37 protein-coding genes (2 of these 37 cut by a window edge) are annotated in these 57,671 nt (G+C 59.6%); 26 read left to right on the forward strand and 11 right to left on the reverse strand.

Translation table 11 applies throughout. The features are described 5' to 3' along the window. On the forward strand, positions 1 to 716 hold the 3' portion of the coding sequence (gene deoC, locus M3087_RS04010) for a deoxyribose-phosphate aldolase (RefSeq protein WP_249094019.1). 337 nt of this gene lie to the left of the window's left edge; the window shows 716 of its 1,053 coding nt (coding positions 338-1,053); its start codon lies off the left edge, out of view; it ends in the stop codon at positions 714 to 716. Positions 717 to 1,261: 545 nt separating this feature from the next. Here the strand turns inward: deoC and M3087_RS04015 are convergent. The 4 genes from M3087_RS04015 to M3087_RS04030 form a co-directional block, all read right to left on the reverse strand. After that, the gene (locus M3087_RS04015; RefSeq protein ID WP_249093909.1) at positions 1,262 to 3,562 is read right to left on the reverse strand and encodes a glycosyl hydrolase 115 family protein; all 2,301 of its coding nucleotides are present in this window, start codon (positions 3,560 to 3,562) and stop codon (positions 1,262 to 1,264) included. Continuing rightward, positions 3,478 to 3,894, reverse strand: a complete 417-nt coding sequence (locus tag M3087_RS04020; RefSeq protein WP_249093911.1) for a hypothetical protein — start codon at positions 3,892 to 3,894, stop codon at positions 3,478 to 3,480. The genes M3087_RS04015 and M3087_RS04020 overlap by 85 nt, the downstream gene beginning before the upstream one ends. A 349-nt stretch (positions 3,895 to 4,243) precedes the next feature. After that, a complete protein-coding gene (locus M3087_RS04025) occupies positions 4,244 to 4,546 on the reverse strand; it encodes a hypothetical protein (RefSeq protein ID WP_249093913.1) in 303 nt (100 codons plus the stop codon). Positions 4,547 to 4,799: 253 nt separating this feature from the next. After that, the gene (locus tag M3087_RS04030) at positions 4,800 to 5,774 is read right to left on the reverse strand and encodes a polyprenyl synthetase family protein (protein WP_106483866.1); all 975 of its coding nucleotides are present in this window, start codon (positions 5,772 to 5,774) and stop codon (positions 4,800 to 4,802) included. Between the two features lie 91 nt (positions 5,775 to 5,865). Here M3087_RS04030 and polA point away from each other — a divergent pair, with 91 nt between their 5' ends. The 14 genes from polA (at position 5,866) to M3087_RS04100 (ending at position 29,913) form a co-directional block, all read left to right on the forward strand. After that, entirely contained in the window at positions 5,866 to 8,640 is a 2,775-nt protein-coding gene (gene polA / locus M3087_RS04035) for a DNA polymerase I (RefSeq protein WP_249093915.1), read from the forward strand. 246 nt (positions 8,641 to 8,886) lie between these two features. After that, positions 8,887 to 9,318, forward strand: coding sequence for an Hsp20/alpha crystallin family protein (locus M3087_RS04040; protein WP_249093917.1), 432 nt, complete (start codon positions 8,887 to 8,889; stop codon positions 9,316 to 9,318). 78 nt (positions 9,319 to 9,396) lie between these two features. Beyond that, the gene (locus M3087_RS04045; RefSeq protein ID WP_249093918.1) at positions 9,397 to 10,152 is read left to right on the forward strand and encodes an arginase family protein; all 756 of its coding nucleotides are present in this window, start codon (positions 9,397 to 9,399) and stop codon (positions 10,150 to 10,152) included. Between the two features lie 69 nt (positions 10,153 to 10,221). Beyond that, positions 10,222 to 10,740: a sigma-70 family RNA polymerase sigma factor gene (locus M3087_RS04050; RefSeq protein ID WP_022384934.1), complete on the forward strand. Its 519-nt coding sequence runs from the start codon at positions 10,222 to 10,224 to the stop codon at positions 10,738 to 10,740. Between the two features lie 48 nt (positions 10,741 to 10,788). After that, positions 10,789 to 11,850, forward strand: coding sequence for a FecR family protein (locus M3087_RS04055; protein WP_249093920.1), 1,062 nt, complete (start codon positions 10,789 to 10,791; stop codon positions 11,848 to 11,850). Between the two features lie 336 nt (positions 11,851 to 12,186). Next, positions 12,187 to 15,534 carry a SusC/RagA family TonB-linked outer membrane protein gene (locus tag M3087_RS04060; protein ID WP_249093923.1) on the forward strand — a complete coding sequence of 1,116 codons (3,348 nt, stop codon included), beginning with the start codon at positions 12,187 to 12,189 and terminating at the stop codon, positions 15,532 to 15,534. A gap of 61 nt (positions 15,535 to 15,595) precedes the next feature. Further along, positions 15,596 to 17,053 carry a RagB/SusD family nutrient uptake outer membrane protein gene (locus M3087_RS04065; RefSeq protein ID WP_249093925.1) on the forward strand — a complete coding sequence of 486 codons (1,458 nt, stop codon included), beginning with the start codon at positions 15,596 to 15,598 and terminating at the stop codon, positions 17,051 to 17,053. A 24-nt stretch (positions 17,054 to 17,077) separates the two neighbouring features. Then, positions 17,078 to 17,863 carry a DUF4843 domain-containing protein gene (locus tag M3087_RS04070; RefSeq protein ID WP_249093927.1) on the forward strand — a complete coding sequence of 262 codons (786 nt, stop codon included), beginning with the start codon at positions 17,078 to 17,080 and terminating at the stop codon, positions 17,861 to 17,863. A gap of 19 nt (positions 17,864 to 17,882) precedes the next feature. Then, complete coding sequence (locus M3087_RS04075) at positions 17,883 to 19,403, forward strand: PKD-like family lipoprotein (RefSeq protein ID WP_249093929.1); 1,521 nt, start codon at positions 17,883 to 17,885, stop codon at positions 19,401 to 19,403. Between the two features lie 202 nt (positions 19,404 to 19,605). Next, positions 19,606 to 20,709 (forward strand): redox-regulated ATPase YchF, encoded by a 1,104-nt coding sequence (gene ychF / locus M3087_RS04080; RefSeq protein ID WP_022384940.1) that lies wholly within the window; start codon positions 19,606 to 19,608, stop codon positions 20,707 to 20,709. An 11-nt stretch (positions 20,710 to 20,720) separates the two neighbouring features. Further along, positions 20,721 to 21,557, forward strand: coding sequence for a prolipoprotein diacylglyceryl transferase (gene lgt, locus M3087_RS04085; RefSeq protein WP_249093931.1), 837 nt, complete (start codon positions 20,721 to 20,723; stop codon positions 21,555 to 21,557). A gap of 749 nt (positions 21,558 to 22,306) precedes the next feature. Further along, positions 22,307 to 25,585, forward strand: a complete 3,279-nt coding sequence (locus tag M3087_RS04090) for a SusC/RagA family TonB-linked outer membrane protein (protein ID WP_249093933.1) — start codon at positions 22,307 to 22,309, stop codon at positions 25,583 to 25,585. Between the two features lie 17 nt (positions 25,586 to 25,602). Beyond that, a complete protein-coding gene (locus tag M3087_RS04095) occupies positions 25,603 to 27,609 on the forward strand; it encodes a RagB/SusD family nutrient uptake outer membrane protein (RefSeq protein ID WP_249093935.1) in 2,007 nt (668 codons plus the stop codon). A 24-nt stretch (positions 27,610 to 27,633) separates the two neighbouring features. Then, positions 27,634 to 29,913: a hypothetical protein gene (locus M3087_RS04100; RefSeq protein WP_249093937.1), complete on the forward strand. Its 2,280-nt coding sequence runs from the start codon at positions 27,634 to 27,636 to the stop codon at positions 29,911 to 29,913. A 987-nt stretch (positions 29,914 to 30,900) separates the two neighbouring features. Here M3087_RS04100 and M3087_RS04105 read toward each other — a convergent pair. Then, positions 30,901 to 32,163 carry a DUF2851 family protein gene (locus M3087_RS04105; protein ID WP_249093939.1) on the reverse strand — a complete coding sequence of 421 codons (1,263 nt, stop codon included), beginning with the start codon at positions 32,161 to 32,163 and terminating at the stop codon, positions 30,901 to 30,903. 140 nt (positions 32,164 to 32,303) lie between these two features. Here M3087_RS04105 and dapB point away from each other — a divergent pair, with 140 nt between their 5' ends. The 6 genes from dapB to uxuA all read left to right on the forward strand — a co-directional run bounded on the left by dapB (position 32,304) and on the right by uxuA (position 38,241). Further along, entirely contained in the window at positions 32,304 to 33,059 is a 756-nt protein-coding gene (gene dapB / locus M3087_RS04110; protein WP_106483886.1) for a 4-hydroxy-tetrahydrodipicolinate reductase, read from the forward strand. A gap of 6 nt (positions 33,060 to 33,065) precedes the next feature. Then, positions 33,066 to 34,493: a signal peptidase I gene (gene lepB, locus M3087_RS04115; RefSeq protein ID WP_249093941.1), complete on the forward strand. Its 1,428-nt coding sequence runs from the start codon at positions 33,066 to 33,068 to the stop codon at positions 34,491 to 34,493. A gap of 69 nt (positions 34,494 to 34,562) precedes the next feature. Further along, complete coding sequence (lepB, locus tag M3087_RS04120) at positions 34,563 to 35,480, forward strand: signal peptidase I (RefSeq protein WP_249093944.1); 918 nt, start codon at positions 34,563 to 34,565, stop codon at positions 35,478 to 35,480. Positions 35,481 to 35,511: 31 nt separating this feature from the next. After that, positions 35,512 to 36,198, forward strand: a complete 687-nt coding sequence (locus M3087_RS04125; protein WP_249094021.1) for a WbqC family protein — start codon at positions 35,512 to 35,514, stop codon at positions 36,196 to 36,198. 13 nt (positions 36,199 to 36,211) lie between these two features. Then, positions 36,212 to 37,024, forward strand: coding sequence for an SDR family oxidoreductase (locus M3087_RS04130; protein ID WP_249093946.1), 813 nt, complete (start codon positions 36,212 to 36,214; stop codon positions 37,022 to 37,024). A gap of 41 nt (positions 37,025 to 37,065) precedes the next feature. Next, a complete protein-coding gene (uxuA, locus tag M3087_RS04135; protein ID WP_249093948.1) occupies positions 37,066 to 38,241 on the forward strand; it encodes a mannonate dehydratase in 1,176 nt (391 codons plus the stop codon). A 155-nt stretch (positions 38,242 to 38,396) separates the two neighbouring features. On the opposite strand, the gene pafA is transcribed toward uxuA, so the two are convergent. After that, positions 38,397 to 40,052, reverse strand: a complete 1,656-nt coding sequence (gene pafA, locus M3087_RS04140) for an alkaline phosphatase PafA (RefSeq protein WP_249094022.1) — start codon at positions 40,050 to 40,052, stop codon at positions 38,397 to 38,399. 272 nt (positions 40,053 to 40,324) lie between these two features. Between pafA and M3087_RS04145 the strand changes: the two genes are divergently transcribed. Further along, positions 40,325 to 41,092 (forward strand): glycerophosphodiester phosphodiesterase, encoded by a 768-nt coding sequence (locus tag M3087_RS04145; protein ID WP_249093951.1) that lies wholly within the window; start codon positions 40,325 to 40,327, stop codon positions 41,090 to 41,092. Between the two features lie 310 nt (positions 41,093 to 41,402). Here the strand turns inward: M3087_RS04145 and M3087_RS04150 are convergent, their stop codons facing one another. After that, positions 41,403 to 41,729 carry a DUF6922 domain-containing protein gene (locus tag M3087_RS04150; RefSeq protein ID WP_106625695.1) on the reverse strand — a complete coding sequence of 109 codons (327 nt, stop codon included), beginning with the start codon at positions 41,727 to 41,729 and terminating at the stop codon, positions 41,403 to 41,405. 266 nt (positions 41,730 to 41,995) lie between these two features. Here M3087_RS04150 and ruvB point away from each other — a divergent pair, with 266 nt between their 5' ends. The 4 genes from ruvB (at position 41,996) to M3087_RS04170 (ending at position 49,413) form a co-directional block, all read left to right on the forward strand. Further along, positions 41,996 to 43,021, forward strand: a complete 1,026-nt coding sequence (gene ruvB, locus M3087_RS04155) for a Holliday junction branch migration DNA helicase RuvB (RefSeq protein WP_022384961.1) — start codon at positions 41,996 to 41,998, stop codon at positions 43,019 to 43,021. Positions 43,022 to 43,106: 85 nt separating this feature from the next. Then, positions 43,107 to 44,609 (forward strand): lipopolysaccharide biosynthesis protein, encoded by a 1,503-nt coding sequence (locus M3087_RS04160; protein WP_249094024.1) that lies wholly within the window; start codon positions 43,107 to 43,109, stop codon positions 44,607 to 44,609. 140 nt (positions 44,610 to 44,749) lie between these two features. Beyond that, entirely contained in the window at positions 44,750 to 46,885 is a 2,136-nt protein-coding gene (locus M3087_RS04165) for a S46 family peptidase (RefSeq protein WP_410796840.1), read from the forward strand. A gap of 167 nt (positions 46,886 to 47,052) precedes the next feature. After that, entirely contained in the window at positions 47,053 to 49,413 is a 2,361-nt protein-coding gene (locus M3087_RS04170; RefSeq protein ID WP_249093953.1) for a TonB-dependent receptor, read from the forward strand. Positions 49,414 to 49,611: 198 nt separating this feature from the next. Here M3087_RS04170 and M3087_RS04175 read toward each other — a convergent pair whose 3' ends face one another. The 4 genes in view from M3087_RS04175 to M3087_RS04190 are tightly spaced (at most 44 nt apart) and all read right to left on the reverse strand, a layout consistent with a single transcriptional unit that may run on beyond the window. Beyond that, the gene (locus tag M3087_RS04175; RefSeq protein WP_249093955.1) at positions 49,612 to 50,844 is read right to left on the reverse strand and encodes a BACON domain-containing protein; all 1,233 of its coding nucleotides are present in this window, start codon (positions 50,842 to 50,844) and stop codon (positions 49,612 to 49,614) included. Positions 50,845 to 50,888: 44 nt separating this feature from the next. Beyond that, positions 50,889 to 52,442, reverse strand: coding sequence for a SusD/RagB family nutrient-binding outer membrane lipoprotein (locus tag M3087_RS04180; protein WP_249093957.1), 1,554 nt, complete (start codon positions 52,440 to 52,442; stop codon positions 50,889 to 50,891). A 19-nt stretch (positions 52,443 to 52,461) separates the two neighbouring features. Further along, positions 52,462 to 55,788 (reverse strand): SusC/RagA family TonB-linked outer membrane protein, encoded by a 3,327-nt coding sequence (locus M3087_RS04185; protein WP_249093959.1) that lies wholly within the window; start codon positions 55,786 to 55,788, stop codon positions 52,462 to 52,464. A gap of 33 nt (positions 55,789 to 55,821) precedes the next feature. After that, positions 55,822 to 57,671, reverse strand: the 3' portion of a protein-coding gene (locus M3087_RS04190) for a calcineurin-like phosphoesterase C-terminal domain-containing protein (RefSeq protein WP_249093961.1). The gene runs 106 nt beyond the window's last position; 1,850 of the gene's 1,956 nt are visible here — the last part of the coding sequence; its start codon lies off the right edge, out of view; the stop codon is at positions 55,822 to 55,824.

Genomic DNA, 57,671 nt, shown 5'->3' on the forward strand with positions numbered 1-57,671 from the left:
CGGACAACGACGAGAGCATCCTCCGCCTGGTGGAACGGGTCAATACGTTCGACGACGCGCATCCGGACCTGCCTCACGTCGCCGCCATCTGCACCTACCCCAACTTCAGTCACCTCGTTAGCCAGTCGCTCGAAGCGGAAGGGGTCGAAGTGGCTGCCGTGTCGGGCGGATTCCCGTCAGCCCAGACCTTCACCGAGGTGAAAGTGGCAGAGACAGCCATGGCACTGCACGAAGGAGCGACCGAGATTGACATCGTGATGCCGGTGGGGAAGTTCCTCGACGGTAACTACGAAGACCTCTGCGACGAAATCGAGGAGCTGAAGGACATCTGCGGGGACAAGCCGCTCAAGGTCATCCTGGAGACTTCGTTGCTCCGCTCTGCCTCGAACATCAAGCGGGCAGCTGTCCTGGCAATGTATTGCGGGGCGGACTTCATCAAGACCTCCACGGGCAAGGACTGCTCGGTGGCGACTCCCGAGGCTGCCTACGTGATGTGCCAGGCTATCCGGGAGTACCACACGCAGACAGGAAGGATGGTGGGCTTCAAGGCTGCCGGAGGCATACGCTCGGTACACGACGCCCTGGTCTACTACTCCATCGTACGCGAGCTGCTGGGCAAGGAATGGCTCACGCCGCGCTACTTCCGCATCGGGGCGAGCTCCCTTGCCAACGCACTCCTCTCCGACCTGTTGGGCGAAGAGACCAAGGCGTTCTGAAGCGACGGCTTCCTGCATCAACGGCGCAGGAGGATGCCTGGGGCAACAGAGGGTTGTCCGGGGCATGCTTCCGCGCCGCTCTGTTTATACCCCGACGGTCACGGGACCGTGCAAGGCGCTCCCCTCCCTCACAGGGGGAGACGGACACTGGGACAAATACCTTCCGCCACGTCCGCTATAAATTCGCAACAATCCTTAAAGAACGTTTCCCCCTATTGCAAAAACCATTTTAACACTTCCGAAATTTCAGAAGCTAAAGACGCCAAAAAGGCAAAAATACCGACCGAGGATACAGGAGATGGGAAAGAAGGGCATTTTCAGCGCATTCATAAAATACATATTGACACATACACAGACCTTCTCTTATCTTAGAGAAACAGAATACGCCCATACTCCATCCATTCGTAAGAGTACAGGCGTATTTTGTTAGCAATATAACACTTCGGAATTGAGCACGTGTCCGCACAAACTAGAAAAAAGATGCACACTTCGGGGATAGTTTGTGCATCCACCCGTCCGAACGGCGGATCGGAAGCCCCGGAAGCCTAGCGGACGTTGTGACGGACGGAAGGCGCACCGAAGTAACTCGGGTGACGGTTGTCGGGATTGACCACGATGCGCTCGAGCACCACCTCCGGGTCGGTCATGAAGACCTTGAGCGTATGAAGTCCGGCAGAGCGGACGGGCAACTTCACGGTGAGCCAGCGCAGGTTGTCGAACACTTCGTTGCGGCGGAGTTGCCCGGTGCCGGTCAGTCGGATGCTCGTATCCTGACGGGGGAGCGGCTTCAGGTTCGGCGACTTCTCCAAGTTGGCAGGCGTGTATTCGGCAAATTCGTCCTTGAAGCCCTGACGGGCATCAAGCGTCAGCGGAGCCTCGTCGTCGAGGGAGACGGCAAGGCGCAGGCCGCGCTCGGGGTTGACATCCTGCGTGGGGAGGATACCGATGCAGAGCGATACGCTGTCGGCGTCAGTCAGCAGCACCCGGTATTCGAGACGGGGAGCCTCGGATGGCTGCGCACTCGGGGCTGTAACGGGCTGGATGCCCATGCAGCCTTCGTCGCGTCCCAGGTCGGGGAGCAAGGTCCAGGCGGCTGCCTTCCCGGGAACGTTCCGGTTGAAGGCAATGGCAGGGATGGAGAACTCGCTGCCGCTGACGTTACCGAAGTAGGGTTCGTCGGTACGGGGCGCCTCGCCCTTGACGGCACGTACGGCAATCGGGACGCGCGTGTCACCGCTGACAATGGTCACCTGCCCTTCGTGGGTACCGGCTTCGAGGGCACCCCAGTCGATGCTGACCAGCAGGCGGGCTTCGTCCGTCAGAGTGCCGGCTGAACGGCTGACACGGAGCCACGGGGCAGAAGGGGTGACGGCATAGTCGAGGCTTCCCGTCCCGCGGTTGAACAGGTCGACAGAATACTCCGATGCCAGCAGGGAATCAAATACAGGGAGTGTCAGGTTGCCGTCCTGCTCCGTGGCTTCGCTGCCTTCCACGCTGACGCCCAGCGCCGGGGATTCGGTCGGGGTAACACGGACGAGCTCGGGCAGCACCGCCTTCTCGGGCATCGACCACTGCGTGTACCCGATGTGAATGTCCTGCATCATGTTCTTCCACTTGCCGCCGGCGAGGGTATCGTTGTAGTAGCGCGTCAGCTCACCGTCTTTCCGGAAGAGGGCTTCCGCCAGGTCGGCATAGCGGTTGGCGAGCGGACGTCCCTGGGAGGCATAGAGCCGGTTGCGCGTCACGGCTGTATAGAGGTTGGCAATGCCGGCAGACGCCACGGCGGGATAGTAGACGAGCTGGAAGTAGGCGTCCTGCATCGCGGCAGGGAGCAGGCGACGCAGGGAGTCGGCACGGTGGGCAACGTCCTGCCACAGCTGCTCGGTGCGGTCGCTCTCGTGGTAGTTCACCACGCTGAAGATACCGGGTACCTGGACTTCCGCCTTGCGCCAGAGGTTGTACTTGGGATAGGCCGACACGAGGGCAGCGACGGCGTCGGCGTGCGCTTCGCCGAAGTTCTCACCCGCCCACGCACGGAGGTAATCGTCCGTACGGTCGGCAGGGATGGCGTCAGGGTCCCACGCATAGCGCAGGATGAAGTCGATGGGCAGTTCCTTCGGCTTGAGGTCGCCTACGTTGACAATCCACAGGTCGTCGATGCCCGTCTCGTAGGCAAGGTGGAACTGTTCGCGGAGCTTCGGGATGGGCGAAGTGTTCACCCAACGGTCGTTCCACGGGCCTCCGTTCATGTCGATGTGGTAGTAGAGCCCCATGCCGCCGCGGCGATTGCGCTCCTTCAGCGGTCCCGTGCGCCGGATGTAACCCCAGTTGTTGTCGCAGAAGAGCAGGAGCACGTCATCGGGCACGGTGAAGCCCTTGTCATAGTAGCGCTGCACCTCGGTGAAGATGGCCCAGAGCTGGGGCACCTCGGAGGCGGGACGTCCGTAGACTTCACTGATGATGGCACGCTGTCCTTCGACGACCTTGGCGAGCGTCTGCATGTTCTCCTCGTCGTCGCCTTTGCCCATCGCTACGCCACCGTCGCCGCGCATGCCGATGGTGATGAGGTTGTCATACGTCCGGTTGCGCTCCAGCCCGTCGCGGAAGAAGCGGTCCAGGCGCGTCTTGTTCGTGGCATAGTTCCACTCCCCCACCTCGTCACGCCGACGGGTATACTCCTTGTGGGCGCGCATCATCGGCTTGTGGTGCGACGTGCCCATGATGATGCCGTAGATGGTGCCGCGCTTATCACTGCCGGCAATCACGAGACAGCCGTCCACGGTTGCGATGAGGTAGGACTCCCACTGTCCGCTGACGGACGAGGCGTCAAGCTTTCCTGCCTCCACCAGCCGGTCGATGAGGGGCTCTTGCCCAGTGTCCCCACGAGGACGGATGCGGGGGCGGGCTCGTCAGTCTGTACGAGCCGTGGCAGGATGCCGGTCACGCGTTGCACGTCCTGCGTCAGGTCACCGGCTGCGCGGACGACGCCTTCCCAGTCAGCGGAAGAGACGAGGACGGAGGCTGCCCGGCCGTCAGCTGCCAGGCAGAAGGCTCCCGGGGCGGATGTGTAGCGGACGTATTGCGGAAGGGTACTGAGACAGTCGGTCTTCACCGGACCGGCTGCATGCAGGGCAAGTGTTACAAGAAGCAGCAGAAGGGTCAGAATGGATTGTTTCATGGGTGATAGCATTTAGGGTTGTTCCTACGGACGGACGGCATCTGCCGTCTTCCTGCAAAGTTAGCGTACGCGGCAGCGCATCGGCAAATCCGGTTGTTTCATTCTTCATTGATCTGGTTACACAGCGGCGGAAAACCGGGGGCGGACTGTTGACTATTGCCCTGCGGTGCGAGCAACCCGTTCCGTCAGGCGGTGAACGGAGGGACGACCGGTGAGCAGAAAGCAAAGGGAGGGCGTGCATACCGGTGGAAGCATGCATCCGTAGAAACAGGAAGGCTACGCGAAGTAAACTCTCCGCACAGCCTCCCAACCGTTCAAAGTAAAAATGTAATAACCCGTAAGCTCCGGCCTACACCACCTTCATCAGATCATTGATGCCGACAAAGGCATAAGCTGCGATGTAGCAGGCAAAGACCACGACAAGGAGGACAGAGCCTACCTTATTTAAAGTTGACATAGGATTATCCTTACTTTTCAGCTTAGCATATTCTTGCTTGATACCGAAGAAAGCGCCTATGAAAAGCAAAGCATGCACCAAGGTCCCCCCTATGCTCATAACGACAGAGTACTCGGTAAGAACACGACAAGTAAAGATAAACCATAATAAAATACGAAACCAAACTTGCTCTAAAAGTGAACTAGAATTTTTCATACTTACTCCTCCTTTCTTATAGATTAAATTTAATTGTTAACAGTTTGATTAGAACAGGTTATCCCATATACTTTTACTTTGGATTTTCTTTCGAAGCAATTGGCGGATGCCTTTATTCGTAAGTCACCAACCATAACCACCCGGTCGTCTTTGCCCAATAGGAAAACTTGCAGCGACGAAGCTGGAGAGAAGCACGATGCTCCTACCTGACAAAAAACAAATAAACAAAAGAAGAATATTCGCCGGATACGGCTTACTTCGTACGTTCCACCACGTAGGAGAGGAAGGCTTCGAGGGCGGTGCGGATGTCGTCATCCTGCACGGGGAGAATGAGGTCGAGTGCCTCGCGACGGAGCTTCTCCATCGCCTGCATGGCGTACTCGATGCCGCCGTGCGCCTTGGTAAAGCGGATGAGCTCCACAATCTCGTCGTGCGTCACATGACCGCTCTTGACCCGCTTCACGAGGTCACGGATGTGGTCGTCTGCCGACGTGTTCACGGCGTAGATGGCAGGAAGGGTGAGCTTCCCTTCGAGCATGTCGTTGCCGGTAGGCTTGCCCAGTTCGGGGCTTTCGTAGTAGTCGAAGATGTCGTCCTTAATCTGGAAGCAGATGCCGACCTTCTCGCCGAACAGGCGGAAACGTTCGGTGTCGGCCGCCGACGCTCCCGATGCCATGGCACCCAGCTGGGCACAGGTGGCAAAGAGGACTGCCGTCTTCTTGCGGATGATTTCGTAGTAAGTGTCTTCGGAGAGGGAGGAGCTGCTGATATTGGAGAGCTGGAGGATTTCACCTTCCGAGAGGTCCTGACCCAGGCGTGCCACGACACGGACGATTTCGGCGTCACCCGTCAGGGCGGCATGGTGGAGGGAGGTGGAGAGCAGGTAGTCGCCCACGAGGACCGAGACCTTGTTGTCGTAAGCGGAATTGACCGAGGGCTGACCGCGGCGTTCGTCGCTCTCATCGACCACGTCGTCGTGGACGAGACTTGCCGTGTGGAGCATCTCCAACGTGGCTGCCGCATGATAGGCGGCAGGAGACAGCGGACCGAACGACTTCGCTACCAGCAAGGTAAGCATGGGGCGCATCATCTTGCCACTACGGCGTCGTATGTAGCCCAGGATTTCACTCAGCAACGGGTTCGACGTGTTCAGTGATGCATCGAACACCTCGCGGAATGTCAGCATTTCTTGTGCTATCGGGCGTTTGATCAGTTCGGTCTTCTCCATAAAAAGCGTGATTATAGCCGCAAAAGTAATAATAAAGAGAGAAAGCGACGTGCTTTTTTCGTACTTTTACCCTAAATTTTTAAGAATACAGATGGAACGACTATTTTTACTCGACGCATACGCGCTCATCTACCGCGCCTATTACGCGTTCATCAAAAACCCACGCATCAATTCGAAAGGAGAGAACACCTCCGCCATCATGGGCTTCGTCAACACCCTGGAGGACGTGCTCCGACGTCAGGACCCCACGCACATCGGCGTGGCTTTCGACCCACCCGGACCGACCTTCCGCCACGAGGCCTACGAGCAGTACAAGGCGCAGCGCGAAGAGACGCCTGAAGCCATCCGCTGGTCGGTACCCATCATCAAGGACATCATCCGTGCCTACCGCATCCCCATCCTCGAAGTGCCCGGCTATGAGGCGGACGACGTCATCGGGACACTGGCGACCCAGGCGGGTGCCAAGGGCATAGACACCTACATGATGACACCTGACAAGGACTACGGACAACTGGTAGGCGAGCATGTTTTCATGTATCGGCCACGCTACGGCGACAAGGAGTTCGACACGCTGGGCGTGGAGGAGGTGAAAGCGAAGTTCGGCATCGCCGAACCGGCGCAAATCATCGACATGCTGGGACTGATGGGCGACACGGCGGACAACATACCGGGCTGTCCGGGCGTCGGCGAGAAGACCGCGCAGAAGCTCATCGCCGAGTTCGGCAGCATCGACAACCTGCTGGCAAACACCGGGCAGCTGAAGGGCGCCCTGAAGAAGAAAGTGGAGGAGAACGCCGAGCAGATACGCTTCTCGCGCTTCCTTGCCACCATCAAGACGGATGTTCCCGTGACGCTCGACATGGACGCGCTGCGGCGTGAGCAGCCCGACGAGGAGACGTTGCGCAAGCTCTTTGAGGACCTGGAGTTCAAAAGCCTCATAGACCGCCTGTTCAAGAAGGAGAAGGCTCCCCTCCCACCCCCGTCCGACCAGGGCACCCTGTTCGCACTCTTCGATGCCGCCCCCCAGGAGGAACCGGCAACGCCCTCGCGCCTGTCACACCTCGAGGACCTGCCCTACCGCTACCACCTGGTGGAGACGGACGCCGACCGCCGGGCACTGGCGGACCGTCTGCTGGGAGCCGCCGCCTTCGCCATGGACACCGAGACGACCAACGCCGAGCCCATGTGGGCGGAACTGGTAGGCATGAGCTTCAGCCTGGAGGAGAACGAGGCTTACTACGTGCCCGTCCCGGCTGAGCGCAGCGAGGCACAGCGCATCGTGGACCTCTTCAAGCCCGCCTTTGCCCGGGAGGAATCGCTCAAGATCGGACAGAACATCAAGTATGACATCATCGTGCTGGGCCACTACGGCGTGGAGGTGCGGGGTACGCTTTTCGACACCATGATTGCCCACTACGTGCTCCAGCCCGAGCTGCACCACGGCATGGACTACCTGGCTGAAATCTACCTGAAGTACGAACCCATCCACATCGAGGAACTGATTGGTCCGAAGGGCCGCAAGCAGAAGAACATGCGCGACCTTCCGCCTGCCGAGGTCTACCGCTATGCCTGCGAGGACGCCGACGTGACACTGAAGCTGAAGCACATCCTGGAGCGTGAGCTGGACGCCAACGACGCACGCCGCCTGTTCGAGGAAATCGAGATGCCGCTCGTCCCGGTGCTTGCCTACATGGAGCGCAACGGGGTGCGCATCGACCCGGAGGCGCTGCGTCAGACGTCGGAGCTGTTTACCGGACGGATGCGACAAATCGAGCAGGAGGTGTACGCCCTTGCCGGCGAGGAGTTCAACATCGCGTCGCCGAAACAGGTGGGCGAAGTCCTCTTTGACAAGCTGAAGATAACCGACAAGGCGAAGAAAACGCGCAGCAAGGGGCAGTACGTCACCTCCGAGGAGGTGCTGGAGAGCCTGAAGACGAAACATCCCATTGTGGAAAAGATTCTCGGATACCGCGGCCTGCGCAAGCTGCTGAGCACCTACATCGACAACCTGCCGACGCTGGTCAACCCTGCCACGGGCCGCATACACACGTCGTTCAACCAGACGGTGACTGCCACCGGACGACTCAGTTCGAGCAACCCGAACCTGCAGAACATCCCGGTGCGCGGGGAGGATGGCAAGGAGATTCGCAAGGCGTTCATCCCGGACGACGGCTGCGAGTTCTTCTCTGCGGACTACTCGCAGATCGAGCTGCGCATCATGGCACACCTGAGCGGCGACCCGCACATGATCGAGGCGTTCCGCGAGGGACACGACATCCACGCTGCCACGGCGGCGAAGGTCTACAAGAAACCCATCGACGAGGTGACGCGCGACGAACGGCGGAAGGCAAAGACGGCGAACTTCGGCATCATCTACGGCATCTCCGCCTTCGGACTTGCCGAGCGCATGGGCGTCGACCGCCGGGAGGCGAAGGAGCTCATCGACGAGTACTTCCTCACCTATCCGCACGTGAAGGCGTACATGGAGCACAGCATCGAGGAGGCACGCCGTCTGGGCTATGTGGAGACGATTTCCCGACGGAAGCGTTACCTGCCCGACATCCATTCGCACAACGCCGTGGTACGGGGCTATGCCGAGCGAAACGCCATCAACGCGCCCATCCAGGGCAGTGCCGCCGACATCATCAAGGTGGCGATGGTGCGCATCTACCGCCGTTTCCAGGCGGAGGGAATCCGTTCGAAGATGATTCTCCAGGTGCACGACGAACTCAACTTCAGCGTCTACCCGGAAGAACGGGAGCGCGTGGAACGCATCGTCATCGAGGAGATGCAGGGCGCCTACACCCTGCAAGTGCCGCTGGAGGCGGACTGCGGCTGGGGCGCGAACTGGCTGGAGGCGCACTGATGCCGCTGCCGGCGCGTCCCTTTGCCGAAGGAAGCAGAAGGGACGCGCCGGTGTCATTGTGTCAAATCGTCCACTCCTGTCCCGATAATCTGTCACTCCGATCGCGTTTCCGAAGACTATTTGTCAGCGTCCGCCCTTTGCGGCACGTGGCACGGAGTTTGCGACCCTGTAAGTGAGCTTCGGAATGAAAGGAGCCGGAGTCCAAGGATAACTACTCAACGAAACTTAATATAGGAGATTACGACTATGACACCGATGAGAAGAAACAATGGAAACTGGTTACCGAGTATCTTTAATGACTTCTTTGATACCGAATGGATGGAACGCGCCAACGCCACCGCACCTGCCATCAACGTGGTGGAACACGACACTGACTACTGTGTCGAGCTGGCGGCTCCGGGCATGACCAAGAACGACTTCCGGGTACACCTCGACGACGAGGACAACCTCGTCATCTCCATGGAGAAGAAAACCGAGAACAACGGGGAACAGAAGGACGGACGCTACTTGCGGCGCGAGTTCTCCTACTCACAGTTCCAGCAGACGATGGTCCTGCCTGACGACGTGGACAAGGAACACATCAGCGCCCACGTGGAACACGGCGTCCTCACCGTCGAACTGCCCAAGCTGAAAAAGCAGGACGGAGACAAACCGTTGAAAGCCATTGAAGTCAAATAAGCTTGCAGAAGCAGAAGCCATCATCCTGACAGCCACACGGCGCGGGATGGTGGCTTCTTTCGTTTTATACCCACCCTTATGCCCATTACCATCCTCAACTTCACACACGCCTACGAGCCCATGACGTTCCTGCACGACGCGTCCTGCCGCTGGATTGACTGCACCCGCCTGCACGGCACGGCATGCTACTGCGACACCGACGGGGAAGCTCAGCTGCGTCGTCTCCTCGCACCCTATCCGCCCGAAGGCATCCATCTCATCGACTCGGGCGACTACCACTACGTCACCAAGCTGTGGACCGACAAAATCGACCGCCCCTTCTCGCTCGTGCTCTTCGACCATCACCCCGACATGCAGCCGCCCCTGTTCGACGGACTGCTCTCCTGCGGCTGCTGGGTACGCACCATGCTGGAACGGAACCCCCTGCTGCGGAAGGTGTGCATCGTCGGTGCGTCGGAACGGCTCCGGCAGGAGACGCAGGGCTTCGACCGCAGGCTGGTCTACTTCAGTGAGCAGACGCTCCGGCTGCGCGAGGCATGGCACCTCTTCTCCCGTTTCTACCTGAACGGACCAGTCTACATCTCCGTCGACAAGGACGTGCTCACGCCGCGCCAGGCGACGACCGACTGGGACCAGGGCTCACTCTCGCTGGGACAGCTGGAGTCACTCCTGCGCATCATCCTGCGCCACGAGGAGGTCATCGGCATCGACATCTGCGGCGAACTGCCCCTCTGCCAGCAGCCGTCCGCAGTCTCCCCCGAACGCCGCGCCACCAACACACGCACCGACCACGAGCTGCTCGACTGGCTGGAAAAACATCTTCCACAGGAATAAAGCGGGCAGAGGACTGGGGACAATGCAGATATTCCCTATCTTTGTCCGCTGTTCCACACCCCGACACACATGCTGAAACAGTTGTTCCATAAGAAAACGTTCGACCGCATCTTCCATGAGAACTACTCGCGGCTGTACCTCTACGCCTTCCACATCACCGGCGACGCAGAGGTGAGCCGCGACATCGTCAGTGACGTCTTCACCGGACTGTGGAACCAGATGGGGCGCATCGACGAGAAGACACTCCGCGCCTACCTGCTCACCGCCGTGCGCAACCGCTGCACCGACCACCTGCGCACATGCCTGCTCGACAAGCGTTACGAGGAGTACTACCTCGACACAGCCACGGAGCTGTATACCGACGACTACGAGGAACGGGCGGAGGAGGACCGCCTCATCCGCCGGATGCTCGAATCCCTCCCGCCGCTCACCGCCGACATCCTGGAACGCTGCTACCTGGAACGCAAGACGTACGCCGAGACCGCCGCCCTGCTGGGCATCAGCCCCGAGACGGTGAAGAAGCACATCATAAAAGCCTTGCGAACCCTTAAAAAACTCTATAATCCTGCTTCTTTGGAGGAATCCTAGGCACCAAAACGCCCTTTCGTCCGTATCTCTATTAAAAGACACTGAATCATGACACAGCCAACCCCGAACCACCGTCCCGATACTCCCCCGACAGAGGACTTCACCCGTGAGGAAGTCCGGCTGCGACGCTACTTCCTGCGGCAACAGGTCCCCGTGCCGGATGCCGACCGGGAACTGGAGCAGCTCTACCGGAAGCGCCGTTCGCAGCTCGTGCGCCGCACTGCCGTGTGGGGCAGCGTAGCCGCCCTGATAGCCCTGGCGGTATGGTTCGTCCCATCCCTCGTCGGACGGCAGGCGCAGCAGGTGGTGCACACGGCTCCCGCGGTCGACGCGGTGACCCTCCAGACCTCCCGTGGCGAACGGCTCACCATCGGTTCTGCCGACGGGGACGACGCCCTGCACACCCTGGGAGCCACGCTCGATGACAGCGGCAGCCGCCTCGCCTACGACGACCGCTCCGCCACGCCTGTGCAAATGCAGGTGCTCAGCACCCCGGCACGACGCACCTTCCACGTGACGCTGGCCGATGGGACGGAGGTGTGGCTCAACGCCGGCAGCCGCCTCACATACCCGAACCGCTTCACGGACGGCGGACGGACGGTGGAGCTGGAGGGCGAGGCTTACTTCCGCGTGGCAAAGGATGCCGCACGCCCCTTCACGGTGAAGAGCGGCACCCTGTCCACCCGGGTGCTGGGCACGGAGTTCAATGTCCGCCGCTATGCTTCCTCCGACACCCATGTCACCCTCCTGGAAGGCTCGGTCGAGGTGCAGGCAGGGACAGCGCCTGCCGTACGCATCGCCCCGGGTCAGGACGCCTCTCCGTCAGCGGACGGCACCTGGCGGGTCACCGACGTGGACACGGACATCTACTGCGCCTGGCGCAAAGGGCTGTTCTATTTCGACCACGTCCCCCTGCGCGAGGTCCTGTGCGAGCTGGGACGCTGGTATGACAGGGATGTGCGGTTCGACCCGTCGGCAGACACGGATGCGGAAGTGTTCTTCACGGCACGCCGCACCGACCCGCTGGAGGACATCGTCAGCCTGCTCAACAGCCTCCACAAGGCACACATCCGCATCGGGGAGGATGCAATCCTCGTCAGCAAACAGTAAAAACAACAGACAGAAAGACAGGTCTGAAAATCCCCCTCCATTCCCCGCTTCGTACGGACGCGTCGCCACGCTCGTACGGACGCGTCCGCACGGTCGTAGTCGTTCGTCCGTACGAACGTGGCGACCCGTCCGTACGAAGACAGTCATTCTGCCATCCGATATACCTTTCATAATCAGAGAATTACCCTCACCCGTCACCGGAGGGAGACGGACGTGAAAAAAAACTTCATCTTCCACTGAAAAAAACGGTCAAAAGCATACCCGATTGGCGCCCCTTCTCCGTATCTATTTACAAAGGAACATCTATTCATCTCTTTAAAAACCGAAGAAAGCACCATGAGAAGACTGCTCGAAACCCTCTGCCTCCTGGTCATCCTGCTCGTCGCACCGCATGCACGGGCACAGGATGTCGGGAAGAAAGTCAGCTTTGACTTCAAGAATGAAAGCCTGCCGACAGCGCTGAAGACCCTCAACCGCCTGGCGGAAGGCAACGTGACCATCATCTTTGCCTACGACGACGTGGCGTCCCACAGCGTCACGGCATCCGGGCGCAACATGACCGTGGAGGAAGCCTTGCGCAAGGTCCTCACGGGGACAGGACTGACCTGCACCGTCCAGTCTGACGGGCGGTACCTCAGCGTCCGCCGGCAGCCACAGGCGAGTACCCCCGCACCACCGGCACGCCGGGAAGAGAAGCTCACCTGCACCGTGGTCGACGAGAACGGTGAACCGCTGGTGGGCGCCAACATCACGGTGAAGTATGACGGACGAGCAGACGCCTATGCCTCCGTCGGCATGGAGGGACACGCCTCGCTGCCGCTGCGTGGGGGCGAACGTTCGCTGACCGCCTCGTTCGTGGGTTATCTGTCGTCCACACAGGCTTTTACCAAGGGACGGACCGCCTACACCTTCCGCCTGGAGCCTGACACGAAGACCATGAGCGAAGTCGTCGTGACCGGCATCTTCAAGAAGCAGGAGTCGGTCTTCACGGGGGCAGCCCTGACCATCACCAAGAAGGAGCTGGACCAGTTCGGCGACAAGAACCTGCTCAGCTCGCTCGCCAACATCGACCCCGCCTTCAACATCGTGGAGAACAACAACTACGGCTCCGACCCCAACCGCCTGCCCGACCTCCAGGTGCGCGGCACCACGAGCATCACCGCCCTGCAGGACGGTTCGGACGCCATGCTCAACTATCCGCTCATCATCATGGACGGCTTCGAAATCACCCTGCGGCGCATGCTGGACCTCAATCCCGAAGAGGTGGAGTCGGTCACGCTGCTGAAGGATGGCGCCGCAACCGCCATCTACGGCTCACGCGGTGCCAACGGCATCATCGTCATCACCTCGCGCGAACCGGAAGAAGGGCGTCTGCGACTCTCCTACAACGGACAGATGAATGTGGAGCTGCCCGACCTGAGCGGTTACCACCTGCTCGACGCGCGCCGGAAGCTGGAGCTGGAGAAGCAGCTGGGATACTTCGAAGGCAGCACGCCCGACGACATCATCGCACTGAGCAACCGCTATGCCTCTCTCCTCGCTGAGGTAGAGCGCGGTGTCGACACCGACTGGCTGGCAAAGCCCCTGCGCGCCGGCATCGGCCACCGGCATGCCCTGCGCATCGAGGGTGGTGACAAGGCGTTCCGCTATGCTGCCGACGTGTCTGCCGACTTTGTCAACGGCGTCATGAAGGGCTCGGGACGGCGCAACTACAACGGAGGCATCACCCTGAACTACCAGAAGGGAGGCTTCCTGCTGTCGAACCGCTTCCTCTTCGGGTATTCGCTCTCTGACGAATCGCCCTACGGGTCGTTCGCCGACTACGTGAAGCTCAATCCCTACTGGACCCCGACCGACGAGAACGGCGCCATGAAGCGTTACCTCGACGAGGACCGCACCTACTGGGGTTCGGACACGTACTTCCCCGCCAACCCGCTCTACAACGCCACGCTCCCCATCAAGAACACGCAGAAGGGCACCAGCCTCACCGACAACCTCGCACTGGAGTACCGCTTCTCGCCTGCATTCACCCTGCGCGGCGCCGTCAGCCTGTCAAAGGAGATGAGCCGCACCGACCACTACCTGCCGCGCACCCACACCACCTTCCTCACCAGTGAATACAGCTCGGGGGAGAACGTGATGCGGCGCGGACGCTACGACTACGGCAACACCGAGTCCACATCCTACACCGTCAACCTCACCCTCAACTACAACAAGCTCTTCGGCGGCCGCCACCTGCTCTACCTGGGCGTCAACGGCGAGCTGTCGGAACAGCAGAGCGAGTCGGTCAGCTTCGAGCTGGAAGGCTTCACGCAGGAGGACCCCAAACACCTCTCCGCCGCCCTCTCCTATGCCAAGAACAAACGCCCGGGCGGCAGCGAGAGCACGTTCCGCCGCGTGGGTGTGGTGGCAAATGCCAACTATTCGCTGAGCGACACCTACTACGTCGACGGCGCCTACCGTGTCGAGGGAGCGTCGCAGTTCGGCGCCAACAAGCGGTTCGCCCCGTTCTACAGCATCGGGGCGGGATGGAACCTGCACCGCGAACGCTGGATGCAGTCCGTCAGCTGGGTGAGCTACCTCAAGCTGCGCCTCTCCTACGGGCAGAACGGCAGCCAGCGGTTCAGCCCCTATCAGGCCATCGCCACGTACAACTACCTGAACGCCGACCGCTACCATGACTGGCTGGGCATCGCGCCCGCCGCACTGGAGAACGAGGACCTGGAGTGGCAGATTACCGACAAGTACAACGTGGGCGTGGAGGCGTCGTTCTTCAAGGCGCGGGTCAACCTGACCGCCGACGTCTACTGTGACGTGACGGACAACCTGCTCACCGAACGCACCCTCCCGCTGTCCAACGGCTTCACCTCCTACAGCGAGAACCTGGGCAAGCTGCGCAACGTGGGCTTCGAGGCAAAGCTCAGCGTGAAGCCCATCGTCGACACGCAGCGGCGCATCATCTGGACACTCACGGGCAGCGTGGCGCACAACAAGAGCAAGATGGTGAAGCTCTCGTCCGCCCTCAAGAAGGCATTCGAGCAGGAAGCCGCCGCTACCCGTCAGCTGCCACCGAACCGCCTCATCCGCGAAGGCGAGGACCTGAACACCCTCTACGCCGTACGCTCCCTGGGCATAGACCCGCAGAACGGGCGCGAGGTCTACGTGGACCGCAACGGCGAGCTGACCTACACCTGGAGCGCAGCCGACCTCGTGCCGTGCGGCGTGAGCCAGCCGAAGTTCCGCGGCAACCTCAACAGCACGTTCCGCTGGGGCAACTTCTCCTGCGCACTTGCCTTCGGCTACCACTTCGGCGGACAACAGTACAATGAGACACTGGTGTCGCGCGTCGAGGTGACGAACATGAAGTACAACGTCGACGAGCGTGTCTACACGGGACGCTGGAAGCAGGAGGGCGATGTCGCCCCCTACAAGGGGTTGTCGAACTACGAACGTACCAATGCCACCAGCCGCTTCGTACAGGACGACCGCATGCTGACGCTGCGCAACGTGAACCTCGCCTACGAGTTCCGTGAGCAGGTATGGATGAAGGCCCTCGGCCTGACGACCATGCAGGTCAGCGCCAACCTGAGCGACGTGTTCTACCTCTCGTCCATCAAGCGCGAACGCGGACTCTCGTACCCCTTCGCACGGCGCGGCTCGCTGGCGTTGTCGCTCATGTTCTGAGAGGCTGACGGAACACCGTCCGGTCTCTCCCATTCCACTCACCATCAAACACCGCAAAACAATGAAAACCATCCATAGAACCATCTTCCGGTGGAGCGTCCCGGTACTCGCCCTCCTCTGCCTGACACTCACCGCTGCCTGCAGCGACTGGCTCGACGTGAAGCCCTCCACACAAATAGAGAAAGAAGATGCCGAGAAAACACTGACCGGTTATGAGAGCATGCTCATCGGCGCCTACATCCAGATGCAGTCGCCCCTGCTCTACGGACGGCAGATGAGCTACGGCGCCATCGAATACCTGGCGGAACACTGGAACAGTGCGCCCCTGAACAGTGCCGAGAGTGCACTCACCGCCCACCGGTACGACGACGAGGCGGCGGAACAGCTGTTCGCTGACATGATGAACGCCTTCTACAAGGTCATCTTCAATGTGAACAGTGTCCTGTCGGACATCGACCGGCACCGCGACATCCTCACCGACCACCACTACGAACTTATCAAAGGGGAGAGCATCGGGCTGCGCGCCTTCTGCCACCTGGAGCTGCTCCGCCTCTGGGGTCCCATCCCCGGACAAGCAGACTCGACGGCGTGTCTCGCCTACGTCACACGCCGCGGGAAGGAAATCAACGAACGCCTGCCTTATGCCGAGTATGTCCGCCGCATCGAAGCCGACCTCGACGAGGCGGAAGCCCTGCTCCGGGACATCGACCCCGTCACGGAGGTGAATGTGTCGGCACGGGAGGAAGTGTCGCTCATCGGGACCGGGAAAATACGCAGCGAGTTCTTCACCGAACGCCGCAAACGCTTCAACTACTACGCCTGCCTCGCCACGAAGGCGCGTCTCTACCTGTGGACCGGACAGCCCGAAAAGGCAGCCCGCTGCGCCACGCAGGTCATCGACGCCAAGGACAACCGTGGGAAGCAAATCTTCACCTACGGCACACGGAGCGACATGGAGCAGGGCGACTACACGCTCTCTGCCGAACACATCTTCTGCATCGACCTCCCCTCGCTGGAGAGCAACAGCGGACTGGATGTCTACGCCGGCCGCTCCTATAAGCTGACGAAGTTGTTCAAGAGCACTGACCTGCGCCTGACGAAGCTGTTCTACGACCGCACCGAGAACGGCAGCACGAACACGTATCCCTACAAGTACCTCTACGTCCCCGAGCTGAAGGACAGCCGTCCGCGTGCCCTCTGCGTGGTGCCTGCCCTCCGGCTGAGCGAGATGAAGCTCATCCTCGCCGAAGCCCTGGGCAAGGAGCAGGGCATCCCCATCGTCAACGAGCTGGGGGCGCAACGCGACCTCGCCCCGCTGAGTGCATCGACCTCCGAAAGCAACTGGCTGCGTACGCTCGTGCAGGAATACCACCGCGAGTTCTACGCAGAGGGGCAGGGCTTCTTCGCCTCCAAGCGTATCTGGCCGAAGCTCGATGTGTTCTGGCCCGTCGCAAACAACCGCAAGAGCGAGGACATCTACCGGATTCCCTTGCCCCGTGCAGAGACCTTGACCGAATGAACCAACGCATTAATCCTACAGACAATGAGAAACATCCTACTCCAACTTCCGGCAACAGCCTTCGCGCTCTGCCTGAGTGTCTTCCTCGCCACCTCCTGCCGGGAAAACCATATCCCCACCTATTCGGGCGGGGCACGCATCCAGTGGCTCACCCGCTTTGTCAGCGACTCGCTGCGCGTGGACTTCTCGTTCACCTCGCTGACCGGGGGCGAGACGTCGTACGTGGTTGAACTGCCCTTCAAGGTAATCGGTCCCGCCACCGGGCAGGAACGCACCTTCACCCTCCGTCAGGCGGACGATGACAGCGGACTCCCTGCCGCCGTCGAAGGGACCGACTATACCCTCCCCGAACGCCTCACCGTCGCCCCGGGTGCGCTGCAAGGCACCGTTCCCGTCACCCTGCTGCGCACTGCCGCCCTGGACACCGTCACCAAACGGCTCGCCCTGGAGTTTGTCACGGGCAGCGAGTTCGGTCCGGGCGCCCGGTTGCAACAACGCGCCGTCATCGACTTCTCCAACCAGCTGTCGCGTCCCTCGTCCTGGGACTACATTGTCGAGTGGCAGGACTGGGGCGTCTGGAGCCGGGGCAAGCACCTCTTCATCAATCAGGTGCTTGGGAAGCCCATCGCCGACGACTTCTTCCTCGTCACCGACGCGACCCTGTTGCGCATCTACCTCGACACGCTGAAGAAGGCGCTCGACCGCTTCAACAACGACCCGGACAACATCGCCTCGGGCAAGGCTCCCGTGCTCTCCGACCCGAACGACCCGAAGTCCGCGCCCATCAGCTTCAGCTCCCAATCCGTCTAACCCCCAAAAACACCAACTCATGAATACCCGCATATTCCCCTTCCTGCTGTGCCTTCTGCTGGCACTGACAGGCTGTTACGAAGACGAGAGCAACGACCGGCTGCTGCCCAAGGCCACTGTCAGCGTCACCGGCATCGCCGAAAGCTACACCGTCGGCGCACTCAAGGAGGTGTCGCTCGACATCACCCCCGACGTGGTCAGCCCGGGCAACGAACATCGTGCCTGGTGGGGCATCGTCTCGGAAAAGGACCGCTACAACGCCGTCATCGACACACTGGCACGGACCGTCGAACTGCACATCCGCCGCAGCTTCCTGCCGGGTGAGTACATCCTGCTCTACTACGTGGAGGACGTCAGCACGGGACTCTCGCACATGCTGAAGACCCGCCTCTCGGCACGCACGGAGTTCAGCAAGGGCTGGTGGGTGCAGAAGACCACACCGGACGGGACCGGCTGCGACATCGACATGTTCCCCGACGAAGGCAGCCTCATCCCCGACGTCATCCGGAACGCCGCCGGGCAGCCGCTCGAAGGGAAAGCCGTCGACATGACCACCGCCCAATACTCCTTCAGCTACACCACGACCGACGCCTCGGGCACACCCGTCCGGGAACAGGCCGCGCCGCTCATCGTCGCCTCCGCCCGGGAGCTGGCGGTGCTCAACCTGGAGACAGGCATCCCCGTCGCCCGGATGGCGGACCTGTTCGTCGAGCAGCCCACCACCCCCGACATCACCGCGCTCTGCCATGCCTACGGACACCTCTACCTGGGCTGCAACGGACAGATTCATGCGATGGGGTACAGCAACGGCTCCCTCGTCGGCATGTTCAACACGCCCCTGCTGGGAGACACCCCTCTGCCCTACCTCCACAGCGGGCAGCCACGCACCAAGGCACTCTGCTTCGACGACGTCCGCGGTGCCTTCTTCACCCTGCCCGAGGACGCCATCCGGGTGCAGTACATGGAGGACGAAGCCGGCGCCAAGCTTACGGGACTGGACGCCGAAGTGCTGGCTGCCGGACCGCATGACATCGAGTCGAACTTCGACGATGCTACGTCCGAGGTGGTCCTCCGCGACCGCACGACGGGCAGAGTGAGCATCTACACCTTCCAGAGCAACCTGAACAACAAGAACGGCAACGTCAAGTCCGTCCGGCAAGTCGTGGAGGGCAGGCTGCTCCACCGCGCCGAGCACGTCTGTGTGGCAAAGGAGTACCGCGAGCTGTTCTTCACCGTCGGACGGGACCTCTACATGTACGACATCGCCACGGGCAGCGAGACCCTGCAACTCACCCTGCCCGACACGGATGCCGTCACCCTCCTGCAGTGCGTCCGGATAGGCGACTTCAAGCCTGAACCGCTGCTCCACCTGCTGCTCGGGACCTCCGACGGCAACCGCTACACCCTGCGTGTCTACAGCTTCCGCGCCGGCCACATCACCGAACCTGCCGTCCGCACCCTGGAAGGCGAAGGCACCGTCCGCCGTGCCGTCTATGCCGCCAATGTCGACGGATACATCCACCGCACCTGCCTCGAATGAGGCAAACCGGCAGTATCTCCCCCTCCCCTCGCCGACGCGCCCTGTCTCGTCGCGACGGGAAGGGGAATCCTCTGCCGGACCGTTGCGGCACATCCGCACCGAGACCCGTGCCCCTTTTGGGGTCAAAATATATTTGCACATCCACGCCTGAATGCCTACCTTTGCAGCCGACTATTTGAGGAAACGATTAATATTCTAGAATATGGCATTACAATGTGGAATAGTGGGTCTGCCCAACGTCGGGAAATCGACCCTCTTCAACTGTTTATCCAACGCTAAGGCACAAGCTGCCAACTTCCCCTTCTGCACCATTGAACCCAACGTCGGTGTCATCACCGTCCCCGATGAACGGCTGAACAAGCTCGCCGAGCTGGTCCACCCGGGACGCATCGTGCCGACCACCGTCGAGATTGTCGACATCGCCGGACTGGTCAAGGGAGCCAGCAAGGGGGAAGGACTGGGCAACAAGTTCCTTGCCAACATACGCGAGACGGACGCCATCCTCCACGTACTGCGCTGCTTTGACGACGACAACGTCACCCACGTCGACGGCACGGTGGACCCCGTACGCGACAAGGAAATCATCGACACCGAGCTTCAGCTGAAAGACCTCGAGACCATTGAGGCACGCATCCAGAAGGTCCAGAAGCAAGCACAGACCGGGGGCGACAAGCAGGCGAAGCTGCTCTACGACGTCCTCCTGCGTTACAAGGAGGCACTCGAACAGGGAAAGTCGGCACGCACCGTGCAGTTTGAGGGCAAGGACGAGCAGCGGGCGGCACACGACCTCTTCCTGCTCACCTCGAAACCGGTGCTCTATGTGTGCAACGTCGACGAGGCCAGCGCCGTCAGCGGCAACAAGTATGTCGAACAGGTGCGTGAAGCCATCCGCGAGGAGGGTGCCGACCTGCTCGTCGTGGCTGCCAAGGTCGAGTCGGAGATTGCCGAACTGGAGACCTACGAAGACCGCCAGATGTTCCTGCAGGAAATCGGACTGGAGGAGTCGGGCGTCAACCGCCTCATCAAGGCTGCCTACAAGCTGCTCGACCTGGAGACGTTCATCACCGCCGGCGAGATGGAGGTGAAGGCATGGACCTTCCACAAGGGATGGAAAGCTCCGCAATGCGCCGGCGTCATCCACACCGACTTCGAGAAGGGCTTCATCCGCGCCGAGGTCATCAAGTATGAGGACTACCTCACCTACGGCTCCGAAGCCGCCGTGCGCGAAGCCGGCAAGCTGAACGTCGAGGGCAAGGACTACGTCGTACAGGACGGCGACATCATGCACTTCCGCTTTAACGTCTAAACCCTCCCGACATGGACACACTCGCCTTCATCACGTGGAACCCCGGCATCGAGCTTTTCAGCATCGGGCCTGTCCACATCCGCTACTACTCGTTGTGCTGGATCATCGGACTGCTGTTCGCCTACCTCATCGTGCAACGGCTCTACCGCCAGCAGGGCATCAAGAGTGAGCTTTTCGAACCACTCTTCCTCTACTGTTTCGTGGGCATCCTCGTCGGCGCCCGCCTGGGGCACTGCCTCTTCTATGAGCCGGGCTTCTACCTCACCCATCCGCTGGAGATGTTTCTCCCCTTCCGCCACACCGCCTCGGGATGGATATTCACGGGCTACCAGGGTCTGGCGAGCCACGGCGGCACGCTGGGCCTGATGATTGCGCTGTGGCTCTACGTCCGACGGACGAAGCTGAACATCGTCCGCGTGCTCGACAACATTGCCATCGCGACGCCGCTCACGGCATGCTGCATCCGTCTGGGCAACCTGATGAACTCCGAGATAGTGGGGCTCCCGACCGACGTGCCCTGGGGCTTCATCTTCGTGCACAACGGCGAGGCGTTCGCACGTCACCCGGCACAGCTCTACGAAGCACTCGCCTACCTGGTCATCTTCCTTGCCGGCTGGCTGCTCTACCGACGCCACCGTGACAAGGTGGGGACGGGCTTCTTCTTTGGCTTCTGCCTGACAACGATATTCGCCTTCCGCTTCTTCGTCGAGTTCATCAAGGAGGAGCAGGTGGGCTTTGAGGAGGGCATGGCACTCAACATGGGACAGTGGCTGAGCATCCCCTTCGTCGTGCTGGGCATCGCCTGCATGGTCGGCGGACGCTGGCTCCGGAAGCTTTCCGGGAAATAATCCTTCCTTCCTCACGTTCTCTCTGACAGGGGGACGGGACTGCGGTGACATCCGTAGCCCCGTCCCCCTGTTTCGTATGCAGGGACCGGCAGACACGGTGGCTTGACGGACGGGGCGCAAGTGGCTGGCTCACTCGACACACGTGCCTGACTCCCTAAAAGCCCGTGCTTAATCTGACAGGCACAGGGGATTGACAGACCAAAGTATTATACTTAGGCAGCCTAAGTATTATACTTAGGGGGTCTAAGTATAATACCTTTCCAGGCTAAGTATGATACTTTGGTTAGTTGAATATGATACTCAGGTATATCAAACTAATTGGTTTGCCACGTCAAACACTTGTGTTTATCCGGTCAAAGGCTTGTGTTTGCCCGGGTAAGCGCAAGTGTCCGGGGCATGCCTGCAGATGGCTCCCGGCGGTAGAGACTTATTGTAAGATTCCGGTATTTTCGCACCCCTGTTTTCGGTATTATTTTGACGTTACAAGAGGGTATCACTTTAGTATACCTTATGATTTATTTTACCATTTTCCCTTCTGAACGAATCTATCCCGAAGAACCCTTTTCAGCCCTTTTAGCCCCATTTTAACAAGAAAGAGCAGACAGATGCTCCTGCTAGCAACATTTGTCCACCAAAAAGATAGAAATTTACCCCCCCCAGTAACCTTTTAACCTACATTTGCATCCAACGAGCTTTTTAACTAATCACTTTATTTAATCACTTATTGTTTTATGAGGCAAAAGGAAATCATGAAAAACATGAACGGTAGACTATTCCTACTGTTGGCACTTCTCCTCTTTGTGCCACTGGGATTGTTTGCCCAGTCCATCACGGTGAAAGGAACCGTCGTGGACGAGACAGGTGAGACTGTCATTGGTGCTTCGGTTGTGGAGAAGGGGAATCCTTCCAACGGAGTCATCACCGATTTCGACGGCCAGTTCACGCTGACTGTTCCCAAAGGAAAGATGCTGGTAGTCTCCTACGTGGGATACATCTCCCAGGAAGTAGAGGCTGTAGGCGGTGAAAACATCCGCATCACCTTGCGAGAGGACTCGCAGTCACTCGACGAGGTGGTAGTCATCGGTTACGGTGTCAGCCAGGTACGTAAGGACTTGACCGGTTCCGTCGGCTCCGTGTCGGGAGCCAAGCTGGCACAGGTGCCTGTGGCTTCAGCCGGTGAGGCGCTGCAAGGAAAGATTGCCGGTGTGCAGGTCACCACGGTCGATGGTGCGCCGGGTGCCGACATCAACATCCGTATCCGTGGTGGTGGTACCTCACTGAGTGGTGACAACAGCAAGCCGCTCTTCGTGGTCGACGGTTTCATCACCGACAACATCAACGATATTCCCCCGACAGACATCCAGTCCATCGACGTCCTGAAGGACGCCTCCCTGACTGCCATCTATGGTGCGAAGGGTGGTAACGGTGTAGTCATCGTCACCACGAAATCGGCACAGGCAGGCAAGCTGAAGGTGGAATTCAACACCTACTGGCAGGCACGCCAGCTCTCCGGCAAGCTCGACTTGCTCGACACCTACGAGTTCGTCCGCTACCAACTCGACGGCACGGTGGCAAGCAACAGCAAGATCCACCAGTTCCGCAACGACTTCGGTAACCCGAACGACCTCGACATCTACCAACATGCCGTGACCCACGACTGGCAGGACGAAATCATGGGCAGCACCCCCATCACACAGATGTATAATGTAACGGTGAAGGGTGGTAGCGACAACATCAAGCTCAGCACCTCGCTGACCCACCACGACGAGCGTGGTGTCGTGGAAAGCTCCGGCGTACGCCGTACGAACATGAACACGAAGATTGACGTGAAGCTCTCCGACCGCGTGAGCCTCCTCTTCAACCCGCGTTTCACCTACCGTCGTGACATGGGTGCCGGCGGTGAGGGCATCGGTACATCGGGTTTGATCGGTGTGCTCCGCTACCGCCCGACGAACGGCTTGCGCGAATACATCTTCCGCGACGACGAGACGGTCAACTTTGACGAGGAGCGCAACTGGATGCTCGCCAGCCCGCGCGACGACATCGACCAGAACTACCGTCTGCGTCACTCCTACACCTTCACTAACCAGGCTTCGCTGACGTGGAAGATTATCGACGGACTGACCTTCCGCTCAGACATCGCACAGTCCTGGCGCTTCCGCGACGACAACCGCTTCTACGGTTACCTGACCGACGAGGCTGCCGACAACAACGACATGCCGGTGGCTGAAATCACCAACGACCGTCAAGACAAATACGTCTGGACGAACACGTTGAACTACCAGCTCAGCCTGCGCGACGAGGATGTGCACAACTTCTCGTTCCTCCTCGGACACGAAATGCAGCACACGCAGACGACGACCAACTTTGAGGCAGCACGCTACTTCCCGCAGCAGACTCCTCCCCGCTCCGCCTTTGCCAACATGGGCTTGGGTACGGCTTACCAGACCACGTCAAGCGTGTCTACCCCCGACCGCATGCTCTCGTTCTTCGGCCAGGCAAACTACAACTACATGCACAAGTACCTCGTCTCGCTGACGTTCCGTGCCGATGGTTCGACGAAGTTTGCTCCGGGCGACCAGTGGGGTTACTTCCCCTCCATCTCCGGTGCATGGGTACTCTCGGAAGAACCGTTCATGCAGGACATCGACTGGATCAGCCAGTTCAAGATCCGTGCCGCCTTCGGTATGGCAGGTAACAACGAGATTGATTCCGACCTCTGGCGTTACCAGTACAGCATCTCCTCCACCGGCGGACCGAGCTGGGGCGAGACCACCCTCAACGGTGAAGGTTACTACCAGAACGGCTCCGGCTCGACCTTCCCCAACAAGGACATCAAGTGGGAGACGACCATCACCCGCAACCTTGCCCTCGACCTGAGCTTCTTCGACGGACGCCTGAACATCACGCCGGAGTTCTACTGGAACACCACGCGCGACCTGCTCTATGAGAGCATGATTCCCTCGACCACCGGTTACACCCGCCAGATGCAGAACGTGGGTCAGGTGACCAACAAGGGTTTCGAATTGACCATAGGCGGCGACCTCTACCGCTCGCGTGACGCCGTGTTGAGCGCCAACTTCACCATGGGTATCAACAAGACCCACGTCGACCACCTCAACGGCGACGACAAGGAGCTGTGGGCAACCTCCAGCCGCTGGTCGTCATCGGACAACGACTTCTGTCTGCGTGAAGGCGAGGAAGTGGGCTTGATTTACGGTTACGTGTACGACGGACTGTACAGCTTCGACGAGTTCGACCGCGTGAACTTCAACTACGTAGCCAAGGAAGGAACCGTCAATGGCGACGGTATCTACGGCACCCAGCCGGGACGTCCGAAGTTCAAGGACCTCAGCGGCCCCGAGGGCAAGCCTGACGGCATCATCGACGAATACGACCGTACGATTATCGGTAACACCAACCCGCGTCTGCAGGGAGGTTTCAGCTTGAGCGGACAGTGGAAGAACTTCGACTTCAACGCCAACTTCACCTACATGCTCAACTTCGACCTTATCAACGCCACCGCCTACGAGCTTTCGTCTGCCCATGGCTCCAGCCAGAGCGACCCGAAGAACGTCCTCGCCGACTTCAACTACGAGAACCGCTGGGTTTACTACGGCGACATCTACAACGCCGACGGTACGCTCTACAACGCCAACGAAATGCTCTACAGCAACAGCCAGCACAACGAGTACATGGATGTCTATCAGTCCATCAATGCCAACAAGACACTCTGGAACCCGAACGACGTGACCGAGCGCTACACCCACTCCTACTTCATCGAGGACGGTTCGTTCCTGCGTCTGCAAGACATCACCATCGGCTACACGCTGCCCGAGAAGCTCACCAGCAACTGGGGTATCTCCCGTCTGCGTGTCTATGTGACCGGCTCCAACCTCTTCTGCCTGACCGGCTACAGCGGCTACGACCCCGAAATCGACATCCAGAGCGGTCTGACCCCGAGTGTGGACTACAACCGCTACCCGCGCAGCCGCGGCTACCTGTTCGGACTTAACATTTCATTCTAAACCAAACACAGAAACACATGAAGAAGAAATACAGTTTCATCCTGGGACTTGCCCTGTTGGGCATGACATCGTGCTCCGACTTCCTGGAGGTCGACTCTCCGTCCGCGTTCACCGACGACTACGTGATGGACAACCTCGAAGAAGCCAACCGCCTGCTCAACGGTGTCTATGCCGGCATCTGCAACAACAACACCTACGGCAATGCCTACCTGACCACATTCTGCTTCAACAGCGATGTGGAGTTCACCACCAGCTCCAACGAGCTGCAGAGCGCCAGCCACAACGAATACAAGCTATTCGACTGTGAGGCGGACGCCAGCAACCTGCTCTCAACCTGGAACGCCGCCTACTCGGGCATCGAACGCGCCAACAACTTCGTTGCCGCAGCCGAAGGCAGCGAGCTGTATGCCCAGGGCGACGCAGACCTGATGCAGATGATCGGCGAGGCGAAGTGCCTCCGTGCCATGAGCTACCTTGACCTGGTCATCCTCTTTGGCGACATCCCCTTCTCGATGACGCGTACCTACGACGCCGAGAGCCTCGTGATGCCCATCGTGAACCGTGACGAAATCCTGACCACCCTCATCGAGGACCTGGAAGGCATCGCACCCTCCATGCGCTTTGCCTCCGAACTGGAAGGCGGCGTGGAACGCTGCTCGAAGGAGTACTGCTGGTCGCTCATCGCCCGCATCGCCCTCTTCCGCGGCGGTTACTCACTCCGTCCGGGAGCCACGACTGCCGACATCGGCACCATGGAACGTCCCGACGACTACAAAGACTACTATGCCATCACACGCCAGTACTGCGACTCCGTCATCTCCTCCGGCACCCACAGCCTGAACAAGGACTACATGCAGGTGTTCATCGACGAGTCTGCCTACCGCGTGACCAACAACGACGACCCCATCTTCGAGATACCCTTCACCCAGCTCGTGTCGGGTAACATCGGCTACATACACGGACCGAAGGGCAACGAGTCGAATGCCGGCGGAACGACGGGTGTCAACCAGTGGGGTATGGCAAGCTCCAGCGTCCGTCTGAACGCCTTCTACCGCTTCACCTTCGACCCACAGGACGCACGCCGCGCCATGGTGGGCTTCTGGGGTTACGAGGCTGACGGAACACCGACACTGGAGAACGACCGCAACAACTACTGCAACAAGTGGTCGAAGTTCTGGGACCCGGACCACACGCTGGGTTACATGAGCGAAGGAAGCACCGGCATCAACTTCCCCTACATGCGTTATGCCGACGTCCTGCTGATGTATGCCGAGGCTGAGAACGAGTTGAACAACGGTCCGACGGCTGCCGCCCGCGACGCCCTGAAGGAAGTGCGCCGCCGTGCCTTCCGCAATGCCGACAACCAGGGCGAGATGGTCGATGTCTACGTAGACCAGGCTTCGAGCAAGGAAGACTTCTTCGACCTCCTCGTCGACGAGCGTGCCTGGGAGTTCGGTGGAGAGAACATCCGCTGGAAAGACCTCATCCGCTGGAACCTCTACAACCAGGTGGTATATACGACCTTCTGGCGCTACTACGGTGTGGGCAGCGACGACTACTCCTACGACCTCTATGACGAGTACGACTCCTATCCGCGCAACATCTACTACCACGTGATTCCCAACCCGGGCGACGGCAGCTTCCCCAACACCGTGCTCGACGTCATCGAGTTCTTCACCGACGAGGAATATGGTGTCGACTGCCAGTGGGCGCCCATCCCCATCGACTACCAGCTCAACCATGCAGACCGTCTGCCGTCCATCACCGGCAGCGATGCCTGGAGCCAGGCAGAGTGGTTCAGATGGATTGACGAGGACACCGGTATCGCCCGCGCCGACTGCCGCTGCTCGCTCCGCGGATACATCTACATCGACCCGCAGGGTTCACTCTTCCCGAGCGACATGCCCTGGTATTCACTGGAGACCGACCTCAACAGCCTGCCGCCCGTGCGCTACATCCTCCCCATCCCGAGCGATGCCATCTCGCGCAGCAACGGCACGTATGTGAACTACTACGGATATTAACCTTCAACCAACACGTGAGACAACATGAAAAAACATAGTATCTATTTCTTCCTACTCTGGGCATGCGTGACCATGTTCTTCCCCTCCTGTCAGGACGACGACGTGGTCAGCGACGGGGAGTTCAACAGCGAACGTCTGTTCATGCCCATGTTCCGTTGTGACAATAACACCAACGCCGGCACCTCTGACCGCTACCAGTGCGCCATCGCCTCGGAAGCGCCCAACAGCACCAGCAAATATGTCAACGACGTGCAGCTCTACTGGTACGGTGTCAACGGAGCCAGCGGCTACCGCCTCCAGGCGAAAATCCAAGGTACGGAGTGGGCCACCGACTGTGTGCTCGACACCATCCTTCCGCCCGACCAGCTCTCGTTCCTCCACGAGGACCTGCAGTACTCCACGGGCTACTCCTACGCCATCCAGGCTCTCTCCCCCAAGGGTGATGCCTACAACTCCAAGTGGTACGGCTACGGCGACGGCTCGCACCAAAAGGACTACTTGGTCATCGTCACGGGTGAACGCTATGCCGTACCCGACGTGTTCTGGCCTTCCGAAGTGACCGAGAGCACCGTCCGCGTCAACTTCAACCCCACCGTGGAAGACGGCAGCGAGACGACCTACCGTGACTTCTTCGAAGCTGGCGCCGAGACTGCCAACGGCGAATGGGTGTTCGACGAAATCCAGATTGTCCCCACCGCCGACAACCCGCAGCTGGAGACCATCATCCACAAGATGACCCAGGCTGACCGCGACAAGGGCTACGTGGACTTCGAGGGACTGAGCTCCAACGGCTCCTACATCATCTACGGACAGAACAACAACGTGTCCCGCTACTTCGACCGTCAGTACAACAAGGTGATGATGCGTATGATGGGTGAACCGGGCGAACCGATTATCATCCCCGCCACCGTCGACCCGAACGACACCATCCTCGCCCAACGCTACGTGCCCGGCCTGCAGGCTACGCGTATCGACACCGTGCTCACCAACTACATGGGTGACAACACGCTGGCCGAGGGACAGGTGTTCTACCTCGAAGGCGGCAAGGACTACTACATCTCGACCAACGTCGAACTGACCAAGGGCTTCACCATCGAGACCAACCCCGAAGACCTCCCGACCAAGGGGCGTGCCCGCATCCTCCTCGGTGTAGGTGCCTCGTCAGAGAGCATGGTCGACCCGCAGGAAGCCAACTTCAACCTGGCACGTAACGCACAGGGCGGTGCTGAGAACGGCATGATGTTGACCATCCAGGCCATCAAGTTCAACGAAATCAACTTCCAGCCGCAGATGTACTACAACTACTGGGATGTGAACGGCACGGGTGGCAACTCATCGAACACCATCAGTGCGAACTACTTCATAAACATGAGTTCACAGGGTCTCTCCTTCTCGCTGACCGAGCTGAGTGTGACCAACTGTACGTTCAGCGGCTTGGTGCGTGGCTTCATCCGCTTCCAGGGTCCGAACCGCCAGATTATCGAGAACCTGACGGTAGAGAACTGCGTCTTCTACGACTGCGGCTGCTATGACACCAACGGACGTGGCTACTCGTGGTTCGCCGGACCGGGCAACAACCGCAACTCGAACTTCTACCAGAACCTTGTCTTCCGCAACAACTCCATCATCGGCTCGCCGCGTCACGCCCTCGTGACGGAGAACGGCAACCTGGCATGGCCTGTCGGAACGACCTGGAACATCACGGTGGAGAACAACACGTTCGTCAACTTCAGCCCGCACTCGACCAGCTCCGGCCACGGCCTCATGTTCGAGACTCGCTACATCCCGATGGGCAGCAAGATCACCTGCCGCAAGAACCTCTTCGTCATGGTGAAGGCCGGCGACTCTGACGACCGCTACCTCTACATGCGCGGCATGCGTATCAGCAACCAGGCTATCAGCTACGACTTCAGCGACAACTATGCGACCACCGTGCCCACCTGGTACAACAACCAGGGCAACCTCCAGAACCTGACCGACGGACTTTGGACGAACTATCCGTTCAGCGGAAACGACGGTGCCGGCTATCAGAGCGGTTCGCTCAACGCCGGAGGCATCGGAGAAACCCGCATCAAGTTCGGCGACAATGCCAACGGCAACGAACCCGATGCCGTGGGCTACCAGCTGACACCCGAAGAGCTGTTCCAAGACCCGCATCCGCTGGCTCCGAACCGCGACAAGAACATGAACCGCTACAACGTGGACGGTTTCTACTACAACAACACGGACCGCGTGCGCAACCACCCGATTTACACGAAGGGAATCGGTGACCCGCGCTGGCGTACCGGTGCCGCTTGGAAATAAGGCACAACAAAAATGCGTGAAAGCTCCGGACTCACCTTGCAACCTACACACATTGAGATTCCCTGATTGCAAGCCGGAGCAGTAGCGACTGATTCATCATAAGCAAAGAATGGGTAAAGGCTCGTCGTGAGACGGGCCTTTACTGTGTTTATAAGGTGGGGGCTTCTCCCATACCACCTGCCCCATTCAAAAGCACAAGATACATTTCCCTCTTCCCTCTCCTCTCCTCTCTTCTTATCAAATTGTCAAACGAAGCGTCCGAGAGTGCCCTTCCTCGCACCAAAATACAAGTTGGTGAGTAAAGAAGGCATTCTCGCGCGATTCACAAAATACACATTGAAAGCAATCCACCTCAAACGCTGTCTCCGTGGCAGACGGAAGTCGTCCTTACCACCCTCACTACCATTCAGCCGTTCACCTACCCTACTTTATGATACCTTCCGATTTATTGACACGGCCCACCTTTTGGAGAATGAAACTCCGAATTTTTTCCTTTCATCTCCCGAATATTTGACTTTCGCGGACAAAACAATAGGGTTTGGCAGGTGAAACTATATTGTTTGACGCGGCAAACTATATTGTTTGGCTCGCGAAACAATATTGTTCCGGGCACGTTTTGTCCATATTCCGAAAATGGAATGTATAGTTTTCTAAAATACAAGACCTTTTCCGTGCTTTTCATTAGTAGAATTTAGCATTTTCTCTCTGGTTCGTCGGGAATCCGCAAAATACAAGTTAGCAGGAACCTGGCTTTTTCACGCTTTTGTCAAGCAAATGCAGAGGAAAGGCAACGTTGTGATATTCGTAAAAGATGAGATGAGGGAAGAACACAATCCACCGGTATACTTTCTCGGATATTACTGCAACGAGCTGTTGCAGTTTTGACTAATGAAGAAGCTTTATTGTAGATTTGTGATTCTGCGATTCTATTGTTCCAAACCGAATTTGAAAGTAGCTACCTTCAACCTTGATACACCCCGTATATGCTCACTTCTTCAGATACTCATACCCGAATCGGCAACGGAGGCACTTCTTCGCGTCGCAGTACTCCCGCTTGAGCTGGATGAGCGCCTGGCTGTCGGAGGCATTCTCCACGGAGAGGCCGCAGGACCGCCAGTTGCGGATGATGGCATTGTCCTCGGGCTTGAGCTGCTCCAGGAAGTCGAAGGCACGCTGACGAAGGACGGCGTCGTCCTTGTACGAACCGTAGGCGAAGAGGAAAGGGCAGAGGGTGTTGATGATGAGCAGGTCCTGCGTGGCGTGCGTCAGCTTTTTCACCCGACGGGGTGAGACGGACGCAAAGGTGTAGTGCGTGTCCCAATACTCCGAAGTCCGGGCAGTGAGGATGTCGCGCACGGCGTCGGTGTCTTCCGCCTCCAACAGACGGGAGAGGAGGGAAGGTTCGCGGAAGAAGAGCCACGCCATCTGAGCGATGCGGACATGAGGAAAGTTCACGGGACGGGTACGGAGGAAACGCCAGGAGGCTGACTCCATGCGGCGCAGCTCGAACTTATGTGCCAGGTAGAGGTACTCGTGTTGCAGACGCTCGTAGTAGGGGTCGCACAGTTCCTCTTCGAGCAATCCTGCCTGACCGAAGAAGAGGGCTTCGAGCTGGAAAAGGTCGTCGCGATGCTTGTCAAGCGCACGCAGGGGGACTGACCGTCCCCAACGCTCGAAGACGTCGCTGTTGAGACCGAAACCGAAGTTGCGTGCCAGCGTGACGAAGAGGGCATCGTCCCAACGGTGGTCACAGGACTCCACACAGTCCGCCACACGCTGTGCCTTGGCCTCCAGACGTTCATACTGGAGCGCCGTCATCCAGCTGTGCACCGTGAGGGCGGGCAGGGTGGAGATGATGGAGTGACAGGGCGGATAGCGGTCGGCATGCTGCAGCCCGTCATACCGTTCGGCAAGGCTGACAGGGTAGGGGAGAAGGAGTTGCGGGACGTGCCGCCCGTGGCAGTCGGTGACGTCGGCATCCAGTTCGGCAGCGACATGGAGCACGACGGAAGCATAGGCAGGGTCGGTGTCGTGTCCGTGACGGACCCAGTCGGAAGAGCGGTCGTGTATCTCCACATTTCCCACCCACAGTGTCGTGCCGATACGGAGCTTGGCATTGAAAAAATCAGGACCGGCATCGGGGTTCTTCAGTCCGGGGTCAATGACCTCGACCGTCTCTCCTTCACGGGTGCGCAACTCGTGGAGCGGGAAAATCTTGTGTTTCCACGCATAATGCAGCAACTCTTCCATGTTAATTGAGGTTATATAATGAGACAAAACTACAAAGTATCGCCGACAAAACGCTTATATTTGCAGAAATATTTGTGAATGAGCTGACAAGGAAGCTCACAAACCCACAACACTTAAAACGTACAAACTTACACAATCAAATGAAAATAGCACTGATAGGATACGGAAAGATGGGCAAGACCATTGAGCAGATTGCCCGGGACCGCGGACACGAGATTGTGTCCGTCATTGACGTGAACAACCCGCAGGACTTCGAGTCGGAAGCTTTCCGCTCGGCCGACGTAGCCATCGAGTTCACCGCACCTCAGGCTGCCTACGGAAACTGCATGAAGGCATTCGCTGCCGGAGTGAAGGTCGTGTCGGGCAGCACGGGCTGGATGGATGCACACGCCGACGAGATGCGCCGCCTCTGCCGTGAAGAGGGACGGACGCTCTTCTGGTCGTCAAACTTCAGCCTGGGCGTGGCCATCTTCTCTGCCGTGAACAAGTACCTGGCACGCATCATGGACAACTTCCCCAACTACGAGGTGAGCATGACCGAGACACACCACATCCACAAGCTCGACGCACCGAGCGGCACAGCCATCACCCTCGCCGAAGGCATCCTGGAGAACCTGCACCGCAAGACCTCCTGGGTGAAAGGCACGCTCACCGCTCCCGACGGTTCCGTCAGTGGAACAACCGACTGCCGCCCCGAGGAACTGCCCGTCAGCTCCATCCGCGAAGGCGAGGTGCCGGGCATCCACACCATCCGCTATGAGTCGGAAGCCGACAGCATCACCATCACCCACGATGCAAAGAACCGCAGGGGCTTCGCTCTGGGTGCCGTGCTTGCCGCCGAATATACAGCCACCCACGAGGGATTCCTCGGCATGGATGACCTCTTCAAATTCTAAGCGCCTATGAAACGACAATGGATCAAATTCGCCCTCGTGACCGTGCTTTACCTGCTCTTCCTCCTCTGGGTGAAGAGCTGGTGGGGACTCATCGTGGTGCCGTTCATCTATGACATCTACATCAGCAAGAAAATCAAGTGGACGTGGTGGAAGAAGTCGAAAAGCACCACCGTCCGGACAGTGATGAGCTGGGTCGACGCCATCGTGTTCGCCCTCGTGGCGGTCTACTTCGTCAATATCTACGCTTTCCAGAACTATGCCATCCCTTCGTCTTCGCTGGAGAAGTCGCTGCTCGTGGGGGACTACCTCTTCGTGAGCAAGCTGAGCTACGGTCCCCGTGTCCCGCAGACGCCACTCTCCATGCCGCTGACGCAGCATACGCTCCCCGTGTTTAACTGTAAGTCGTACATCGAGTGGCCGCAGTGGGACTACCGTCGCGTGAAGGGATTCGGACACGTGAAGCTCAACGACATCGTGGTGTTCAACTACCCGTCGGGTGACACCGTGGCACTGAACATGCAGAACACCGACTTCTACAGCCTCTGCTACCAAATCGGTGAACTGACGTGCCAGCAGAGCAACATCACCCTTCCCAACCTCGACAGCATCAGCCGCACCCAACAGCAGGAGGTGTACGGCTTCCTCTACCAACTCGGACGTGAAGCCATCGCCAACGACCCCGCCTACTATGGCGACGTGGTAGCCCGCCCCGTTGACCGGCGCGAGAACTACGTGAAGCGTTGTGTCGGACTGCCGGGACAGACGCTCCAGATCAAGGACCACATCGTCTACCTCGACGGACAGCCCAACAAGGAGCCGGACGAAGTGCAGTACGTCTACCACGTGGAGACCACGCAACCCATCCCGATGGAGCTGCGCCACGGGCTGGGCATCAGCGAGGAGGACGCTGCCGACCCCTACCTGCGCAACACCTCCTACACGCTTCCGCTGACACAGAAAGCATACAACGCACTGAAGGCGAACACCCGTCTGGTGAAGAGCATCAACTACGTGCAGCCCGGACAGGGGGACTGGCTCTATCCGCTCAACATGCACAAGGACTGGACCGCGGACAACTACGGCCCGGTGTGGATTCCGAAGAAAGGGGAGAGCATCCGTCTGACAGCGGACAACTACCTCATCTACGAACGTCCCATCCGGGTGTATGAAGGCAATGACTTCGAGGTGCGAGACGGCAAGTTCTACATCAACGGACAGCAGACCGACTCCTACACCTTCAAGATGGACTACTACTGGATGATGGGCGACAACCGCCACAACTCCGCAGACTCGCGCTACTGGGGCTTCGTCCCCGAAGACCACATCGTGGGCAAGCCCATCGTGGTGTGGCTCTCGCTCGACAAGGACCGAGACTGGTTCGACGGCAAGATACGCTGGAACCGCCTCTTCAAGATGGTGGACAACATCAAGTAAACTCATTGGGACGGGCAGGTGTGAGGGGCACTTCTCCCGGCGCCGCCCGTCCGCTCCAAACAACAACCGATGAAGCAACTCCTGAAAGCTGTACTGATTGCTGCCGCCTTGGTCGTCCTGATCAAGGTGTTCGCTTTTACGTCGTGCACGATTCCGTCGACAGGCATGGAGAACAGTCTCCTGCGCGGCGAACGGGTCATCGTGAACAAGTGGAGCTACGGACTGCGCCTGCCCCTGATGGGGATGACAGGCTACCACCGTCTGGCTGCACGCGGCGTGGAACGGGGCGACATCGTGCTCTTCAACAATCCCGCAGGCAAGGGGACCATCGACCGACGCGAACTGTTCATCAACCGTTGCATCGGACTGCCGGGCGACACGCTCATGCTGAACGGACAGCTCATCCAGACACGCGACCAGGTGCTCAGCCCCGACAGCAAGCTGGTGTATGCCTACCCCGGCGAACAGGAAGACCTCGTCGTGGAGGCGATGCGGCGCGTGGGCATCGGCGACAACAAGCTCGTGGGCTTCGACCGGGGCGACTTCCTGCGGAGCTTCAGCCACTATGAAATCTACCTGATGCGGCAGGAGCTGCGCGGACAGGTCACGTTCCGCTCGCTGCAGACTGACACGGCAGACGGGGTGCACCCCTTCGTCGTCCCCGCACGGGGCAGGGCGATGAGGGTCTATCCGTGGAATGCCAAACTGCTCTGCAACACCATCGTGCAGCACGAGGGACGGCAGGCACGCCTGCAAGGCGACACGCTCTGGGTCGACGGACGGCGCGTGACGAGCTACACCTTCACGAAGGACTACCACTGGGTTGCCTCGAACAACTCGGTCAGCCTGTGCGACTCGCGCCTCTTCGGCTTTGTCCCCGACGACCACATCATCGGGCGGGCATCGCTCATCTGGTTCTCCAAGGACACGGAAGAGCCCTTCTGGCACGGCTTCCGATGGAAACGCTTCTTCCGCCTCGTACAATGACCCATTCACTCACCCCCGCAACTCAACGATGATGAAAGACACAATCTACCTCAGTTCCGCCTACCTCGCTCCTGTGCAATACTACACCAAGCTCTACGCCTGCACCAAGGCATGCGTGGAGCAGCACGACCACTATGTGAAGCAGACCTACCGCAACCGGTGCAACATCGCCACGGCGGACGGCGTACTGGCCCTTTCCATCCCCACCGAGAAGCCCGGGACACTGAAGTGCGAGATGAAGGACATCCGCATCTCCGACCACGGCAACTGGCGCCACCTGCACTGGAACGCCCTCTGCTCCGCCTACCGCCACAGCCCGTTCTTCGACTACTATGCCGACGACTTCCGCCCCTTCTACGAGCAGCGGTACACCTTCCTCTACGACTTCAACGAGGCACTCTGTGCGCTCGTGTGCAGCCTCATCGACATGCAGCCGCACATCGTCCGCACGGACGAATACAGGCAGACGTTCGGTCCCGACGAGGCGGACGTCCGCGAACTCATACACCCCAAGCATCCCTGTACCGACGACCCGGACTTCCGCCCGGTGCCCTACTACCAGGTCTTCAGTGCCCGGCACGGCTTCCTGCCCAACCTGAGCATCGTCGACCTCCTCTTCAACATGGGGCCCGAGAGCCTGCTCGTCCTGAGGGACTCCATCGTGACGGGTACCCGAACGGCGGCAGACAAACGAACCAACAAATCAACAGAACCATAAATTCAAAACAGCTATGAACGAATTATTCAGTGTAAAAGACAAGGTCGTAGCAATCACCGGCGGTACCGGCGTGCTCGGCAAGGAAATCGGCAGCTACCTGGCAACCCAAGGAGCCAAAGTGGTCATCATGGGACGCAAGGCGGAAGTGGGCGAAGACATCGTGGCAGACATCAAAGCCAAAGGCGGTGAAGCCATGTTCCTGAAGACCGACGTCATGGACGTCAAGGTCGTGGAGCAGAACCTCGCCGACATCCTGGCTGCCTACGGACGTGTAGACGCCCTGCTGAATGCGGCAGGAGGCAACATGCCCGGCGCCACCATCGCCCCCACGGGCACCTTCTTCGACCTCAAGCCCGAAGAGTTCGAGCGCGTGCTCAACCTGAATCTCGTCGGCACGGTCATCCCGACCCAGGTGTTCCTCAAACCGATGGTAGAGCAGAAGCAAGGCTCCATCGTCAACTTCTCGTCGATGGCGGCATTCCGTCCGATGACCCGCGTATGCGGCTATGCGGCAGCGAAGGCCGGCATCTCCAACTTCACCCAGTTCATGGCTAACGAAGTCGCCACCAAGTTCGGCGAGGGCATCCGCGTGAACGCCATCGCTCCGGGATTCTTCCTCACCGAGCAGAACCGCGCCCTGCTCACCAACCCTGACGGCAGCTACACCCAGCGCGGACTGGATGTCATCCGCCAGACTCCGTTCAAGCGCTTCGGACGCCCCGAGGAGCTGGACGGCACCATCCAGTATCTCATCAGCGACGCATCGAAGTTCGTCACCGGCACCGTGGCCGTGGTCGACGGAGGCTTCAACACGTTCGCCATGTAATGACAACCGACAGCCAACCCCCTAACTAAACGGAAAGAACAATGATACTCTGTGAACAAACCTGGCGCTGGTACGGACCCAACGACCCCGTCAGCCTGCAAGACATACGACAGACCGGAGCCACCGGCATCGTGAACGCACTCCACCACATCCCCAACGGAGAGGTGTGGACGGTGGAAGAAATCATGAAACGCAAGGAGATGATCGAAGCTGCCGGACTGAAGTGGAGCGTGGTCGAGAGCGTCCCCGTCCATGAACACATCAAGACGCAGACGGGTGACTTCATGCGCTACATCGAGAACTACAAGGAGAGCCTGCGCAACCTCGCCAAGTGCGGCATCTACATCGTGACCTACAATTTCATGCCCGTGCTCGACTGGACCCGCACGGACCTCGCCTACGAGATGAAGGACGGCTCACGCGGACTGCGCTTCGAGCGTGCCGCCTTCGTGGCATTCGACCTCTTCATCCTCAAGCGCCCGGGCGCCGAGAAGGACTACACACCCGAGGAAATCGAGAAGGCAAAGGCACGCTTCGCCGGCATGAGCGACGAGGACAAGCACCGCCTGACGCGCAACATGATTGCCGGCTTGCCCGGCTCGGAGGAGAGCTTCACCGTCGAACAGTTCCAAGAGGCGCTCGACCGCTACAAGGACATCGACGCCGAGAAGCTGCGCAGCAACCTCATCTTCTTCCTCAAACAGATATGCCCCGTTGCCGACGAGGTTGGCGTGAAGTTCGTCATCCACCCCGACGATCCGCCTCAGCCCATCCTGGGACTGCCGCGCATCCTCAGCACCGAGGAGGACTTCTGCAAGCTCGTCGAGGCAGTACCCAACCCGTCGAACGGACTCTGCCTGTGCACCGGCTCGTTCGGCGTCTCCGCCAAGAACGACCTTGCCGGCATGATGGAACGCCTGGGCGACCGCATCAACTTCGTCCACCTGCGGAGCACGCAGCGTGACGCCGAAGGCAACTTCTTCGAGGCGAACCACCTGGAGGGCGACGTGGACATGTATCACGTCATGAAGAACTTCCTCAAGCTCCAGCAACGCCGCGGCATGTCTATCCCCATGCGCCCCGACCACGGACATCAGATGATTGACGACCTCCACAAGACGACCAACCCGGGCTACTCCTGCCTGGGACGCATGCGCGGACTGGCCGAGCTGCGTGGTCTGGAAATGGGCATCGCCAAGAGCATGGAGGAGAACTGACCTCTGCCGGCGAACGACCGTCACTGAGCTCCTGACAAGAGACCGCACCCTGTCCGCGGGACAGCACCCGGTCTGACAAACGAAGGCACGGAACGAACCCCGAAAGGAATCGTCCCGTGCCTTTGTCTTATGTCGCGGTGGCCAATGGTTCAGGTTCAGTCGCCCACAGCCCCGACCGCCTCGCGGATGGGAGTGCCGATGCATCCGCTGGGCATCTGGATATGCAGCAGGGCGGAGACGGTGGCGGCAATGTCCGTCAGGTGAACCTCGCGGACGGTCTCGCCCGGACGGATGCCCCAACCCATGAAGAGGATGGGCACGTGGGTATCATACGGACACCACACGCCGTGAGTCGTCCCCCGTCCGTGACGGCTCTCACCATCGTACCAGCCGGGGTTGAGCACCACCTGGATGTCGCCGCTGCGCTTGGCATTGTAACCGTTGATGACACGGCTGAGCACAGGGGCGGGCAGGGGAGCGGAGCCTGCCTTCTCAAGGTCGACGGCATACATGACGCCCTCACAGCCTGTCAGGTAGCGCACGAGGGCCTGCTTCACACGGGCGAAGGCGTCCGCGTCAGGGAACTTATCGCGACGGAGGAACACCTGGTAGTTCATCACCGCCTGCACGGCATCCTGCACGCCGAAGTCCGCAGCCACCAGCGAATCGAGCGCAGCCTTCACGCCGCCCGTGTCCCAACTGCCGGAAGGAATGCCACGGTCCGCCAGGAACGTCACGTTGTGGGCGGCGGCATGGTCGGCAGTGAGGAAGACGGTGTAGTTTCCTGCCCCCACCTTCTCGTCGAGCAGGGTGAGGAAGGCGGCAACGTCGCGGTCAAGGCGCAGGTACGTGTCCTCGGTCTCCACGGCATTCACGCCGAAGCGGTGACCCACATAGTCGGTCGATGACAGGCTGACGGCAAGCAGGTCGGTGATGCTGTCCTGCCCGAGCGCCTCGTGCTCAAGGGCCTCGCCTGCCATCTGCAGCGTCAGGGTGTTGCCGTAGGGTGTCTCACGGACGATGCCGTAGCCGTCAGCCTCCAGCAGCTGCGAGGTCGCAATGGGGAACACCGGCTTGCCGCCCTTCACGAAGGGGTCCTCATAGGGCGTGTCGTCCGCCGTGCTCTGCGTGTAGGTGTCTGACGGAAGGAGTGTGTGCCAGTCCTGCTCCAGCAGGCGGCGGGCGGGGTCGGTGTCATTGAACGCCTTCACCCACGCCGGCAGCTCGTCGCGGTAATAGGAGCTGGTAATCCAGTGTCCCGTCGCGCTGTCGAACCAGTAGGCGGCGTCTGCGGTATGTCCGCCGGGGAGAATCGCCGCCCGGTCCTTGAGCGAGATGCTGATGACCTTTGCGCGGAAGTTCGTCGCCAGGTGCAGCTCGTCGCCCAGCGTGGTGACAAGCAGGTTGCGGGGCGACATCTTCCCGGCCGCATTGTCGCTGCCCACACCGTGCACGGTGGCATCGTCGGTGCAGTAGGTCTTCCGCCCCGTGGAACGGAAGATGAAGTCGTTGCCTGCTATGCCGTGGATGGAGGGGACGGAGCCTGTATAGATGCACGTGTGCCCGATGGCTGTCACGGTGGGGACATAGTTCAGGTGGGCGTTCTCACAGCTGAACCCGTCGTTCAGCAGACGCTTGAAGCCGCCGTCGCCGTAGCGGTCGGCATAACGGTACAGATAATCCCAGCGCATCTGGTCGACCACGATGCCGACGACCAGCCGGGGACGTTCCACTTGCGCCGGTTCTGCCGCACCTGCCGGACAAAGGTTCAGGGCGAAGGCGGCGCACATTGTCAAAAGAGCTTTCTTCATCATTATATAATAGGTATGGTTGGTTTCGGGTGTCGCCTCCCGCGGGGACGAGCAGCCGTGCCGTCCGCTACACACCCCGTCGGTTGACACTGCAAAAGAAGGGGGTCGGAATGACATACCTGTTACAACGGTGTAAAATCACTGTGGCAAGGCGGCGACAAGGGGGACGGACTTCATTTTGTCACCCGTCAGTAACACGCATGAAACAGGAAAGCTGCTATCTTTGCCAGTGAGAAACAAAACCGAAGGACCCATACATCCAAACACTCCAAATGCCTATGAAAAAGATACTGATGGCAGCCTTGTTGGCTGCGGGCTCATGGACAGCCTTGTCTGCCCAAACCCAAGTGATTGCACACCGCGGATACTGGGACTGTGACGGCTCGGCACAGAACTCCATCGCGGCACTCGTGAAAGCTGCCGAGGCAGGTGCCTACGGCTCGGAGTTCGATGTCTCAATCACTGCGGACGGCGTCCCCGTGGTCAACCACGACGACGACATCCAGGGACACGTCATTGAGACAACGGACTATGCCACCATCAAGGACCTGAAACTGCCCAACGGGGAGACGCTTCCCACCCTGGAGCAATACCTCGCCAAAGGTAAGGAAACGCCGGGCATCCGCCTGGTCCTCGAAATCAAGCCCCACAAGCTGGAGGCGAACGAGAACCGTGCCGTGGAGGCCATCGTGGCGCTCGTCCGGAAACACGGGCTGGAGGGGCGGACGGACTACATCTCCTTCAGCATGAACATCTGCAAGCAGCTGGTGAAGCAGGCTCCCGGCGCACCGGTCTACTACCTGAACGGCGACGTCACCCCCGCCGAACTGAAACGGTTGGGCATGGCAGGCTTCGACTATCACTACAAGGTGCTCCGGAAGAATCCCGGATGGATAGACGAGGCGCACCGCTTGGGCATGAAGACCAACTCATGGACGGTGGACGACACCGAGGTGATGCAGTGGCTCATTGACCGCCGCATAGACTTCATCACGACCGACAAGCCCGTCGAGCTGAAACGGCTGCTGGAGAAGAAGTGAACTCTTTCTTTCCATATTGACCTACGAACTGGGGATTATTGATTGTTTTTAAAGCTTGTGCCACGCCGGGGTCTGCCGCTTGCTGAAAGCCGCAGCGCTCCGAGCGTGGACTTTTTTTACCATCCGATTTGTACCCACGGGTTCCCTGCTTCGTACGGACACGTCGCCACGAGCGTACGGACAGGCTCGTACGAAACTCTTCATAAGTGATTGATAATCAAGGGGTGTTTTTAGAGAGAAAAAGGGACGAGGCGGAAGAGGGATATGTTGTTTGTTTTTACTGTCTGAGGAACGGGAAAAAAGGAATGTTTCAAGAGCTCAAGCGTTGTTCCCGCAACAGTTTCCGTGTGTAGCATGACAGTTCCTCCTTTTTCAAATCAAACGCGATACAGACAAAGTTCATGTCCCGGGACGAGAGGTGGGGCAGTTCCTTAACAATCTGGCGAAAGCCCTCTATGCCGCCGTAAAGGTCGAAAGCAGCGAAATAGTCACTGAGCCAACCTCGCTCCACCACTCTCTGCACGACAATCTTGCGCGACTTCCACCAATCGAAGCATGAAAGGTCATAGTCCCACAGCAGGGAAGGGGAGAGCGTACACATTGCACGGGAGTCCTTATAATCATCAAAGATAGTCATGAGCAAATGGTTTAGAAGTTCTTACAACAAAAGTAGGTCTTTTTGTCAGAACAGGCAAGCCGGACCCTGCAAAAAGAAACAGGGCGGCGTCTTTTGCCTCGCAGACTCATTTTCCGGGAGCGAAGAAAGACGCATTGCAAAAGTAATCGTACCTTTGCAAGTGAGTTGTGTCAGATGAACCCACCCGACTGTAGGGATGCATGATTCCTGGATTCCCTGCGGAGGACCACTTCGGCACAACACCCTGGACTTGAATACGGATGATTATGGAAGAAAACTTCGACATACGCAGCCAACAGTACAACAACCGTGAGCGCGAGTTTGAGAACGCGCTCCGCCCGTTGCAGTTCAGCGACTTCAGCGGGCAGGACAAGGTCGTGGACAATCTGCAGGTGTTTGTCAAGGCGGCACGCCTGCGCGGAGAGCCGCTCGACCACACGCTGCTGCACGGACCTCCCGGACTGGGGAAAACCACCCTGAGCAACATCATCGCCAACGAACTGGGCGTGGGCTTCAAGGTGACCTCGGGACCGGTGCTCGACAAACCCGGCGACCTGGCGGGTCTGCTCACCTCCCTGGAACCGAACGACGTGCTCTTCATCGACGAGATACACCGGCTCTCGCCCGTCGTCGAGGAATATCTCTACTCGGCCATGGAGGACTACCGCATCGACATCATGATCGACAAGGGCCCGTCGGCACGGAGCATCCAGCTCGACCTCAACCCCTTCACCCTCGTGGGTGCCACCACGCGCAGCGGACTGCTCACCGCCCCCCTGCGTGCCCGCTTCGGCATCAACCTCCACCTGGAATATTACGACGACGACATCATCAGCCGCATCATCCTGCGGTCGGCACACATCCTGGACGTGCCCTGTGACACCGACGCCGCCGGGGAAATCGCCTCGCGCAGCCGGGGTACGCCGCGTATCGCCAACGCCCTGCTGCGCCGCGTCCGCGACTTCGCCCAAGTGAAAGGCTCCGGACGCATCGACGTGGACATTGCCCGCTTTGCGCTGGAGGCTCTCAACATCGACCGCTACGGGCTCGACGAGATAGACAACAAGATACTCGGGACCATCATCGACAAGTTCGGCGGCGGACCCGTCGGGCTGTCGACCATCGCCACCGCCCTGGGCGAAGACCCCGGCACGCTGGAGGAGGTCTACGAGCCGTTCCTCATCAAAGAGGGCTTCATCAAGCGGACGCCACGCGGACGCGAAGTGACCGAGCTTGCCTACAAGCACCTGGGCCGCAACCGCTTCTCTGCCGGCAGGACGCTGTTCGACTAACCGGACCACCGTGGGGCCGTGAGGCAGGCGGACGTCCGTGCCTGCCGTTCCCTCCTCCGCCACGCGCCGTCCTTCACTGAAAGACATTATGGAACTGAAATCACTGGCCAAGGATACGGCCATCTACGGACTGAGCAGCATCGTGGGGCGTTTTCTCAACTACCTGCTCGTCCCCCTGTACACGAATGTCATCCCAGCCTCGACGGGAGGCTATGGCATCGTCTCGAACGTCTACGCCTTCACGGCGCTGATGCTCGTTTTCCTCACCTTCGGCATGGAGACCGGGTTCTTCCGCTTCGCCAACCGGCAGGACGAAGACCCGCGGCGCGTCTATGCCAACGCACTGCTCTTTGTCGGCGGACTGTCACTGCTCTTCGTCATCGTCTGCCTCGCCGGGCTGGGACCGCTCTCCGACGCGCTGGAGTATGCCGACCACCCCGAGTTCGTGGGCATGATGGTCGTGGTCGTGGCGCTCGACTCGTTCCAGTGCATCCCCTTCGCCTACCTGCGCTACAAGAAGCGGCCCATAAAGTTCGCCGCCATCAAGCTCTTCTCCATCGTGGGCAACATCGCGCTCAACCTCTTCTTCCTGGTGCTCTGTCCGTGGCTCATGCGGACGGCCCCCGGGACGGTCGACTGGTTCTATGACCCGGACTACGTGGTGGGCTACATCTTCCTGAGCAACCTCATCTGTTCCGCCGTCCAGATGTTCTTCTTCATCCCCGAGCTGCGCGGCTTCAGCTACCGTGTCGACCGCGCCCTCATGCGCCGCATGGTGTCCTACTCCTTCCCGCTGCTCATCCTCGGACTGGTCGGCGTGCTCAACATGACCGTGGACAAGATGATTTATCCCTTCCTCTACGACGACCGTCAGGAGGGCATGAAGCAGCTGGGCATCTACAGTGCCACAAGCAAGGTCGCCATGGTCATGGCGATGTTCACCCAGGCGTTCCGCTATGCCTACGAACCGTTCGTCTTCGGCAAGAGCAACGACAACGACAGCCGCGAGACGTATGCCAAGGCGATGAAGTACTTCTTCATCTTCGCCCTGCTCGCCTTCCTCGCCGTGATGGGCTACATGGACATCCTGCGCTACCTCGTCGCCCGCGACTACTGGGAAGGGCTTTCGGTGGTCGCCATCGTCATGGGCGCCGAGATTCTCAAGGGCATCTACATGAACCTCTCGTTCTGGTACAAGCTGACCGACGAGACGCGCTGGGGTGCCTACTTCTCGCTCATCGGCTGCGCGGTCATCGTGGGGCTGAACGTGTGGCTCGTGCCGCGCTACGGCTACCTCGCCTCCGCCTGGGCATCGGTGGCAGGCTACGGCGTCATCACCCTGCTGTCCTACTTCATCGGCCAGCGGAAGTACCCCATCCGCTACGACGTGCGTGGCATGGCTGTCTACCTGCTGCTGGCAGCGGTGCTCTACGCCGCCTCGACATTTATCGGGCACCTGGGGCTTCCTTTTGCCCTCCGCCTCTTGCTTAATACGTTGCTATTGCTGATATTTGCAGCCTACATCCTGAAGAAGGACCTCCCGGCACGGCAACTGCCGTTCATCGGCCGCTTCTTCCGACGGACGTAAGGGAGTCTTCCCACTCCCGCACAAGGCTGGCGGAGCGCAGAGTTTTTTAATTATTTTTCTCTGCGCCTCCGCTTCCCTGTGTCCGGGCAGGCTTTATTCACAATCCATAATCCATAAACCCAATGACAATGAAAAAGACAATGACCAAGCTGCTAGCGGGCATCCTCTGCTCGCTGATGTTCGCCCCCTGTGCGTATGCCGACGAAGGCATGTGGGTGCTGAGCATGCTCAGCAAGCGCTCGCAGAAGCAGATGAAGGCACTGGGCCTGAAGCTCAACGCCAAACAGCTCTACAACCCCGACGGCCCGTCGTTCAAGGACGCCATCGTCAGCTTCGGCGGCTTCTGCTCGGGCGTGGTGGTTTCACCCGACGGACTGGTGTTCACCAACCATCACTGCGGCTACGGCTCCATCCAGGAGCACAGTGCGCCTGACCACGACTACCTGAAGAACGGCTTTGTGGCGCGCACGTACAAGGAGGAGCTTCCCAACCCCGACCTACACGTGAGCTTCCTCATCCGCACCGAGGACGTGACGCAGCGCGTAAAGGCTCTGCTCACCGACGACATGGGGCTGAGACGCCGTCAGCATGTGGTCGACTCCGTGAGCCGCGCCATCGAGAAGGAGGCTGTCGCCGGCAACAAGCTGTTGCGTGCCGAGGTGGCATCCTACTACCAGGGCAACGAGTTCTACCTCTCCATCTATAAGGACTACAAGGACGTGCGGCTCGTCTATGCACCGCCCTCGTCGCTGGGCAAGCTGGGCGGCGATACCGACAACTGGATGTGGCCGCGCCACACGTGCGACTTCTCCGTCTTCCGCATCTATGCCGGTCCCGACAACGAACCTGCCGAATACTCCCCCGAGAACAAGCCCTACCAGGCATCCGCCTATGCCCCCGTGTCGCTCAAAGGCTATGAGGAAGGCGACTTCTGCATGACCATGGGCTATCCCGGCTCGACCGAACGGTACCTGTCCTCCTTCGGCGTGGACGAGCGCATGAAGACCTCGAACGCAGCCATGATACAGATCCGTGGCATCAAGCAGGACATCTGGACCTCCTACATGGAGCAGGACGACGCCACCCGCATCAAGTATGCGTCGAAGTTCGCCTCCAGCTCCAACTACTGGAAGAACAGCATCGGCATGAACCAGAGTATCGCCGACCTCGGAGTCATCGGGCAGAAGCAGGCGCTGGAGAACCGTCTCCGCACCTGGATCGCCCAGCACCCCGACATGCAGAAGAAGTACGGCACGATGCTCCCGGCACTGGAGCAGGCATACAAGTCGCGCTTCAATGCCTCACACGCACGCAGCTTCTTCTACGAAAGCCTGCTGGGCTCTGCCGAGCTGCCGCGCTTCGTGATCAACTTCCTCCAGCTGCGCGTGAACGACATGACGCCGGAGATGAAGGAGCAGACCCTGAAAACCTATGAAGGCAAGTACGCCGACATGGACCTGAACATCGACAAAGAGGTCTTCGCGACCATGCTCAAGACCTATGCCGAGGTAGTGCCTGCCGAGAAGTACCATCCGTCGCTCTACCAGACCGTGGCACAGAAGTTCGGCGGGGACTTCAAGGCGTACGTGGACAGCCTCTACGCACACACCGCCTTCATCACCCTCGACGGACTGAAACGCTTCCTCGCCAATGACACGACGTTCAACCTGCGTCAGGACCCCATGACGCAAGTTGCCGTCTCGCTCATCCAGGCCTACAACGGCATAGCCGACGAGTCGGGAAAGGACGACGAGGTCGTGGCACTCAACGAGAGCAAGCTCTGCGACGCGCTGCGCGAGATGGAGATTGACCGCGACTTCTACCCCGACGCCAACTCCACCCTGCGCATGAGCTACGGCGTGGTGAAGAGCTATGACCCGCTCGACGCCGTACACTACAACTACTACACCACCACGCAGGGCATCCTCGAAAAGGCAAAGAAGGGCGCACAGAACAGCGACTACTACATCCAGCCGGAAGTCCTCAAGCTCTTCAACGGCAACTACGGCCGCTATGGCAACAAGCAGGGAGACATGAACACCTGCTTCCTCTCGACCAATGACATCACCGGCGGAAACTCCGGCAGCGGAATGTTCAACGGCAAGGGAGAGCTCATCGGCCTCGCCTTCGACGGCAACTGGGAAGCCATGAGCGGAGACATCGTCTTCTCGCCGAAGCTCCAGCGCTGCATCGGCGTGGACATCCGCTACGTGCTCTACGTGATCGAGAACTACGGTCACGCCGACCGCCTCATCAACGAACTGAAGCTGAAGTGACGGCTTCACGCTGACACGCCTACCTAGAAGTAGGTATTTTGCAAGGTGCGGCATGCTTTTCAGACGAGAGCATGCCGCACCTTTGTTGTCTGTGCCTTACCTTTGGCGCGTCAACCGGCGAAACGGCTAGTACCACGGCAAACAACGTTTCACCAATAAACCTTGATATGAAATCTATTCTAAACCTATCCCTCCTGTGCCTGCTCGTGCTGGCACCGGCAATGCCACAGCGTGTGGCAGCCGACACGGTCGTGACCGCAGAACGGAACACTGACGCCAATGTCTACGGACATGTGATTGACAAGAAGACGGGCGAGCACTTGCCCTACATCCGCGTGACGGTGAAGGGAACCACCCTCGCCGCAATGACCGACGCCACCGGACACTACTTCCTCAAGAACCTCCCCGTGGGACGCATCACCCTCGAAGTGGGAGCCATCGGCTACCGGACACAGCAGCGCGAGGTGACCACCACCGCCGGGCACACACGCGAACTGAACTTCGAGCTGGAGGAGTCTGACGTCGCACTCGACGAAGTGGTCGTCTCCGCCAACCGCAGCGAGACACGCCGACGCGAAGCACCCAACCTCGTGAGCGTCCTCAGCTCCAAGCTCTTCGAGACTACCCAGTCCGCCTGCCTCGTGCAGGGGCTGAACTTCCAGCCGGGCGTACGTACGGAGAACGACTGCCAGAACTGCGGCTTCTCGCAGGTGCGCATCAACGGACTGGACGGACACTACTCGCAGATACTCATCGACTCGCGTCCGGTGTTCTCCTCGCTCAACGGCGTCTACGGGCTGGAGCAGATCCCCGCCAACATGATTGAGCGCGTCGAGGTGGTGCGCGGCGGCGGTTCGGCACTCTTCGGCGCCTCTGCCATCGGAGGGACCATCAACATCATCACCAAGGAACCCGTGCGCAACTGGGCGGAGGCAGGACACACCTTCACTGCCATCGGGGGAGGGGATGCCTTCGACAACACGACCACGGCGAACGTCTCCCTTCTGACCGACGATGCACGGGCGGGCTTCATGGCATACGGACAGAACCGCTACCGCCAGGGCTACGATGCCAACGGCGACGGCTACACCGAGCTACCGGTACTCCGCTCGCAGACCTTGGGACTGAACAGCTTCCTGCGCGTCAGTCCGTCCTCGAAGTTCACGCTGCAATACCACGGCATCAGTGACTTCCGCCGCGGAGGAAACGCCTTCGACCTGCCACCCCACGAGGCGAACGTCGCCGAACAGGCAGAGCACAACATCCACGGAGGCGGACTGGCGTACGACTTCCTCGCCCCCGACGGACAGGACCGCGTGAACGCCTACTTCTCCTTCCAGGCAACGACTCGCAAGAGCTACTACGGCGGCATCGGCGAGGGCACGCCCGACGACATCGAGACGGCTGCCAAGGCGTACGGCACGACACACAACCTGAACTACATCCTCGGCACGCAGTACGTCCACTCCTTCCCCCGTCTGCTCTTCATGCCCGCCGACCTGACGCTGGGCGCGGAGTACAACACCGACAGGCTGACCGACGTCATCAAGGGCTATGACCACCGGCTGGAGCAGAAGGCACACATCGGCAGCTTCTTCTTCCAGAACGAATGGAAGACCCCTCAGTGGAGCCTCCTCCTGGGCGGACGGCTCGACAAGCACAACTTCATCGACCGCCTCATCTTCAGCCCCCGCGTCAACGTGCGCTTTAACCCGACGGATGACGTCAACCTGCGACTGAGCTACTCGGGCGGTTTCCGTGCCCCGCAGACGTTCGACGAGGACCTCCACGTGGGCATGGTGGGTGGCAGCCGGCTCGTGACGGTGCTTGCCGACGGGCTGCGCGAGGAGCGTTCCAACAGCTTCAGCCTCTCCGCCGACCTCTACCGCCGCTTCGGCGACGCCATCCAGGCAAACCTGCTCGTCGAAGGCTTCTACACCAAGCTGTCCCACGTGTTCGCCCTGCGTCAGCTGGAAGAGAAGGACGCCAACGGAAACAGCGTGCAGGAGCGCTACAACGCCTACGGGGCAAAGGTCTACGGCATCAACCTCGAAGGCAAGGTGGCGTTCGACCGGCTGCTGCAGGTACAGGCAGGACTGACGTTGCAACGGAGCCTCTACGACGAGGCCATCGCCTGGAACGAGGACGTCCCCGAACAGCTGTACCGCCGCATGATGCGCACGCCCGACACCTACGGCTACTTCACCGCCACGCTGACGCCGCTCAGCCGCCTCTCGGTCTCGCTGACGGGCAACTACACGGGCAGCATGCTCGTGGGGCACAATGCAGGCTCGGGCACGGAGACACCCGTGGCGGTCGACACGCGCAGCTTCTTCACCCTGGGCACGAAGGTGAGCTATGACTTCCCCGTCGGCTCGCACCTCACCCTCCAGGTGAATGCCGGTGTGCAGAACCTCACCGACGCCTTCCAGAAAGACCTCGACACGGGCTGGAACCGCGACTCTGCCTACATCTACGGTCCGTCAACACCCCGCAGCTTCTTCGTCGGCGCAAAGATTGTCTACTGACGGACGCCTTCTCCCGGCAACGGAAAACAATGAAAAAAAGCGACTCTTTCCATCGGCGTGATGGAGGAGTCGCTTTTTCCGCTTGTATTAATGATTAGATTGTGTATGTGTTGCCCAAGGGGCACGGCAAAGATACGCCGTTTTCTGAAAAGAACAAACAATCGTGTCCGAATAATTCATTGTGTGAAGGCTACGGTACTATTCCAGTATCGCCACCGTGATGTCGTCAAGGAAGATGCGGTTCTTGCCTTGTCCCACCCCGTGCAGGTCGAACGAAACGCCCGCCATGAAGCGTATTTGGGTCTCGTCCGTGACTCCTTCGATGGTGAAGGAGCGCTCGGCAATGTCGGGGCTCCAGACGTCGTACCCCTCACCATACTCATTCTTGCTCGAGTTGGGATAGTTGTCGATGATGAACGGATTGTCTGCCTTCACCGTACCCGGACCGATGACCGAGACGTAGAGTTCGTTGTCATCACGCGTCCCGCCTTTCGAGACATATCCGCACGCCTTGAAGGTCACCTTCACGTTGACCGTACCGTCGACCTTCAGTTTCGGCGAGACGAGGTCACCCGCATAATTCGTCTTGCCCAGCTTGACGAAGCCCAGGCAACCATAGACCAGCGGCTCGTCCTTGCTGGCAGAGTTGGGTGTGGAGGTCCATCCGTGCGCCAGCTCATCGGCAGTCCAGGAGTCGATACGTACCTGCCCGTCGGTGTCATAGGTGATTGCCGTGCCGTAGTTCAGCCAGCTGAAGTCCTCCTGCAGAAGGATGCTGCCCGAAGCCTGCACTACGCTGATGTCGACATTCGCCGACGGCTCGGCGTCGGACGTACAATGGAGGATGCCCGTGCGCTCCAGCCCGTTGTTCTGCGCCAGCGTCAGGCAGATGAGCCCCTGCGCCGATATGGAGTCAAAGCGCAGCCAGTCCTGTGCTGCCGCATCGACGCTGCAGGTCCACTCCACATTCGCCTGTGAAGTGACGGTGACCGGTCCGCCTGCCGACGGGACACGCACCGTACCGCTGCCATCGCCGACGGTGATGGTAGGCACACTTGCCGCCTGGTTGACGCAGAGCAGGATGGGATACTCCTGTTCACCCACGACGAGGGCGAACTCTGCCTGCCGTGCCTGGAAGCCGGAGTTGGCACTCACGATGAGGTTGAAGTGTCCGTCCTTGTCGCCCTCGTCAGGGAAGGCACGTACCCAGTCGGTACCTTCGGTGCGGCACACCACCTGCCAGGGACAGTTGGAACGTACGGTCACGGTATATTCGGTCTTCGACGCACCCGCCTCAAACGTGGTCTGTTCGTTCTCCAGGTGCAGATAGGGGTTGTCGGGATAAGTCTCTTCGTCATCGCACGCCGCAAAAGAGCAGGCGGCAACCACGTACAAGAGCCCTCCCAGGAAATAGTGTATCAGTGATTTCATGACTTTCTCTGTGTTTTATCGGTTTATGCTATGTCTCATGCCGCTCAACGTCCGATGGCCTGCTTGCTCCACCACACGGGCGTCTTCATGTTGTTCTCGCCTCCCATGCGCTGCAGCGCCTCCTCCACATGGGCTGCATTGGTCGCCACGCTGGTAGCAGGATAGGCAAAGCGGGTAGGGAGGATATGGTCGTTGAAGGTTCCTTCACCGATAGTCAGCACCGGATAGCCCGTACGACGATACTCGTGATAGGCTTCCATGCCGGTCCAGAAGAGCGCGAGGTACTTCTGCTCGCCGATGAGCTGTTCCTTGTTGGTGTGTCCGTCCCAGGAGGCAAGGTCGGATGCCAGGAAGGTTGCCACATCGTCCGCCGTGATGGTGACAGGCGTCAGCGAATAGGCTCCCAGCTCGTTCCACTTCTCCATCGAGGCGGTCACCGCTGCTTCGTAGTAGGTACGTGCTGCCTGCTCGCCTCCGTCAATCCATCCCTTCAGGGCTGCCTCGGCAAAGATGAACTCCAGCTCATCATAAGACAGGAAGAATGAAGGACAGAGTGCCCGGCAGAACACTTCGTAGTTCAGGCGCGAGGCTCCGCTGTCGGCATCGCTCTGCTGGGCATTGGTACAGCCCGAGATGGTCCCCTTCCACGTGTCGCGGCTCGGATGCTTCTTGCCCCAGATGGGCAGGCGCGGGTCCTGATAGAGCTGGATGCCGTTCTCGCTGATGACGGTCATCTTGATGAACTGCTCGGTGAGCTTGCGTCCGCTGGCAGTAAACTCGTTCTCGGTCTCGTCCGTGAAGTAGTTCACATAGGGCTTGATGCCCGTATAGTCCACCCGGGCATTGTCGGCATTGGAAGCGAAGAGCGGGTATTTGCCCGGGTCGGCAAGGAGGGCACGCATCCGCTGTCCCACGTTCATCTCGCTACGTCCGCCGACCCGGCAGAGCAGGCGCATGTAGAGGGTGTTGTTGAACTTGCGCCAGGCTGCCATATCGCCGCCGTAGAGCCCGTCCAGGTTGCCGTCGAGCATCGTGGGCTGTGTAGCATAGAGTTCGTTCGCGGCTTCGAGGTCGGCGAACATCTGCTCGTAGACCTCCTGCTGTGAGTCGTATTTCGGTGTTTTCGTGCCTCCCTCCTCACGTCCCTGGAAGGCTTCGGAGTAAGGGATATCGCCGAACATGTCGGTCAGGTTCGACATGAAGAGTACCTTCAGCGTGAGCGCCATCGCCTGGATAGCCACGTCGCCGTCCTCCGCAGCAAGCGAAGCCATGTGGAGCGTGTTGTTGGCATAGCTGCTGTAGAAGTTCCAGACGCCCTTCCAGTCCTGGTCGGAGATGAAGTAGCGGTGCTCCTGACGGGTCGTTCCGCCCGTGAAGGCGGTGAACTGGATCAGCTCGTCGTTCCAGTACCACGTGTAGTATTGCCATTGCTTGGATGCGCCGTAGATAATCGGTTCGAGCATGCGGCTCGCCTCGATATCGCCCACGGTCATCTTGTTGGGGTTCGTATTGATATCTTCGAAGTTTGTCGTGCACGACGTGCCCAGAAGCGAAGCCGCCAGCAGGCAGCCGGTCACGAATGTATGGAGTGGTTTCATTGTCATCTGTGCTTTGAGGTTAGAATGCGAGTTTCACGTTGAGACCATAAGTGCGCGTCATGGGGAACGACATCGCCTCGATGCCCTTGTAGATGTCGCTGCCGTTGAGCATACCCACTTCGGGGTCATACTGCGGGAAGCTGGTCAGGCAGAAGACATTGGTGGCATACACGCCCACGTTGGCACGCTGGATGACCTTGGTCTTCTTGAGGAAGGAGGCGGGCACCTGGTAGTCGAGGCGCACCTCCTTGAGCTTGAGGAAGGAGGTACTGAAGGTATTCATCTCGGTGTTGTCCCGGTTCCAGATGTACTTGTTGTAGTAGGTCTGTATGTCCTCGGTGATGGTGTTGTTCTTCTGATAGGCCACCGAGCCGTCCTCCTGGACAATGGCGTTCACACCCGGATGCACGAGCCCGTCGGCACGTCCTTCGAGCGAGTTGGTCAGCTTGCCTTGGTAGGCCAGGGAGAAGTTCGTCACCGAGAAAGCATGGCCGCCATACTGTCCGCTGAATGTTGCGCTCAGGGTGAAGTCCTTGTAACGGAAGCGTTGCGTCATGCCGGCACGCCAGTCGGGGTTGACCTTGCCGATGCGCCGCGTGGGGTTGTCGTCAAGCATCGGGTAACCGGTCTTCTCGTCGACGAGCACCATGCCCGAACAGTCGACGCGGTTGCCGTTCTCGTCGGTATAGAACGAACCTTCGGGAGCACGCTGGAAGCCGCGTCCGTAGATGATGTGCATCTCTTCGCCCACGTAGGAATAGACATACGTACGTCCGCCGATGGTCGTACCCATGTCGGTCTGGAGCGGTGTGGAGGGGTCCCAGTCATCTTGCAGGCTGACGAGCTTGTTGTAGTTGCGCGACCAGTTGAGGCCGAACGACCACGTGAAGTCTTTCGTCTTTACCGGGACAAAGTTGGCACTGATCTCGATGCCCTTGTTCTGTATCTCGCCGGCGTTAATCTTCATGCCCGTAGCACCCGTAATCTGGTCCAGTGCGACGGAGACGATCTGGTCGGTCGTGCTCGACTTGTAGAAGGCCACGTCGAAGGTGACGCGCTTCTTGAAGAGACTCATCTCGAGGCCGGTCTCCCAGCTCTCGACGTTCTCGGGCTTGATGAGCGGGTCGGGGATAGTGCCCGGCAGGGTATAGCCGCCCGAATAGTCGGTGGTGGAGTAGTACTGGTCGAGCGAGTAGGGACTGGTGTCATTACCCACGTTCGCCCACGACAGACGCAGCTTCATGAAGTCCACCACAGGCAGGTGGTCGCGGAAATTGAACACGTTGCTCAGCAGGACACTTCCCGACACCGACGGATAGAAGTAGGAGCAGTTGCTGCGCGCCAGCGTGCTCGACCAGTCGTTGCGTCCGGTGATGTCCAGGTAGTAGGTGTCGTCCCAGCTGAGCGACGCCATGCCGTAGAGGCTGTTGATGGCCTTCTCGGAGCGGTACGTATAGATTTCCGGCTTCGTGTCCGAGGGGACGTTGCTCAGGTTGTACACGCCCTCCACATCGAGTTCTTCGAGGGTGATGCGGTTGTTGTAGTACTTGCTGTACATCCGGTTGCCGCCGAAAGCGACGGAGTAGCCGAAGCGCTTGTCAAAGGCGTCGCCCGTGTAGCGGAGCAGGAAGTCGATGTTCGACTCATAGCTGCGCAGGTCCTGTTCGCGGTAGAAGCCGTCCTTCCACTCGGAGTACTTCGGACGGCGCTGCGTACGGAACTCATCCGAGAAGTCCACACCGCCGCGCAGGTTGAGCGTCAGACCGGGCAGCAGGTTGGCGGTGATGCCCAGGTTGCCGAAGAAGCGGTTCTTGTCCATCCCGTTGAGGGCCTCATAGAGCGTACGGTAGGGGTTCCACGAGCCGTCGCCCGAGGGATAGACCAGGCTGTTGCCGTCCGTACCCTCGGCATTCTCCCAGTTGGCGCGGGTGTAGCGGCCCTGGAAGTACTCGTCGCGCCACTGCGACATGCTGTTGTTGTTGTAGCCCCACACGAGCTGGTACATGGGCGAGCTGGAGCTGTATCCGCTCACAGGGAGGTTGTCGCTCGTCTTGTGGTAGTAGTTCGCCTTGGCATTGATGGTAAGGTACTTGTTCAACTCGGAAGTGAACGAGAGGGCGAAGCTCTGCTGTTCGTACCCCGTGTTGGGCAGGATCCAGTCGTTGCGCCGGTCGGTGATGGAGAGGCGGGCGCTCGTCCCCTTGCCGTTGCTGCCGTCGATGCTCACCGAGTTGTCGAATGTCAGGCCGGTCTCAAAGAGTCCGGTGTACCAGTCGTCCTGGTAGACCCACGGGGTCGGCGTGAAGGTGCCGGTTTCCCAGTTCTTGGAGTTATACTGATAGCGCAGCTTGTTCGCATCGAACTTCTCACCGAAAGCGTAGCGCGAGATGTGGCGGTTGACGGCAACTCCGTCGGCAGTCATTTCGGCAGGGAGTGTCCAGAAGCAGAAGGGCTGCAGACCGAGGTCCGAACCGGAACCGTACTCCTTCTGGAACTCGGGGAAATAGCCTGCCTGCTCCCACACGACGGAGGAACTGAAGGTCACCCCGATGCCTTTGTCCGTACGTCCCTTCTTCGTGGTGATGATGATGGCGCCGTTGGCAGCGCGCGAACCGTAGAGGGCGGTTGCCGCCGGACCCTTCAGGACGCTCACCGACTCGATGTCCTCGGGATTGATGTCGCTGGCACCGTTACCGAAGTCCACGGGGGCGTCAGCCTGTGCATAGTTGCTCACCGCCTTCGTCTGTGTCGTACCCGAATTGACGGGGATGCCGTCCACCACGAAGAGGGCTTCGTTCGACCCGTAGTTGAGCGACTGGTCGCCACGCAGGGTCACGCGCAGCGAGCTTCCCGGTCCGGCTCCGGCACTAGCCATGGTCAGGCCTGCCACCTTGCCGTCGAGGGCATTGAGCCAGTTGTTCGACAGGTTGCTGGTCACCTCGTCCTCGCCGAGTTTGGACACGGCGTAGCCCAGTGACTTCTGTTCACGGGTGATGCCGAGTGCGGTGACTACCGTCTCGTTGAGCATCACCGACGATTCCTGCAACACCACGCGCAGGTTGCCTCGTGCGTCGGCCTTCACCTCCTGGGGGACGAATCCCATGTAGGAGACCTCCAGCACCACATCTTTCCCGTCAACACGCAGGCGGAAGTGCCCGTCGAGGTCGGACACCGTGCCCACATTGCTCCCCTTCACCTTGACTGTCGCACCGATGAGAGGGGTCACGCCGTCGGCTTCGAAGATGCTGCCCGTCAGTTCCCTTTCCTGGGCAGACAGCTGGAACGCCAGCAGGGAGGTTGCGAAGAGCAGTCCTGCCCGGCGGAAGTTGCATTTTGCTTGTTTCATAGTCTAAGTGTATGTGTTCGTTCGTTTGTACCCTTACTTCATGTCCGTGCTCAGGGCTTTCGGACGTATCATCTGCTCGGTATAGACGCGGCCGAAGCGGTCGGTCACGCGGATGTCGAGCGTGGAGGTGGCAGACGATGCCGTCACCTCGAACATGTGGCCCGTGGCGTCGGTCTCAAAGGACGACGTCGGTGTGGCACCCTTGTCCAGACGCAGTGCCTCGTAGGAGATGAGGTGCAGCGGGTCCTTGACGGAGACGCGGGTCACGGCGAGCGGGACACCGTTCTCGCTCACCTCCACCTTCCAGGCGGGGTCGTAGCCCCAGACGTTGATGAGCACCTTGTTGTCCGTACGGGCGGTGGCGTAGCTGCCGGTATAGCGTGCCAGGTCTTCCTCCGACGCGCCGGGCGCATACTTCGCCGCGGTGATGTGGCACTCGTTGAGGTCATACGTGCGGAACTGATAGTCGCGTCCTTCGCCCGTCCCCTTGTAGTACCACTGACTGTCGGTCCCGTTCTGGTCCCACACGGCATAGCCGGCGGGTGAACCGTCCTTGCAGATGTAGTTGTCGGCATAGCCGTCCTTGCCGGTCCACCACCACGTGCCGCAGACGGCAGCCACGTTGTGCTCCATCAGGTTGTCCTTCTCCACGGTGAAGTTGAGGTGGGTGTGCCCCGTGAGCACCTCCACGCGGTCAAAGCGTGCCAGCAGGCTCTGGAGTTCACTGCCGTTGTCGAGCGAGAGCAGGTCCAGCTGACTGCCGCCCGCGATGAGCGGATTGCGGTAGAGATTGACGTGCATTGCCACGACGATGGGCGTGGACGGGTCGGTGATGTAGGAGAGGTCCTTGCGCAGCCATTCCATCTGCGGGTCGACGATGACCCCTTCATAGTCGCGCTCCCCGACAACTCCTTCCGCGCCGCCGGTATTGATGTAGCGCACGTTGTCCAGCAGGACGTAGTGCACGCGGCCGAGGTTGAACGAGTAGTAGGTGGGACAGACATCGTCCTTGAACGGCTGTTCGGCATCCCAGTCGTCTGCCTTGTAGGGGTCGTTGTCGTGATTGCCCGGCAAGTGGAAGAGCGGACAGCCGATGCGGTCTGCCTGCGTGAGGCACTGTGCCAGGGCGAAGCTGTTGGAGTACCAGTAGAGGTCCCAGCTCAGGTCGCCCAGGTCGATGGCGTAGGCGGGTGTGCCGTCGGCAGTCTCTGCGGCAATGGTCGCGTTAATGTCGGTCACGAAGTCGTCATACTGCTTGAGGTCGTCATTGCGGTTGGCAAGGTGGAAGTCCGTCACGACAAAGAGCTTGTGGTGGTCGTTGTCCACCCGACGGAGGGCAAAGTCCTGCTGTTCGGATACCCCGGCAGCTGCCGTCAGCCGCTTGAAGAACTGCGGCTCGTTGCCGTTGCGGCATTCCACCTCGTAGCCCGAGGGGAGGGAGATGAACACATAGCCGTTGCGCTTCTCCGAAGGCAGGTAGTAGATGCCGTCGGCGTCGGTCGATGTCACCTCGAAGCCGTCGGACACCACCACGCCTGCCACGCCCTGCCCGTCGCATGCCACCACACCCTTCACGGTCATGCCTTCCCGGTCGGGGACAAGGATGGAGGCGGTGAGGTTGATGCTGAGGCTGCCCAGCTCCAGCCGCTGGTCGTCGCGCAGGAGGGCGAGGCGGTAGTCGCCCGAAACAAAGTCGTCGGGCAGGCTGACGGCAAAGCCTGTATCGGAAGTCTCGGCCACACTGACGGTGAACGTACGGTCGGCGGAGGCAAGCTCCAGCCGGTCTGTGGTGAGGATGCCGTTGCCACGCAGGAAGAGGAGTTCGTCCCGTCCGACACTGACGGAAGAGGGGAGGACAATCCCTTTCACAGGGATGGAACCGT

The sequence above is a fragment of the Mediterranea sp. ET5 genome (assembly GCF_023337025.1).
Taxonomy (GTDB): domain Bacteria; phylum Bacteroidota; class Bacteroidia; order Bacteroidales; family Bacteroidaceae; genus Phocaeicola_A.

Excerpts from the sequence above, each read along its gene's own strand:
- M3087_RS04020 (WP_249093911.1), bottom strand. The coding sequence starts at position 3,894 with ATGAAACAATCCATTCTGACCCTTCTGCTGCTTCTTGTAACACTTGCC.
- M3087_RS04025 (WP_249093913.1), bottom strand. The coding sequence starts at position 4,546 with ATGAAAAATTCTAGTTCACTTTTAGAGCAAGTTTGGTTTCGTATTTTA.
- M3087_RS04030 (WP_106483866.1), bottom strand. The coding sequence starts at position 5,774 with ATGGAGAAGACCGAACTGATCAAACGCCCGATAGCACAAGAAATGCTG.
- polA (WP_249093915.1), top strand. The coding sequence starts at position 5,866 with ATGGAACGACTATTTTTACTCGACGCATACGCGCTCATCTACCGCGCC.
- M3087_RS04040 (WP_249093917.1), top strand. The coding sequence starts at position 8,887 with ATGACACCGATGAGAAGAAACAATGGAAACTGGTTACCGAGTATCTTT.
- M3087_RS04045 (WP_249093918.1), top strand. The coding sequence starts at position 9,397 with ATGCCCATTACCATCCTCAACTTCACACACGCCTACGAGCCCATGACG.
- M3087_RS04050 (WP_022384934.1), top strand. The coding sequence starts at position 10,222 with ATGCTGAAACAGTTGTTCCATAAGAAAACGTTCGACCGCATCTTCCAT.
- M3087_RS04055 (WP_249093920.1), top strand. The coding sequence starts at position 10,789 with ATGACACAGCCAACCCCGAACCACCGTCCCGATACTCCCCCGACAGAG.
- M3087_RS04060 (WP_249093923.1), top strand. The coding sequence starts at position 12,187 with ATGAGAAGACTGCTCGAAACCCTCTGCCTCCTGGTCATCCTGCTCGTC.
- M3087_RS04065 (WP_249093925.1), top strand. The coding sequence starts at position 15,596 with ATGAAAACCATCCATAGAACCATCTTCCGGTGGAGCGTCCCGGTACTC.
- M3087_RS04070 (WP_249093927.1), top strand. The coding sequence starts at position 17,078 with ATGAGAAACATCCTACTCCAACTTCCGGCAACAGCCTTCGCGCTCTGC.
- M3087_RS04075 (WP_249093929.1), top strand. The coding sequence starts at position 17,883 with ATGAATACCCGCATATTCCCCTTCCTGCTGTGCCTTCTGCTGGCACTG.
- ychF (WP_022384940.1), top strand. The coding sequence starts at position 19,606 with ATGGCATTACAATGTGGAATAGTGGGTCTGCCCAACGTCGGGAAATCG.
- lgt (WP_249093931.1), top strand. The coding sequence starts at position 20,721 with ATGGACACACTCGCCTTCATCACGTGGAACCCCGGCATCGAGCTTTTC.
- M3087_RS04090 (WP_249093933.1), top strand. The coding sequence starts at position 22,307 with ATGAAAAACATGAACGGTAGACTATTCCTACTGTTGGCACTTCTCCTC.
- M3087_RS04095 (WP_249093935.1), top strand. The coding sequence starts at position 25,603 with ATGAAGAAGAAATACAGTTTCATCCTGGGACTTGCCCTGTTGGGCATG.
- M3087_RS04100 (WP_249093937.1), top strand. The coding sequence starts at position 27,634 with ATGAAAAAACATAGTATCTATTTCTTCCTACTCTGGGCATGCGTGACC.
- M3087_RS04105 (WP_249093939.1), bottom strand. The coding sequence starts at position 32,163 with ATGGAAGAGTTGCTGCATTATGCGTGGAAACACAAGATTTTCCCGCTC.
- dapB (WP_106483886.1), top strand. The coding sequence starts at position 32,304 with ATGAAAATAGCACTGATAGGATACGGAAAGATGGGCAAGACCATTGAG.
- lepB (WP_249093941.1), top strand. The coding sequence starts at position 33,066 with ATGAAACGACAATGGATCAAATTCGCCCTCGTGACCGTGCTTTACCTG.
- lepB (WP_249093944.1), top strand. The coding sequence starts at position 34,563 with ATGAAGCAACTCCTGAAAGCTGTACTGATTGCTGCCGCCTTGGTCGTC.
- M3087_RS04125 (WP_249094021.1), top strand. The coding sequence starts at position 35,512 with ATGAAAGACACAATCTACCTCAGTTCCGCCTACCTCGCTCCTGTGCAA.
- M3087_RS04130 (WP_249093946.1), top strand. The coding sequence starts at position 36,212 with ATGAACGAATTATTCAGTGTAAAAGACAAGGTCGTAGCAATCACCGGC.
- uxuA (WP_249093948.1), top strand. The coding sequence starts at position 37,066 with ATGATACTCTGTGAACAAACCTGGCGCTGGTACGGACCCAACGACCCC.
- pafA (WP_249094022.1), bottom strand. The coding sequence starts at position 40,052 with ATGAAGAAAGCTCTTTTGACAATGTGCGCCGCCTTCGCCCTGAACCTT.
- M3087_RS04145 (WP_249093951.1), top strand. The coding sequence starts at position 40,325 with ATGCCTATGAAAAAGATACTGATGGCAGCCTTGTTGGCTGCGGGCTCA.
- M3087_RS04150 (WP_106625695.1), bottom strand. The coding sequence starts at position 41,729 with ATGACTATCTTTGATGATTATAAGGACTCCCGTGCAATGTGTACGCTC.
- ruvB (WP_022384961.1), top strand. The coding sequence starts at position 41,996 with ATGGAAGAAAACTTCGACATACGCAGCCAACAGTACAACAACCGTGAG.
- M3087_RS04165 (WP_410796840.1), top strand. The coding sequence starts at position 44,750 with ATGACCAAGCTGCTAGCGGGCATCCTCTGCTCGCTGATGTTCGCCCCC.
- M3087_RS04170 (WP_249093953.1), top strand. The coding sequence starts at position 47,053 with ATGAAATCTATTCTAAACCTATCCCTCCTGTGCCTGCTCGTGCTGGCA.
- M3087_RS04175 (WP_249093955.1), bottom strand. The coding sequence starts at position 50,844 with ATGAAATCACTGATACACTATTTCCTGGGAGGGCTCTTGTACGTGGTT.
- M3087_RS04180 (WP_249093957.1), bottom strand. The coding sequence starts at position 52,442 with ATGAAACCACTCCATACATTCGTGACCGGCTGCCTGCTGGCGGCTTCG.
- M3087_RS04185 (WP_249093959.1), bottom strand. The coding sequence starts at position 55,788 with ATGAAACAAGCAAAATGCAACTTCCGCCGGGCAGGACTGCTCTTCGCA.